The organism is Ancylomarina euxina (assembly GCF_003863355.1).
In the GTDB taxonomy this organism is placed as follows: domain Bacteria; phylum Bacteroidota; class Bacteroidia; order Bacteroidales; family Marinifilaceae; genus Ancylomarina; species Ancylomarina euxinus.
Window position 1 is genome coordinate 1 of sequence record NZ_QQWG01000003.1, and the last position, 57671, is coordinate 57671.

The following is a 57671-nucleotide window of genomic DNA, read 5'->3' on the forward strand; positions in this document are numbered from 1 at the left end:
AATGCTGATAACTGAAGATTTCAGGTATCTATAGCAATGGGGTTCCACCTCTTCCCATCCCGAACAGAGAAGTTAAGCCCATTAGCGCCGATGGTACTGCCGAAAGGTGGGAGAGTAGGTCGATGCCGACCTTTAAGCGTCTTGTTTCCAATGGAAGCAAGACGCTTTTTTTATGCCCTAATCTCTGAAAAACAAAGAGGCGTTATAAATTCCCAATTGCTTCTCTCGCAAATCGGGCTGATCATTGCAGATATTTTTTTCCAGACAATAATTTTGTAAGATTGAAAAGATGAAAGGATCTTATACTTTATCCAAGAGTAATCTCTCATCAAATGTTATCTTAATTACTAATCACTCATTGTTAATTGCTAATTATTAATAGGTTTTCCTGCTGGTGACGCTAATAATCGCGGATACGCTTGTCCACATAATCCTATTACTAAAGTGAAATTTCTTTGAAGACACTCTCGATCCTTGAAAAGCAAGTCGCGCGTATTACCAATTATAAAATTGACTCGTACTGATTGCCGCAGATATTTTCATTCATATTTAATATATTGGATTGTTTCTTTATAACTAAAGGCGTTTAATTTGAAATGGTTTTGATCAAGTATGATCATTTGTAGTTTGATTTCTATTTATTAGAAATTGAAATAAAAAAAGAGGCTTCCCAATTGGAAAGCCTCTCATGTATCATTGTAATGATCTTAGAACTGATCTTCGATTACTAAAGTTAAAATATCGCTTAGTTCACGTCCCATCGCCTTCACTTGTTTTGGAATAAAACTATTAGCTGTCATTCCTGGAATTGTGTTAGCTTCTAGCATATAAGGAATGTCGTTTTTGATAATATAGTCGATTCTAACGATTCCTTTACACTTCAAGGCATCATAGATACCTGAAGAAAGCGTTTGTATATTCTGAGTAAGTTCTGATGAGATTCTAGCAGGCGTTATTTCTTCGGCCATATTAGGGTCATATTTTGCCTCATAATCGAAGAATTCATTTTTGGGAACGACTTCAGTAATTGGAAATACAATCTCCTCCTTGCTTGTTTTTACAAGTCCACAGGTTACTTCTAATCCATCAATGAATTTCTCAATAATAACTTCTTTACCTTCGTTAAACGCTTTTAAAATGGCATCTTCTAATTCTTCAATCTTAGTAACCTTTGATATCCCAAAGCTTGAGCCATCAGCATTGGGTTTGACAAAGCATGGCAAACCAATAGTTTGTTCGATAGCTTTGTAATTATACTTTTCATCCTTCTTGAGAAGAACTGATTGAGCAAATTGATAGCCTAAAGCTTTAAGATAAGAATTACAGGCATGCTTATTAAAACTCAAGGCACTACTCAAAACATCGCAAGTAGAATGTGGTATATTAATAAGGCTTAAATAACCTTGTAGGATGCCATTTTCACCAGGGGTTCCGTGAATAGCAATATAAGCGAAGTCAAATTTAATTTTATACGAATCTACAGTAATACTAAAATCATTCTTGTCGATATCAAATTCTTTATCATCAAGACTGACTTTCCATTCTTGTCCTTTAAAAACAGCTAAGTAAACTTGGTATAAATCCTTATTAAGGGTATCGAAAATATGCTTCGAAGTTTGCATTGATATTCCAAACTCAGCAGAATCACCACCAGCAATAATTACAATATTTCTCTTCATAAATTTAGCTCAAAGTATTAATCTATTCTTCACGCATTGATGTGTACTCTCTCCATTTGGTGATTAGTGCTGACATATCATCTGGTATTTCAGAATCGAATGAAATGTACTCATTAGTCTCTGGATGTATGAAGCCTAAGGTCTTTGCATGAAGAGCTTGGCGTGGACATATTTTAAAACAATTCTGAACAAATTGTTTGTATTTTGTAAAAGTTGTTCCTTTCAATATGATGTCCCCACCATAATCAGCATCGTTGAAAAGTGGATGACCAATGTGTTTGAAGTGAGCACGTATTTGATGAGTACGACCAGTTTCAAGGACACATTCTACCAAGTTAACGTAACCTAAACGTTCTAATACACGATAATGCGTTACAGCATGTTTGCCATATTCCCCATCAGGGAATACATCCATTACCTTACGGTTTTTTAAGTTTCTGCCTACATGTCCAGTAATTGTTCCTTCATCTTCCTCTAAGTTTCCCCAAACCAAAGCGCGGTATTTTCTGTCACTGGTTTTGTTGAAAAACTGAAGGGCAAGTTTTGTTTTGGCTATCTCGGTTTTGGCTATAACCAGAATGCCTGATGTATCTTTATCGATACGATGAACCAAGCCTGGACGTGGATCCTTAGAATTAAACAGAGGTAAATTCTTAAGGTGAAAGGCTAATGCATTTACAAGTGTTCCAGAATAATGACCGTAGGATGGATGAACAACCATACCTGGGTTTTTGTTTACAATAATAAATGAATCGTCCTCATAAACAACCGTTAAGGGAATATCTTCAGCAATAATCTCAATTTCTCGAGGTGGATAGCTAAGCACTATGGTTACAATATCGCCTGGCTTAACCTTGTAGTTTCTTTTGACAACCACATCGTTGACACGAATATTTCCATTGTCAGCAGAGTCCTGAATTTTATTTCGGGATGAGTTTAGCATACGATCGACCAAATATTTGTCAATCCTTAGTGGTGTTTGACCAGGGTCAACCTCATATCTGAAGTGTTCGTATGATTCTTGATTAGCATTGCTATCATCGAAATTTTCGAATTCTAAATTTTCTTCTTCTTCTAGCATTATATATGATTCTGTATTATCCTGTTTATTTTAATTGACTCTTAAGGTATGCTTGTGAATCTTTAATTTTTAGGCTATCAGTTGTGAGCCATAGATTTATTTTGCTGCCTGGAGCAATTTTTGAATTTTCCTTATAAGCATGAGATTGCTGATAAACTTGAGCATTAAGCGAATCCGAAAGATTCATCACATTGCTATCGAAACTCACACGTCCTATATTTAAACTTGAAAGAAGAATGCGTTCTTTGGCATCATCATAATATTTACCAATTAATTCAGGTGTTTGTATTCTGATGTTCTTTCCTTTTCCTAATACAAGATCAATTTGTGAACCTTTGTCAATTAAATCACCTTGCTTTATTGAGTCGCCCTTGAATTCAGGATATAAAACCAGATTATAGTAATCGTAATCAACATAGTTGAGCTTACCAATTTTAAAACCATTAGTAATGAGTATTTCGTAGGCTTGTCTAAACGAATTATCAATCAAATTTGGGAACCGAATTTGTTCTGGTTTCAGAGAATTTATAGTTAGGAATAAATTGCGATTTCGTTTTACTAAAGAATTAGCTTTAGGGCTTTGGTCGAGGATACAACCAGCTGGTAAACTAGAATTGTAAACAGAATCGTATATCGTGTATCGTAAATTAGTTTGATCTATCAAATTAGTACCGTCTTCTAAACTTAGACTATATAAGTTAGGAACCTTAATTTCTTCGCCATGATTGGTGTAAAAACTTAAACTCTGAAGAGTTATCCAAACCAAGGCTACTGAAATAATAATTGAAAGACCTAAGTGTTTATAGAAAGCTCCACTTTTAAAAAATTGTCTTAGTCGCATATGTTTTATTATTTACTTTTTGATCTCAATATCATTGTTCAAATCGGTAAATTCCAAATGTAATAAGTTGCATTATATTATCGTTTAGAATTTGCTAAGTATATATATAATTTTATCCTCTGATAATCTCTATTTTATATCCATCTGGATCTGTAATGAAATAGTATTTCGGTTTTTCTCCAGGTAATCCCTTAAGCTCTGTAGTTTCTAATCCCATGTTTTTATGGAACTCATGAGATCCTTCCAGGTCTTTTACAGTTAAGGCAAAATGACTAAATCCATTGCCTATTTCATAAGGCTTTTCCGTACTATAATTCCAAGTTAATTCTATTTCAAATTTATTGTTTTCATCAGAGAGATATACGAGTGTAAACTTATAATCAGGGTAGTCAAGTCGACTTACTTCATGCAAGGATAAAGCTTTATTGTAAAATTCTAAGGACTTTTCTAAATCCATTACTCTGATACAAGCATGTGCTAAATTGTATTCCATTTTTATACCTCTTAAGATTATTTAGTCTCTATTCAATAATTTTGTTTTAACCCTATTCATCTAATACGAAATGAGATCCTAATCCCTGAATCATATTATGAAGTGAATAGTACAAAAATAAGAGAGATTTTCTGATAAATGATGAATATCATGGTAAATTATGCAGAATCTAAATTTGTGTAGTTTGTATAAAATGGATCGTATTTAATTCTTTGAGATAAAGGATTTTGTACATAGAATCCTACAGGTGCTGAGACTAAGTGGAAAGCAAAAAAAAAGAGCTCCTAGGGAACTCTTAAATTTTTTAATAGAAAGCTATAAACACAAAAAAGTAAAGAATATATCATTCTTTACTTCTTGTATTTTAGAAAGCTTAATTAAAAATTAAGCTTTGTGTCTGCGCTCGCTTGAAACAGATAATTTTTTTCTGCCTTTTGCTCTTCTACGAGATAATACTGCTCTTCCGTTAGCTGAAGCCATTTTGTCTCTGAAACCGTGCTTGTTTCTTCTCTTTCTATTTGATGGTTGAAATGTTCTTTTCATCGCGAAAAATTTTTATCTAAAAAGTGATTATATGCGTTGATTTTGGACTGCAAAAATAAGTATTTTTTTTGTCTGGCAAAAGATTAAGCCAAATTAATTTGGTTTAAAGTGTCATGTGGACAACTTTTTTTGTCTCAAAGAAGTCCTCAGCAAAGAACTCAGTGCAATTGAAGAGGCTAATCTTTTTTCCATATGGCTTGATTTCTTCTTCAAAATCGCCTCCTTTTATATAAATAATTCCATTTGGGAGGGCATTCTTGTTCTCGATCTTGCAGTTTTTCCTAACCATATTGACAAAAGCAGGAAAAGCAGTAACAGCACGACTGACAATAAAGTCATATTTTGTTTTGACTTCTTGGACACGAGTATGTTCCGCTTTTACATTCTTTAAACCTAATGCGTTAGCAACTTCTGTTACTACTTTAATTTTTTTGCCAATAGAATCAACCAAGTGAAAATTAGTTTCTGGATAAAGAATTGCAAGAGGAATACCTGGGAAACCCCCACCAGTTCCAACATCCAGTACATTGGATCCAGGTTGAAATTGGATAACTTTGGCTATTGCTAAGGAGTGCAGAACATGATGCAAATATAAAGAATCGATATCTTTTCGTGAGATGACATTGATTTTATCATTCCACTCGGTGTATAAGTCTTTAAGTTGAGCAAGCTGATTTTTCTGTTCCTCAGATAAATCTTTAAAGTATTTTAAAATTAATTCCATGCTGTAATTTATAATGCGTGGCAAAGATATAATTATAATCTTAGAGCAGAAAGAAACTTAATTGCTGGAGCTTAAGTTTTGTCTGGATATTTATTTAGATATCATTTTTATAGTTCATCATTCTTAATATTCATGAATAGTAGTTTCCTGGCTCTAAAAAGTTGTGCCTTTATAGTGCCTATGGGCAAGTTCATCTCTTGTGCTATTTCTTCGTAGGAATATTCTTTAAAATAACGTAATTCAATTAAAATGCGATAGCGATCCTTTAGTTGGCTAACTTTTAGTCGCATATACCTGGCATTTTGTTCGTTGATAATTTGTTGTTCAGGCGAAGGGATTTTGCTCTCAATTGAAGTTGAACCCATATTACTCTCATCTGTTGTATCTAGTTTGATAATACTTTTATTTTTTTTTCGAATAAAATCAATACTTGTATTAGAAGCTATCCGGAAAAGCCAGGTACTAAAAGCATATTTTGTAGAGTATTGATCAATATTCCTAAAGGCTTTTCCAAAGCATTCAAGCGTTAAATCCTCAGCATCGGTTCTGTTGTTAACAATTCTTAGTAAAAAATAGAAAATAGCATCCTTATACCTCAAGAAAAGTTTCTCGAAAGCTTTCTGATTGCCTTTCATTGCTGCTTGTACATTTAGCAAGTCAATCTTGGCATTATTCGATAAGTTTGAATTATGATTCATACCAGTTGTATATGTGGATGATTATAGCATACTAATGATGAATTTTAATTAAAGTACATTAAAATATGAATGATGTAAGTAGATAATATTAAGTTTGGTTTAGCCAGACGTATAGATTTAATATACCTTAATAAGTTGAGTGTTTTATATTCTATTTGACAAATAGAAATACATCATAGGTAGATGTTTAGCAAAAGCTGTTCTAAGGTTTTCTCATAGGGGCTTACTTCCACAATTATAAATAAGTTTCATTGCAAATATTATTATCTATATTTGCAGACTATTTTTAATGGGAATGACTCAAAGGATGAGTTTTATTTTTCCACTTTAAGTGAAGTTGATATGGATTTTAAATTACACAATACTGATGATAGATCAGGCGCCAGAACTGGCGAGATTACTACTGATCACGGGAAGATTAAAACACCTATATTCATGCCTGTTGGAACACTTGGCTCTGTAAAGGGCATTCACCAACATGAACTGAAAGAGGATATTAATGCTGAGATTATTTTAGGGAATACCTATCATTTATATTTACGTCCGGGTTTGGACGTTTTAGAACAAGCAGGAGGCTTACACAAGTTTAACGGTTGGGATAGACCAATTTTGACGGATAGTGGAGGATTCCAGGTTTTTTCGCTTGCCGAAAACCGTAAATTGACCGAAGAAGGGGCTATGTTTAGATCGCATATTGATGGATCGAAACATATGTTTACACCTGAAAATGTGATGGATACTCAGCGTACTATTGGGGCTGATATAATTATGGCATTTGATGAGTGCCCTCCTGGAACTTCAAGTTATGAATATGCTAAAAATTCGTTAGGATTAACTCAGCGTTGGTTAGAACGATGTGTTGATCGTTTCGATAGTACAAAAGGGAAGTATGGCTATTCACAAGCTTTATTCCCAATAGTTCAGGGCTGTGTTTATAAAGATTTGAGGATTAAGGCCGCTGAGCATGCTGCATCTTTAAACCGAGAAGGATATGCTATTGGAGGATTGGCTGTAGGTGAACCAACCCAAGATATGTATGAAATGATTGAGGTGGTTAATCAGGTTTTACCTGAAAATAAACCTCGCTATTTAATGGGGGTTGGTACCCCAATCAATATTTTGGAAGCAATCTCTCGTGGTGTTGATATGTTCGACTGTGTGATGCCAACCCGTAATGGACGAAATGGAATGATTTTTACCAGTGAAGGAACTCTGAATATGAGAAACCAGAAGTGGGCTAACGATTTCACTCCACTTGATCCTAATGGAACGTCGTATGTAGATAGTTTTTATTCAAAAGCCTATGTGAGACATTTGATTCGTTCAAATGAGTTGCTAGGTGGTCAGATATGTAGTATTCATAACCTTGCTTTTTATTTGTGGTTAGTTCGTGAAGCTAGAGAAAAGATCGACGAGGGCACCTTTTATGAATGGAAGAATGTTATGGTTGAAAAACTAGGTAGACGTTTATAAAATAATGTTAAAAAAGCTTGATTGTGAAATTTTGAGCTTGACAAACGGTTAAGAAGGCCTAAATTTAGATTTAATAAGTGGCTTTTTTTTAATGATAAAATTTAATCAGATAAAAAGCTTTAAATAAAAACTGAGATAAAGAATGTTTGGGAAATTAGATTTATATATCATTCGAAAGTTTTTAGGAACCTTCTTCTTTGCAATAGTCTTGATAATCAGCATTACAATTGTTTTTGATTTCTCTGAGAAGATTGACAATTTTATTGATAAAGAGGCACCTTTTAAGAGTGTTATATTAGATTATTACGTCAATTTTATTCCCTATTTCGCTAACTTGTTTAGTGCCTTATTCACTTTTATCTCAGTTATCTATTTTACCTCTAAAATGGCTTATGATACCGAGATTATCGCCATTTTGAGTTCTGGTGTGAGTTTTAGAAGGTTGATGTTTCCTTATTTTATCTCAGCCTTTATTATTGGGATTTTTTCTTTCTTTCTGAGTAATTTTGTTATTCCTCCAGCTAATGCTAAGCGGCTCGAATTTACCGATACCTATCTTAAAAAGCGATTCGAAAATAAAGAGCGGAATATTCATCGTCAGATTGAGCCAGGTCTGTTTATTTATATGACTAATTTTGAAACCTCGAGTAACACGGGATATAAGTTTTCTCTTGAGAAATTTGAAGGAAAACAATTGGTGTCAAAGCTAACATCACGTTCAATTAAGTGGAACGAGGATAAAGAAAAGTGGACTATTAAGGATTATTTTATCCGTAGTTCCGATGGCGATAAAGAGAGTTTTGAAAAAGGAAAAACAATAGACACACTCTTAAATTTTGGTCCGGATGAATTTAGCCGCAGAACGGATGTTGTTGAGGCAATGGATATGTTTGAGCTGGATGATTTTATCGAAGAACAAATTATGAGGGGGGATAGTAATATTAGTGCATACAAAATTGAGAAATATCGCCGTATTGCCAATCCATTTTCTGCATTTATTCTGACGCTCATTGGAGTTTCCCTTGCATGTAGAAAAGTACGAGGAGGAATGGGGCTGCACCTTGGAATAGGATTAGCACTAAGTTTTTCATTCATTCTGTTTATGCAAATCTCTACGGTTTTTGCTACGAATGGAAGTATGAGTCCATTATTGGCCGTGTGGTTGCCTAATATGGTCTTTTCTCTAATTGCCATCTATCTTTATCGGGTCGCTCCTAAATAAAAGGAATCTAAATAATGTCTACTCAAGATCTTGCTTTGCTACCGTAAAATCACTAATTTAGCAAGTTGGTAGCTTGTAATTGGGATTGCTGATTTTTTTGTGGAACAAAAAATGAGTATCCTTGCACACTATGAAATAAGTTATTCGACTTTTAATTTATTTAACTGTTCGAAAAGATTTATATACGATCGCCAAAACTTGGCGCATCTTTACCTTTATTGAATAATCAGTCTGTGTTTATTTTCTTTCAAAAGTTTAGGAAATGAATAGGGGGTTTTTGTGCTTTATTGGTAAAAAAGTAAAGTTTGGACAAACTTGAAATACAACTAAATGTATACTTTAAGGTATACGGTTTTTAACTAAATGTACGTAATATGTCATTGAAACGAAACATTCTTGATCTTAGAAAGAGAAAAGAAAAAGTGCTTCAAGGTGGTGGCGAAAAAGCTATTCAGAAGCAAGTTGCAATGGGTAAACTAACTGCGCGTGAAAGAATCACATCAATTGTTGATGAAGATTCGTTTCATGAGTATGATATGTTTGTTGAGCACGAAGCCCGCGACTTTGGCATGGAGAAGAAAGAACTTCATGGTGATGGAGTTATCATTGGAACTGGAACTATTTATGGTCAACCTGTATGTCTTTTTGCACAGGATTTCACCGTAGCTGGTGGTTCTCTTGGTCTGATGCATGCACGTAAAATTACAAAAATCATGGACCACGCTTTAAAGATGCGTGTGCCTTTGATCGGTATTAATGATTCGGGTGGAGCTCGTATTCAGGAAGGTGTTAATTCTCTTGCTGGTTATGGTGAAATCTTTTTCCGCAATACCTTGGCATCTGGAGTTATTCCTCAATTGTCAGTTATTCTTGGTCCTTGTGCTGGTGGAGCCGTTTATTCTCCTGCCCTTACCGACTTTGTGTTTGTAGTAGAAAACATTTCCAAAATGTTTATTACCGGTCCTGAGGTAATAAAAACAGTTTTAGGTGAAGAAATAAGTATGGAAGAACTTGGTGGTGCGAAAGTACACAGCGAGATCACCGGTAATGCTCATTTCTACGCACTAAACGAACTTGAGTGCTTTGAGCAGATCAAGAAACTACTTACATTCATCCCTTGGCACAATGAGAGAAAAGCACGTTCTTTCCCTCCTAAGCCTCCTAAGGCAGAATACAAGATTGAAGAAATTGTACCTCTTGATCCAACTCAACCTTACGATATTCGTAACGTAATCAAATCGATCAGTGATGATTCAGACTTCTTTGAAGTAATGGAAGGTTTTGCTCGTAATATCGTTATTGGTTTTGGACGATTGAATGGTGAAACGATTGGTTTTGTAGCTAATCAGCCATTGGTATTAGCTGGGGTGTTGGATTGTGACTCTTCTGATAAAGCAGCTCGTTTTATTCGTTACTGCGACGCCTTTAATATTCCTATTGTAACGCTTGAAGATATGCCTGGCTATTTACCTGGTGTTGATCAGGAGCATGCTGGTGTAATTCGTCACGGTGCGAAAATCCTTTATGCTTATAGTGAAGCTACGGTACCTAAAATTACTGTAATTGTTCGTAAGGCTTATGGTGGAGGTTATATCGCTATGAACTCACGTCATATGAAAGCTGACTTTATGTTTGCTTGGCCTAATGCTGAAATTGCCGTAATGGGACCAGAAGGAGCTGCTAACATTATCTTTAGAAAAGAGATTATGTCTGCTGAAGATCCTGAAGCTATGCGTAAGGAAAAAGTTGCTGAATACAAGAAAAAGTTTGCGAATCCATATGTTGCGGCTGCTAAAGGTTATATCGATACAGTTATCGAACCTGAAGAGACTCGTAAGATGTTATTGCATTCTCTTGAAGTTTCTACGAACAAGGTTGATAGAAGACCAAGTAAGAAACACGGTATTCCTCCATTTTAAATCGAACTGACTATGAGCAATTTTAAAGAGTTCAACATTGATGGAACCATCTACACAACTGAGGTTCCAGAGAGAGTGGCGAATAGAAAGAAGTGGGAAAGACCAAATCCGAACCACATCAAATCTTTTATTCCAGGAACAATCGTTGAAATTTTCGTTAAAGAAGGTCAGGAAGTTAAAGAAGGTGAATGCCTGATGATTCTTCAAGCTATGAAGATGAAAAATAAAATTCTGATGCCTTTTGACGGGATAATTGAAAAGATTCATGTAACCGAAGAAGAAAAAGTACCTAACCGTATGGTTATGGTTGAATTGAAAGCTTAAAACCTTTCTTCGCTTAATGATTAATATAAAGGCTGTTCTCATTGTGAGAACAGCCTTTCTTGATATTAATAGTTTTGATTATAATCTATTTTTCCAGCAAAAATGTTTTTCCCACTCAGGTAATATGCTGGGTTCGTTTTTAAAAATCCCAAACATAGTCGATCCACTGCCAGACATAGAAGCATAAACCGCACCTTGTTCATAAAGCTCGTCTTTAATTTTAGCTAATAGAGGATGTTTAGGGAAAATACTGTTCTCAAAATCATTTATGATTGTTGATTTCCAAGTTTCTATGGGTTGCTTGATGAGTTCCTTTAATGAGGTTTTGGGTTTATTAGGCTTGATGTTGGCATATGCCTCAGGTGTGCTAATATGAATATCTGGCTTTATAAGAAGAATGTGATAGTCGCAAAGATCTAAATCAATAGGATTCAATCGATCACCCTTCTCATTTGCAAATGCGGGTTTGTTTTTAATAAAAAATGCACAGTCGCTACCTAGTATTCTAACTTCATCTTCCATCTCTTCATCGCTCATCTCAAGCTTGAATTTTTGATTCAGAAGTTTGATCATGTATGCCGCATTTGCTGAACCTCCACCAAGTCCGGCACCAAAAGGGATATTTTTATGGAGATGAATATTCTGAGCAGGAAAATTATATTTTGCTTTGATTAATTCGTACGCTTTTACAACGATATTATCTTTTGCCTCTATATTTATTGGAATTCCAGATGTTGATAACGTGTAAGGAGAATCATCTTTGGAATCTACAATTTCAATTGCATCTTGCATGCTAATTGGGAAAAAGATGGTTTCTATATTATGAAAGCCATCTCTTCTTTTTTCAACAATGTTTAAACCGATATTAATTTTTGCATTTGAGTAAGTAAGCACAATCTAGTGTATTTTGTTAATAAATAGGAATAACAAAAATACAGCTTTTAATAAAATGATATTTCAAAGACTAGATTTTTATTTTCTATCGAGTATCTTTGTTCTCTGTAAAATAAATTAGCTTTAATGATTCAAAATCAAAATTGAAGTCTTGCTTAATTTAATCAGTTTATATAGGTAAGTCATTAATCTAGATTCGTTTAATCTTCAGTTAGAAATAAGTATGGCAGAATTTAAAAAATACACCCCAAAAGCAAAAAATAATCAGTTGTCAGAACATGGACAAGTGCCACCTCAAGCTGTTGAGCTCGAAGAGGCAGTTTTGGGTGCTATCATGTTGGAAAAAGATGCCATCATTTCAGTTGGGGATTTATTGAAGACTGATAGCTTTTACAAGCCAGCTCATCAGAAGATATACAAGGCTATCATGAGTCTTTCTTCAAAAGAAGAACCCATTGATATTTTGACCGTAACGGAAGAATTAAAACGTCAAGATGATTTAGAGAGTTGTGGTGGACCATTTTACGTTTCTCAGCTAACATCAAAAGTTGCTAATGCCGCTCATATCGAGCATCATGCTCGTATTATTGCTCAGAAATTTATTCAACGCGAATTAATTCGGGTTTCGTCTGAAATTCAGAGTTCTGCTTTTGATGAAAGTATAGACGTTGCAGATTTGTTAGATAAAGCTCAGCAAGATGTATTTGATATTGCTGAAGGAAATATTAAAAAGGAATCAGCTCATATTCGTCCTTTGGCTGATGAAGTAATCGATCAGATTATTGCAGCCAGCAAGCGTGAAGATGGATTGAGTGGTGTTCCATCTGGTTTTACTGCTTTGGATCGTATCACATCAGGATGGCAGAAATCCGATCTTGTGATTATTGCAGCACGACCTTCAATGGGTAAAACGGCTTTTGTTTTATCCATGACCCGAAATATGGCTATAGATCATAAAGCGCCTATTGCTATTTTCTCTCTCGAGATGGGGGCCGACCAGTTGGTAAAACGTATGATCTCTTCTGAAACCGAATTGGGTTCAGAGAAACTAAGAAATGGAAGATTGGCTAAACATGAATGGGAGCAACTTCACACAAAGATTAAGGATCTTATTGATGCTCCAATTTATGTAGATGATACGCCTGGTTTATCTATATATGAATTACGTTCTAAATGTAGAAGACTGAAAGCAAAGCACGATATTGGATGTGTTATTATTGACTACCTTCAGTTGATGACAGCTGGTTCTGATATGCGAGGTAATCGTGAACAGGAAGTCTCATTGATTTCTCGACAACTTAAGATTATTGCTAAGGAGTTGAACATTCCTGTTATTGCACTTTCGCAGTTGAATCGTGGTGTTGAACAGCGTACGGGTGATGCTAAAAAACCAATGCTATCGGACCTTCGTGAATCTGGAGCGATTGAGCAGGATGCCGATATGGTATTGTTTATTCACCGTCCGGAGCGTTACGGGATTACAGAAGATGCTGAAGGAAATTCCTTGATAGGTATTGCTGATATTATCATTGCTAAGCATCGTAATGGTGCAGTTGGGGAGATTCAATTAAGGTTCCGCAATCAGTTAGCTCGATTTATGGATTTAGAAGGAGAGAGTCCTGATTCCTTTGGATCAGAGAATATCGCAGCTCAAACTTTTGGTTCAAGTATGAACGAAGAGCCTGTGGGGTATGACGATCCTAATGCAGGCTTGCATGGAGGAATTGACTTTGACGATGCACCACCTTTTTAGATTCGAATTGATAGAAGAGATATGGACTGTAAATAATCAACAATCTTAATATTCTGCCTTTATGAGTTTTGCCAAGAGAGTTATTTGTTTCTTTTTATTTCTTTACACACTACCCGTTTTTTCTGCCAACATTCTTATTCCTATGGATGAAGTTCAGAAGAATCATCTCAAATCATATGGGATTGCGTTTTGGGTTTTACAAGAGAATCAAGATATTCATTGGTTATTGAATTATCGTGGCGGTAGTTTTCTATTGCCTTTCAGCCAGGATATAAAATCTGAGTGCCAAATTAGAGGGGTAAGCTTTGAAGTGCTAAGCGATGCACAAACCACCCATGTTTTTGATGAGATAGCGAGTCCTGAAGTGAATATGGATGCAGTTAAGCTTCAGAAACCACCTAAAATGGCGGTTTATTCTCCCCAAGGGAAGAAGCCTTGGGATGATGCCGTGACTTTAGCTTTGACTTATGCGGAAATACCTTACGATCTTGTTTATGATGATGAAATCATGAAGGGTGACTTATCGAAATATGATTGGTTGCATTTACATCATGAAGATTTCACAGGTCAGCATGGTAAATTTTATGCGGGATACCGAAATGTAAAATGGTATCAGGATGAAGTTCGTGAGAATCTTGAGAGAGCAAATCAATATGGCTTCTCTAAGGTTTCGGAATTGAAATTGGCCGTAGATTTAAAAATTAAAGCCTTTGTTGAAGCTGGTGGCTTCTTATTTGCCATGTGTTCAGCAACTGATACGTTTGATATTGCTTTGTCAGCCGAGCATACTGATATTTGTTCTCATGAGTTTGATGGCGATTCTATGGATGAATATGCTCAGGAAAAACTTGATTTTAACAAGACTTTTGCCTTTCATAATTATGTTTTAGAGACCAGTCCATCGGTTTACGAATTTTCGAGTATAGATGTCACCCACACACGTAAAGTAAGACAAGACGAAGATTATTTTACCCTTTTTGACTTTTCAGCTAAATGGGATCCTGTTCCCAGTATGTTATGTCAGAATCACAATAATCTTATTAAAGGTTTTATGGGACAAACCACTGCTTTTAATATCGATTGTATCAAGCCCAATGTGTTGATAATGGGAGAGAATAAAACGGCTGGTGAAGCTCGATATATTCATGGAACCTTCGGAAAGGGGACATGGACTTTTTTTGGTGGACACGATCCTGAAGATTATCAGCATTTGGTTGGAGACCCTCCAACCGATTTAAACCTCAAGAAGAATTCTTCGGGCTATCGTTTGATCTTGAATAATGTGCTGTTTCCTGCAGCCAAAAAGAAAAAGAGAAAGACTTGATCATCTGTAGATGTGATGATTGGATAGACAATGAGAAGGGCTAAAATTACTGACTTTCTACTCCTTACTTTTAAGGAGTACCCGAATATGTGAGGGGGAGGTGGTTTAAGTTCATTTTAAATTGTTTATTTAGATGTAACAGCCTGATCCTTGTTTTCTCTTTGTGGATAGATTAGGAGCATGCCAAAGGGCAGACTGACTGCTCTCACTCACTTCTAAATATAAAGCATTTGAAAATAAAAATTTCAGCTCTGCGTATCTTTGCGTGGAATTTTGTTCGTGTCTTGTCAGTTGAAGTACACTAGCGGAGCGTTGTATTGAGCTTGTCGAAATATCGAAATGTGATTCGATTAAAAAAAACAAAAGGCTGAGCCCCTAAGCACAGCCTTTTTACACCAAATTGTGATTCCCAAATAACTCAATATATTATTAACCATTTGCAAATTTATCGACCTTAGTAACTTCACTATCCTTTAGAATTGTTCATGAAACTTTTGGTATCACATGGTGTTTTGAATTTGGTTTGCGACCAAATTCGATTCTTTACCGTCACAAATCTAAGCTTTGTTTGTAAAATGGCAGTATTTAGTATGTTAATAAATATTAATAGAATTGCAATCGTTGTAAATTCATGTTTAACGTATTTTTTTTGGAGGTTAACTTCCTTTTTCTATCCATATGTAAAATATGACTTAAATATTTTCCAATTAATTCTGAATATACAATTCAAAGGAATATCCTCTCATTTTTACTATCCTTAACGCTTAGGTAGATGATGTGTTTAACTGATAATAAACTTATTGTAATACGAGTGAATATAAGGTGTGTAAATATGTTTTCACATTAAAATCTTTGTGGACATTTTTATTATTTTAGGGCTCTTTGTTCTATTAAAAACTGTTTGAAAATTGCGTATTTCATGAATAATCTCTTTATAAAATTTCTGTTACTTACTATCTTCTTTTATTGTCTCCAAACTTCTCTCTCAGCTCAGAATGCAGTACTCACTCAGCCAACTTGCTCGACTTGTAATGATGGGAGTATTACAGTTAATTGGTCAGGATCTGGAGTTAAAAGGGTTGTTTTAAATGGAGTTATTCAGCCTGATAATCAATTAGTGTTCACTGGTTTAGGTGTTGGGCTGTATTCGCTTTTATATCAGACGCCAAAGGGGAATTCGGGTAATTGGAAAGATGAAGGGAGCGAATCCATTACTCTTAGTGCTTCTGGAATAATTAGTTATTGTACTTCTAATGGCGATACAAACTATAACACAAGTATCACTTTGGTTAATCTAAATACACTTAACAACGATACTTCAGGTGATATTCCAAAATCGGCTGGGTATAATGATTTTACTTCACAGTCCACAGATATGATGTTGGGAGCTGTTTATGATCTAACTGTAAATTTAAATACTGATGGTAATTATGAGGTCTTTGCTATTGTATGGATAGATTGGAATCAGGATGGAGATTTTGATGATACAGGAGAATCTATTTCATTAGGATCTGTTCAGAATGTTGCTAATGGACCAACTATCGGCTCGCCTTTTAATATAGCGGTACCTACTGGGGCAATATTGGGGAATACTCGAATGAGAGTTTCTGCAAAATGGAATTCCTATCCAACCTCTTGTGAGACGGATTTTGATGGGGAAGTAGAAGATTATACAATTAATGTTGTTGCTAATTCTTTGCCAACAATAATTTCATTTACTCCAGACAATGCCTGCTCAAATTCAAATCAGGTTGTGACGATTACAGGAACTAATTTTTTAGGAACTACATCTGTTCAATTTAATGGTGTTGCGGCTGCAAGCTATACGATAAATAGCGCTACACAGATAAATGCAACTTTACCAACTTCAACAACCTCAGGCACCATAACTGTTACGGCTCCTGATGGTACAGCTACAAGTACACAACCTTTTACTGTAAATTCACTGCCTGAAGCAGCAGGTAATATAACAGGTACGAGTATTGTTTTACCAGGAGACACGAAGTCTTATGTTTGCGCTTCAATAGGGGATGCTACAAGCTATGAGTGGGAAATTACCGGAGGAGGTGCGAGCATTACCAATAATGGCACTCAGGCTGATATTGCATTTGCATCGAATGCAAGTCCTGGAGATAGAACCTTAACTGTAAAAGGCGTGAATGCTTGTGGTGAAGGTTCCGTTTCGGCTACATTTACGATATATGTCAGACCTAGCTATGCTTGCCAAACGACCATTATTAACTGGGATTTTGATAGCCCAGACCTAGCAGGTGCAGACTGGAGAGGATACTCAACAGTAAATGGATGGCAATCAAGTCGCAATAATATTGAGATCTGGAGGAATGGATTTTTGGGATTTACCACAGTTGATGGGGGACAGTTTTGTGAATTAAACTCTACCGGGGTAAATGAAATGTGGCAAAATATGAATACGGTACCAGGTTCAAAAATGCGATGGGAAATAACTTACAGATATAGAAGCAATAGTTCTGAATCAATTCGTATAAAGATTGGAGCTGTTGGCTCATTATCAAGCATTGCTGATATTTCAAACAATAATGGTGATGGCTGGGTAACCCACTCTGGTTTTTATACGGTGCCTGCTGGACAAACGACTACCCAATTTAGAATAGCAACTTTAGCACCATCTAGTTCTTCAGGTAACTTAATAGATAATATTCAGTTTTATTCTATAGAGCCTGATATTGAAGACCCTACTTTTGATTGTCCTCCTGATTTAGATGGAGATGGTTTTGTTGTATCAGAATGTGTAGATGCTACAAGCTTAATCGTTAATAATATTGGTGTAACAAATGTTGCGGATAATTGTACACCTGTGGCAGATTTGCTTGTTGAGTATAAAATTACGAATAAGCCTACTCCTACTTCGGCCGAAACCTTATTGGTAAATTATGGTGATGATCCTGCTGGAGCTGCCACATCTAGTGATGCTAGTGCTTATGCTTTCCCTCTGGGGGAGTCCACTGTGACTTATAAGATAACGGATGCAAGTGGACACGAGACTACCTGTAGTTTTAAAATTCAAATAAGTGCAAAGCCAAAGCCAGTAGGAATATTTTATGAATAATTAGAAGTCAATTGTAACTTAAAATCTTTATCTACTATGGTTTCCCTTTTTATTAGAGCTCATAACTAATGAGCTGCATATTAGAGTTTTGTATAACGTTTTACAAATTACCACTTTTATGTTAGCTAATTGCCTTCATAATTGTTATTTTTGAAGCCCTTTTGTCGATCTTAATAATCTCTATTCGAAAATAATGAGCTTCATGAATAATTTCTATATAAAACCGTTCTTACTTACTTTATTATTCGTTTTGATTAATTCTGTTGTGTTTGCACAAAAGACTTATAGGATGGGTGATCCTTCCCCAATTGTATATGTTCAAACAGGCGAAGTTTTTTATGATAGCGGATTGAGTCGTGATTATAGTGGTGGTGAGTCATCTATCATAGTTTTTGAGTCTTCTCCAGGTACTAAGATAAAGGTGATATTTGAAGAGTTTGAAGTGGAAGATCTTGAATGGATAAACCCCCAAAGAGGAAAGGGATACTGGGCGGATACCGATTACTTAATTGCTTACGATGGTGGAGAAATAAGCTCGCGACAGATTGGCAAATATTATGGAACTACAGGTAAAGGTAGGGTTAACAGACCTAACGTGATAACCTCTTCAGGTAGCTCAATTACATTTAGTTTTTCATCTGATTCATATTCCGTTGAGTCAGGTTGGAAAGCTAGGTTTGAAATCGTGTCAGATTCAGACCCTTGTATTACTTCTGTTGGAGGATTAACTATCTGGGCTGAAAATTTTGAAGGTGTAAATCAAGGATGGTCAGCTGATTCTCCAATTAGTATTATAACTCGTTCACTGAATAAGATATTAGCAGGAACGAATGTTAGCGGTTCAAGAAAATGGGTTACGGATAAAATTGATATTTCAAACTATCATGATTTAAAATGTTCAATTGATATTGGTTCATGGGGTAATAAATTAGATAATACCGATTATTTAGCAATATATTATTCTGTTGATGGAAGGGGCGATGTCGAGTTTTCAGTGAATGGTAATCAAAATAACGACATCTCTGCTCAAACGGCTTGTTCGAATATTCCGGAAGGTGATGAACTTACCATTAAGGTGGTAATGAGTAATGATCAAACTACTGAGCATTATTATGTTGATAATATTGTTGTAAGTGGAGAGTCTAATATTATTGGGAACTCTCCAAATGCTACTTGTAGAGATATAACAGTTAAATTGGATAATTCAGGAAATGCAAACATCACTACAGCGGATCTTAATAATGGGAGTAATGATATTGAAACTGCAGAAGCTGATTTGATTCTAAGCTTAGATAAATCAATTTTTACATGTGACGATATCGGTTTTCAAATGGTAACCTTTACGGTTGAAGATAAGGATGGGAATGTTTCCACCTGTAAGTCAACTGTTACAATTGAGGATAAATGTTCTCCATCCTTATTTAATTTAACGGCAGAATATTATCAGGGAATGGACTTTCAGAATTTGATTTACTCAGAATCGGTGACAAAGATTAATTCTTCATGGGGAACTGGATCTCCAAATACAGCTCTTCTAGGTAATGATTATTTTTCTATTCGTTATAGTGGTGATTTTGTAGTTCCTAAAACCGGGGATTATACTTTTTATACAACATCCGATGATGGAGTGCGTTTAATTATTGATGGTTCTAATGTTATTAACAATTGGACTAATCATGCGCCAACATCTAATAGTGGTACTGTAAATTTAAATAAAGGGCTGCACACAATTACATTAGAGTATTATGAAAATACCGGTGGAGCAGTTGTTGAGTTGGAATGGGCAACATCAGAAATAGCACGTCAAGTGTTTTCGGAATCTTCCATTATAAATAATACGATTGTTGAAGTTGCCGTGGAACTTAATGCATCAGGTGAAGCAATTCTTGATGCAACGACCCTGGATCCGGGTTATATCGATGCTTGTGGTATAAACACAAGAATGCTTAATAAGGCTAATTTTTCATATGATGACTTGGGTGATAATACTGTTGTTTTAACCATTGAGGATAATAATGGTAATACTGCGACACATGAAGTTAAAGTTACAGTGAAAGAAATGCCGAAGCTGACTTTCAGTCCTGTACCTAGTACAATAGAAGAAGGAGTTGGGACAGCTGTTATAAAGGCTAGTTTAAATAAAATCAGTTCTAAAGAGATTAGTTTTGAGTGGTGTACCGAAGATTTAACAGCTATAAAAGGTTCAGATTATAATGGCGTTGGTTGGACTAAAGTAACGATTCCAGCTGGAGAGTTATCAGTTGATCTTCAGGTAACTATTATTGATGATGATATTCATGAAGCAGATGAAGAATTTACTGTTTTTAATACTAAAGTAGTAAATGCAATTTCAGGTGTTGATCGTATTAATTGTATCATCATTGATAATGATAAACCTCTTCCTATTTTGTCTATTTCAGATATAAGTGTTGAAGAAGGAGTAGGCTCTGCAATTTTTGAAGCAAGATTAAATAAGATTAGTTCCAACAGTGTTAGTTTTAGGTGGAGTACTTCAGATTGGACTGCCAGACAACCTAGAGATTATTCAAGAAAGCCATGGACAAATGTAACGATACCTGCTGGTCAATTATCCGTTGATCTACCAGTGACGATTAATGATGATGATGAGCACGAATCAGATGAGAAATTCACTTGTTATTTAAGCAATGTAAATAATGCTGTACTGCCTAAAGACAATGCGGTTTGTACAATTGTAGATAATGAGAATAGTGCTTCAATTGAAGTTGATTTAAAAAGTCCACAGAATGTTTTTACAGCCAATCAATTGGTACAAGATGTCCTTGTTACTGGTTGTCTGACTGCTAGTAATGTGAATTATTCGGGGGATGAAGAATTTGGAATTGGATATTTCGAAGCTGGTAATTCAGATTTTCCTTTAAAATCTGGAATAATTCTATCTACAGGTGAGGTTTTACAAGCTATTGGGCCAAATAAAGGAGGAAATGCGAGTAATACAATTGATGGCTCAAGTTGGGATTCTGATGTTTTTAGATTGGCAGGGAATACTGCTAAGGATGCTCAGATTTTAGAGTTCGATTTTGTTCCGGCAGGAGATAAATTGGAATTCAGATATATTTTTGCTTCTGAGGAATATCCTGAGTTTGTTGGGCAGGGATATAATGATGTCTTTGGTTTTATTCTAAGTGGACCTGATATTAAAGATGTCTTTCAGAATGATGGAATGAATATAGCCTTAATACCTGGAACAAATATGATTGTTTCTATTGATAATGTGAATGTTTCTAAAAACTCTCAGTTCTATGTGAATGGAGAAGACGGATTTGCAACACGTTTTGATGGATTTACTACCGTATTGACAGCTTCCGCAAAAGTAACTCCTTGTCAAACTTATCATATTCGATTAATTATCTCTGATGTATTTGATTCTCGAATTAATTCGGCTGTATTTCTTGAAGCGAATAGTTTTAAATCTAATGAGGTACGGGTCGATAATATGATTGGTGAGATTGTTGGAGATCTTGATGTGATGTATGAGGGGTGCGATGGTAGTTTTATGCGATTCACAAGAAATGAAGATTATGATATTGATGAGGAAATTAGTTTTGATATAGATGTGTCAGGAACTGCATCCAATCAAGTTGATGCGTCTCCTGATTATATTTATACCGACGGAAGTGGGAAGATGATTGGTGATGGTTCTTTCCCTTCGTCTATCTTAATTCCAGCTGGAGAAGCTTATGTAGATTACCATTATAAGGCTTTAGATGATAGTGAAATTGAGGGGGATGAAACGATTATATTTAGGATTGATAAATGTCCTTGTGATGGAAGTGAGTATTACGAGAAAACTGTGAAAATTATTAATTCTCCTAAAGTTGATGGAGTAGCCTCAGCTGCTATTCAATGTGTGGGTGGGGGAAATCCAATAGCAACTTTAACAGTGCAATTAGCAAATGGTATGGATTCAAAAAACTATCTGTATAGCTTTGATGGAGGACTAACTTTTGATGCTAATAATGTGAAATCCATTGTGGGTACATCACCTGATGGGAGCGACTTGGTAGGGAAATCTTTTTCTATTGTGGTTAAAGACTTATTTTCATGTGGTGATAATACCTTAAATATGTTGACTACAATTCCTAATATATCGCCAGTTACATCAGACGCAGGAGGAGACAGGAAGATGTGTAAGGGTGTAGGTATTCAATTAATGGGAAAACCAGGCCCTTTTTGTGAATGGTCTTGCAGTTCCCCTGAGATCATGAAGCATTTAAGTAATAAGAATATTTCTAACCCTTGGGTAGCAGATGATATTCCTGGGGGATCATACGAATTTACATTAAGGGTGCAGGATAAACCGGGAGATAATCCAATTTGTTTTGAGGATAGTAAAATGATCTTGACCGTTTTAGAAAGTCCTATCATTGAGTCTGTTACTGCAGGTTCATATTCTCTTTGTTCTGAGGTGAGTACGGTGCTTGATGCAATAGTAACGAATATGGCAGTCACATATTCTTGGAATCCATCAGTAGGATTAAATGATGCAAATATCTCCAATCCTGTTTTCTCAGCGGATGTGTTAAACCACGAGTCACGCAGTTATACCCTGACAGTTAAGTCAAAGAGTCCTGGAAATGAATGTATATCTGTTGCAAATTTAGAACAACCCATTAATATTTATCCCAATCCAACAGTGTCTTTAAATTCAACTGAATCCCACCTTTGTTCAAATGGATTAAATGGAGAGATAAAAGTAAGTGCTAGTGGGGGGACCCCCAAATTAACTAATCCCTTATATGACTTTTCTTGGAATCCTGCAGCAGTTAATAGTGATCATGTGACTGGTTTGGCTCCAAATTTATATACTGTAACAGTTATTGATGATAAAGGATGTAGAGTGAGTTTAGAAACACAAGTAAATCCAAAGCCAAAACCAATAGGAATCTTCTTCGAATAATCTTCAATTTTATTTTTCATAATAGATATCTGATAAGGTCTGTGTAGTTATTGAATAGATTAATTTATTATTTTTAGGTACCTACTTAAAGATTTAATGCTTGATCTATGAACTTACGACGCCTCTTACTTATTGTTTTATTGATATTTCAGACTATACTATTGTATGGTCAAACATTAACGGTACCCACTCCTGAGCAAGTTTGTTTTGGCGAGCAAGGAAGTATTCAAGCGACTATGAGTAGTGGTCCTGGAAATAATAGAAGATATCGGTTTGATTTGTATTTGAATTCAAGTCGAGTCGATCGTATAACAACAGGGAGTAGAACGGTTACTTTTTCAAATTTGCAGGTTGGAACATATTCAATCAGTGTATATAGAGTGAATAATGGAGGTAATAATCCATCTTTTGTTGATTCAGAAAATAATATCGTTTTAAATAATGAAACAGAAAGTCCAATTTTTCAGAATCCACAATCCGATATTAGCGTCAATGCATCTGATAATATTTGTGGTGCTATTGTTTCGTATGTATATCCAGTAGCTAGTGATAATTGTTCAGCACGTACTGGAGCGATCACGGGTTATACATCTTTGGGAACTCTAAATGGGCATACTTACTATTACTCTAACAGTGCTGTGAATGTTACGACTGCATCCAATAATTCGACAAATTTGGGTGGGCATTTGGTTACGATTAATACTCAAGCTGAGAATGATTGGATCAACAGTAAGGTTGGTGAGGTTTGGATTGGCTATAATGATGCTGTCAGTGAAGGTAATTTTGTTTGGGTGACGGGAGAGAATAGTAGTTATGAGAATTGGAATGGGGGGGAACCGAATAATTCTGGAGGAGAAGATTACACGGTGATGTATGCAAATGGGAGTTGGAATGATCTGAGAGGGACGAATAATAGAAGGTATGTTGTCGAATTTCAGACTGCGACATTAAGTCAGACAGCCGGTTTGCCGTCTGGATCTTTATTTCCTATAGGGACAACGACCAATACATTTTTAGCGACAGATAATTCAGGAAATACGTCAACACATAGTTTCGATGTGATCGTTACGGATAATACAGCACCTGCAATTGCTAGTCTTAAGGCAGAGTATTATAATGGAAGAAGTTTTAATACATTGATGGAAACATTAAATGTTAGTGAGTTAAATTACAACTGGGGATCAGGAGCTCCAGAATCTAATTTGGTGGGAACTGATGATTTCTCAATTCGTTTCCAAGGAAATGTAAAAGCTCCCCAAACAGGAACCTATACCTTTTATACGACCTCTGATGATGGCGTTCGTTTGTGGGTTGACAATAATTTAATTATAAATAATTGGACTGATCATGGCCCTACCGTAAATACGGGAACATTTAATTTATTAGCAGGTGAGGCAACTCCAATTCAACTTGAATATTACGAACGTGGTGGTGGTGCTGTTATCAAATTGGAATGGTCTGGTCCTGGACTTACTAGAGAATTTTTAACAGATTCAGGGGGCGGTTCCTGTAATGATATAACTCTGGATTTGAGTGCAACAGGATCGGCCATTATTTCGGCAGACGACATAGATCCTGGTTATACAGATGCTTGTGGGATAGCTTCAAGAGTACTTAGTAAAACTAATTTTACATGTAGTGATTTTGGAGATAATGCTGTCACTTTAACTGTTACTGATGTGAATAGCAATGTTTCGTCTTGTGATGTTAATGTGAAGGTTATCGGTGCACCTGATAATAGTTTATCTGTTGTTGGGGACACGAAATGTGATAATGAAGATGCAATTGTCATAATTCGAGATAGTGAACTTGGCGTCTCTTATGCTTTATATTTAGGTGTAACACAAATTGGATCTTCAGTTAATGGGACAGGTTCTGATTTGAATATTGCGGTTTTAGCTGCAGATTTACCTGTGGGAAACAATTCTATTACAGTAAAAGCATCAAAAGGAGCTTGTGAGCTTGATTTATTGAATCATGCAATGATTGTTATTAATCCCAAACCAAGTCCTGTGGGAATTTTCCATGAATAAATCTAATATCTAGTGAGAGTTGTCCTTTGATAAAAAGCACTTGCTCAAATGATTTTTATTTGGATTTTATTTTTCAAATCTTTTTTCTTGTGTTTAATAAGTGTTTGTCTTTGTTAAACTGATATTTAAAAGTGTAAATATTTACATCTGTCATTTAATTTAATTATATTTAGTAGGTAATTGATTAAAATTCAGATGATATGAGACAAATTTATGTTGGATCATTTTCCATTTTTTTGATATTTCTTTTCTCTTCCCCATCATCAATATGGGCGCAAGCTTATCTTTCCAATGATGATTATACGGGTAATTGGGAGGATGGTATTTCTTGGACTGGAGGAAGTTCTCCTGGTCTTAATTACAATCAAACTTCAACTGTTGCTGTAGAAGGAGAGATAACAGCTTCCAATAATTTATTTTTTAATAAAGGCTTGTTAAATATTAGAGACACGCTGGTGATTAATGGTGATTTGGGATTTGGATCTAATGGAGACTTGAGTGTTGATGCTGGTGGGGTTCTTATTGTCCTAGGGTCTTTGATTGTTGGAAATAAAGTCGATATTGCTGCAGGAGGAACGATCATTATAACAGGAAATGTAAATTTCTCCGGTTCTTCAGGGCAAGGAAGCTTTACGAGTGATCAATTCCCTGCTCAAGTTTATATAGGTGGTGATATTACTGGATCTCCTCCAACATCTTCTTCAGGTGATGCAATTCCAGTATTTGATTGTGATGTAGCTACAGAACATGAGAATTCAACCTGTAATTATGGATTTATTGAAGATATAGAAGGGGAAGAGATTGAAGAGTATTTTCAAGAGGTCATTTGTGGAGGTGGAGTCGATCCTGGCGCTATCGTAAGTGATCAGACAGTTTGTGATGGGAATAGTGTTTTGACAATTACAGAATCTCTGCCAAGTTCAGAAAGTACCTATCAATGGTTTTCTTCTGTTAATAGCATTGATCCTAATACGGGAACCTGGACACTAATCTCAGGAGCAACACAGCAAACTTACGATCCTGGTTTAATTACAGCAACAATTTCTTTTTTTAGGCAAGTACAAAAAGGGAATGGTTGTACAGCCAATTCTAATGCTGTCGTTATTACATTTTCATCTAATCCTAATCCAGTTGGAATCTTTCACGAATAGTTGAGGAAAGGCACTTCCTCGTAATTAAAATATTTCGATCAATTCTTTTAAGCACTTAATTTCATAGGTTGTGCTTGCTTTGTGACTTACTTTTTTAGGGTTGAAATAGATTTGATCCTATCTCATGAGAGAAGTGAATATTTGGTTGGTGGCTTTATTTCGAATGATCGGGGCTGATGTTTTCATATGTTTTAACCACCGTCAGGTTTTCCAACCACTGACGGGGTTTTCCTTTTACCCCATCGTTTTTTTTTTGTCCCTGATGGCGGTTAGGAAGGGAGGTTTTTATTCAAGCATTAACTTTTCTATAGCCATATAATCGCGTTTTTCTTGGTGGTATCTCACAAAGTTTTCGGTCGATCCGAACCATTCCAGTAGTTCGGTACGTTTCAATTTTGTTGATTTTAATGATATTGCCGATTGGTAGGACGACCAAGGATAATCTATGGCATTGCTAGTAAACCCATGATGAACCGGATTGTTATGAATGTAGGAAATCAATTCCCGGAAATACTGTTCTGAATCGATGCATTTACGTTTAAATGGGCTTTCGAACAAACTGCCATGGCGTTTGTGTTGTTTGTTGAAGGCTTGTGCATATGAATTAAATAGATGGGAAAATTGACTGGACGGCCTATATCTTCTTCGATTGTTGGTTTTCCCCATCGGTGGGTTTTTTATCCCCGATGGAGGTTTAAAACTTACGGGCGATTCATTTTTTGAAGGGATAAATCCGATTTCGTCTTCTTCCTTGATCCGTATCAGTAGATGAAAATGATTTCCCAGGAGGCACCATGCATAGGTATCGACGACCACTTCCATGTATTTTTCATACAAGCGCAGGAAATATTCATAGTTTTCATTGCTGCGAAATAAAGCTTCTCCATTAATTCCCCGATTGTAAATGTGATAGTATTTTCCGTATTCCAAGGGTGTGATTATTCGCATTTTATTGAAGTATAGGTTTCAATAAATTTAAATAATAAAATCTGTGGTGTCAAATTATTCTCCTTAAACCACCGTCATGGTTTGTAACCGCTGACGGGGTTTAGAATATATCAATCAGTTCCTTCAAATTTGCAATCTCAAAAGTTACTTTTTCATCATGTTTCCCTTTCCTGGGATTGAAAAAGATCTGATCCATTCCCATATCACGCGCTCCCTTGATATCGGTGTTTAAATCATCGCCAATCATGATGCTATTATTTGTATGTGCACCAGTTGCATTAAATGCGTATTCGAATATTTGTGGATGAGGCTTGTTGGCACCCGCATTTTCAGAAGTTATAAGCTCTGTGAAATAGCTGTCGAGTTTTGAGTTTTGTAGTTTTCGCCCTTGCACCTCATTAAAACCATTGGTGATAATATGTAGGTGATAGTCTTTTCTTTTAAGATATTCAAGACAGGCGTGTGTGTGCGGAAATGTTTCGGTTTGTAATGGGCTGAGTTCAATGAAATCGTGAGCTATTTCTTTAGAAAGTTCGATGTCATCCAAACCAGCTTCTTTAAGTGTAAGATAGAATCTTTTGTAGCTTAATTCTTCTTTCTCAATACGGTTTTGGTAATAAGCGACCCAGAGTTTTTTATTGTGGTATTCATAACGGTTCTTAAAAAATAAGAAATTCCCAAATGTATTTTGAAGACCAAAATCTCTAAAGAGTTGTATTAGTGTTTTTTCTGAGTTTTTGTCAAAGTCCCAAAGTGTTCGATCAAGGTCGAAAAAAATATGCTGATATTTCATACTGAAGTCAAGTTTGTTTCAAAGGTATTTTAAAAATGAAAAGAACCTAGTTTTGATATTTATTTTATCAAAATTTCAAAGATCTAATGGATTGTTAGCTTTTATCTTTCATTGACTTTATGGGTTGATGTTTCGTGACGAACGTTTAATTAACATTGATAAGAGGTTTTTTTTTAAAGATTAACCCGTTTTTTTGGATTAGTGTTAAAAAAGTTTAAATTTGAAGCCTAGATCCTTTTCAATTAAGTGGTAATGACTTATTATTGAGATCTGGTTTTAAGTTTTGATAATGAGTGTTTTCGTTGTCGCTTGATGAGATTTATATTTTCGGGAAATAAAAAATACGATTGTATAGTAATTAGTGTTGGGTCTTTATAAAGAACTAGAGAGATTTTTGTTGTATTCTTATGAATAATTTATTTCACATTAGAATGTGCCTGTTTTATTTCTGGAAGGAAGAGTGAAGATGGAGTTGGTAAGGCTTATTTTTATTGGGGTCTGGGATTATTGATGGCTTAAATGATGTTTGGGTTAACGACTTGAAATAAAGATCCTGCTGTTCCTGTTTTTTGATTAATGGAATTGTCTATAAGTAATGCAATGTTTATATTTGTCGGCTTTTTAGATTTGAGCTTTTGAGAGAATATAAGATCTTTTAATCTAATAAGGATTGAGTATTATGCCTTTTTAGTTTGTTATTTATGTTATTTTCATTATATTAAACGTGCCTACTGAGTGGAGATTGAGAGATTTCTAGCTGATTTTGATAATAAAATATTAGTACTTGATTAAAACTATACACATTAAACTTCTACTACTATTTAGCCTGAGCATTCTGTTCGGGCATTCTGCGTTTGCCCAATCTGCACCTACTCCTCCTGTAGAACAACATGTTTGTGTTGGAGTGAGTGTTGATTATTATTTTTATGGCTTCCCTGGTTCTACTGTTCATTGGGATTTTAATGAACCTGTTACCTATACTCCGTCAGGTGATGTCATTTTAAATAATGCAAGTAACAATATTACTTTTGATGGCGTTCTATATCAAAAGGGAATTTTTCCTCATGTTTATGCAACGCAAGGGGATTATTTATTGTCTATTGTTGAGCAGACATTAAGTTGTTCGTCAAATGAAATTACACTTCCTGTCCATGTTCATGCTAAGCCTGTAATAAGTGACGTTGTTCCTACTGATATTGTGTGTTCTGGAGATATAGGAAGTATTGCAGTGAATGTTACTGCGGTAGTTCCTGGTCCTTTGCAATTACAGTATCGTTTAGTTACTTCCCTTGATGTAGAAGTCGTGGCTTGGGTAAATGATAATAATCTATCGCATTATTTTAATAATTTACTAGCAGGCTCTTACAAGGCGCAAATAAGATATGTTTTAGATTCTGATAATTCTAAAGTTGTAAAGGGGAGTTTTAGTGAGTCATCTGTAGTTGTAATTAATTCCGGTGATACTATTGATCCAACCGTTTCAGCATCAACAGATGTTATTACAACCACCTCTGCAGATGGATTGGGCGATTGTGATGTTGATATAGCTATAGTTGATGCAATTTATGACGATAACTGTTCAAGCACCCTGACATGGGCAATGACTGGCGCAGTAACCGCAAGTGGATCGGGTCAGGTAGGAACTTATACCTTCTCAATTGGCATCACAACGATTACTTATGCCAATACTGATGGAACGAATTCAGTTACTGATGTTATGACGGTAACGGTGACCGATACAGAATTGCCAACGATCACATGTTTATCAGATATTGCACAAGCCGCTGATGCGAGCAGTTGTGATGCTGTCGTAACTTATGTGGCACCGGTTGGCGTGGATAATTGTTCAGGAGCAACAACTGCTCAAATTGCAGGTTTAGCCTCTGGATCAACATTCCCAATAGGCGTAACAACAAATACATTTGAGGTAACCGATGCAGCAGGTAATAAGGCCAGTTGTAGTTTTGATGTGACCATTACCGATACAGAATTGCCAACGATCACATGTTTATCAGATATTGCACAAGCCGCTGATGCGAGCAGTTGTGATGCTGTCGTAACTTATGTGGCACCGGTTGGCGTGGATAATTGTTCAGGAGCAACAACTGCTCAAATTGCAGGTTTAGCCTCTGGATCAACATTCCCAATAGGCGTAACAACAAATACATTTGAGGTAACCGATGCAGCAGGTAATAAGGCCAGTTGTAGTTTTGATGTGACAGTAACAAAAGATAACAATATTGCTGTAGTTGACGTAACAGGAACTACAACACCTGAAACAGATCCAGGAATTGTAAATGGAATTCACTGTCCTGATTTAAATGGAATACAAGCAGTGGTTGCTCCATCTGGGAATACTTATTCTGCTGGAACATCGCAAGTGCAGTTTAGAGTAGATCGTTTATGTAATACAGGAGATTGGTCTTTTGCTTATTCAATAGAAGGAGAAGATGTTAATGTTAGCAATGTTTTAATCTCTAATGTAGGCACTTCAACCAACTCTTCAGGTGTGGTTAATGTATCTGCTGGGACGAATTATGTACTTTTTACGATTGATGTGGACAATGTGGTAAACACAGCATTATCTATTGATTTTAAAATTTCAGATGGTGGAACGGAAAGTGCAATCAAAGATCATATAACAATACAACACAACTTGAAAATAATCCCACTAATTGGTGGCTTTGAATAATAAATAAAAATTAACTTACAATATCTAAATTAACTGCTATGAAAAAGCTTTTACTCTCTCTCTTAATTTGTATGGGAATCACAATGGTTTCTAATCAATCTTATGCACAAGAAGCACTTGGTGAAAAACTACAACCCTATGTAGGTAATACCTATACTTATACATTTAAAAATATTCCTGAAAATCTAAAGTATGAGTTTTATTTTAGTACAGATAAAATAGGTAAAGGCGATAAAACGACAGGAACGGCCTATAATCTATATTTTAATGCAACGACTCCTGCGACAGGCACAATTCCAACCGGTGGAGGAGATGCAGTTGTGAAAGTTGATTGGCCAACTGGCGCTGTTCCTGCCATAATAGATATTCCTGTGTATTTATTTATACGTGTTTATCAGGATCCGCATACAAACATATGTGAAAATTTTAATGCTGTGGAAATTATACCAAGAGCAAATGCATTTGTTGTTAATTTTGCAGACATAACTGCTGGAGGTACTATTGAGTCTTGTCCTGATTTTAAGGATTTGGAAGCTGTAGTTGAACCGTCAGCTACTTATACTTATAATGCAGGAACAACTGAATTGACATTTACAGCAACAAGAGATGGCGGAGCTTCAGCAAATGAATGGAGCACACAGTTTGATATAAATCAGGTTGGTGGTACAGTTGATTATACCTATAGTATTAGTGGTGGAGCAACTGTTACTCCCCAAACTGGCTCAGCAAATGAAACTGTAACTATTCCGACTATCACATCTGAAACAATTACTATTACTCTTGAGGTGCAAAACTTCCAAGGACAAGTTCCAGTATTTACAATAAATAATATAACTGCTCAAGATAAGGTTAATCTTGCTTCACCGGCAAGCATCACAGGATTAACTCATACAATAAAAGAAATTCCAGTTATTGGTGATTTTGAATAATGCTATAAAATTTAAACGATAAACGAAAAAAATAATATAGATATGAAAAAGATATTAATATTAACAATGCTCTGCCTAGGGTTTGTAGGATTCTCCGCAAAGTCTTTTGCACAGAGTAGCACAGCCTTGGCACCATTTAATGATGCAACTCATACTTATCAATTTAAAGGAATTACTGAAGGTAGAGAATTTCAATTTTATTTGAGTCCTACAATTAATGAATTGGATCCAACTAATGAGGTCTCAGATTTTGGAACATTTGTAACTTCTGCTACAGGATCGGTCGATAATACTGGAATTGCATCTGTTAAGATTAAATGGGCACCAGGAGCTTCTACAATTTATGGTGCTAGTGGTACAAATGGGGTTTATCTTTATGTTAAGATATATGAGACAGGTACGGATCCAGCAGAGTTAGCTATTTGTGAAAACTATAAGGCCGTAAAGGTTATACCTGTTGCAAATGCCTTTAATGTTACCCTTGCTGATTTGAATGATCCTTCATGTCCTGAATTAGATCCTACTAAAGATTTTCAACCTATAGTTACTGTTGCATCTGATCCAGCTCAGACGAATAGTGGTTATAATGCGGGTAAATCTACTATTCAATTTGAAGTGGGGCGTGTTAACACTTCAAATGACTGGAATTTTACATTTGATCTAACCACAACTAATGCAGGTAACTTTACGTATTCAGTCAATGGCGTTAATGGTACTCAAGCTAGTACCTTAACTGGTATTGATGCAGGAACAATCAATACTGATAAAGTGACAATTGAGATTGTACTTGAAAATCAACAAGGACAAACTCCAGAATTTGGTATAACAATTAAAAGTGCTAAGGATTTAGTCACTTTAGCTGAGGCTATAGCGGCAAATTTACCAGGTTTGGACAAGCATACTGTGAAGGAAATGCCTGCAATTGGTGATTTCTTTGGGATTTAATTCGAAATAAATAAAATATGAAAAATATCTATAAATTATTAATAGCATTAGTTGTTTTAGTGAGCTCGGCAGAGCTCGCTAAAGCGCAAAGTTCAACTTTTGAAAAACCATGGCCAGGATCAACTCATACGTATGGTTTTGATAATATTGCTGGAGGAAGTACAACGACTTGGTATATCTCCAGAGCTGCAACATTAGGTGCTGCCCCAATTACTTTTGCTGATCCTGCAGATTCGGAGTTTACTCTATCTACAGTGGATGGAACTATTGTAGCAGATGCGTCAGGTAATTTATCAGGAACAGCAATTTCTGATGTTAAGATCTTTTGGACAGGAAAAGCAACAGGAACTTATTATTTATTTGTAAATGTTGAAAAAGATGGTTGTTCGAATGTGAAAGGTATCAAAATTGATGTTCAAACTGGTCTGTTTAATGCAATACTTGCTGATGTCACAGGTTCTGATAACCCTGGAACAGTAGATCCGTTAGATGCAGGAAATGATATTATTACAGAAACTTGTCCTGATCAATCTACTATTAGTCCAATTGTTAATTTAACTCCGGATTCATATAGTTTAGGTACATCGAAGATTGTGTATCGTGTGAATCGTGAGTATACAAATACAACTAATGGATGGCAAGTTGCATTTACAAACTTAAGAGCAGATGCAACAATCTTAAGCGTTATTGAAGCTGGTGGTAAAGATATAACAGCTTCTTTTCCATATGTAGTTGCAGGTGATCAAGATTACGTATTGGTAACAGTTACGGTTAAAAATGAATTGTCAACTCTTGATGTGGTATTAACTTTGGACAAAGTACTTACTAAAGATTTGGTGACTATGGCTGAAGATAGTGGTGCTGGAGATTCAGCAACGCACACATTTAAAGCAATGCCAACCATTGGTGCTATGAATGGAAACTAATATAAATGAAAATAAACACAGTATATAAAACATTAATGACATTTGTCATTATCATCCTCTCACTTGCTTCGGCAAGTGGGCAGGGTGCATATACTGTTGTGCTTAATTCTAAGATCAAATATCAAGTAGCAGCCAATGCCGATGTTCAAACTTACGAATGGAAAGTTTATACCAATAATTTATTAACAACTGAAGCGACTGCTTTAGAATGTTTATTAATGCCAGTATCTGGTGAAAGTAATGCCATTTCGGTGGAATGGTTACAAGATGGTGAGTATTATCTGACCTTGTATGCAAGCGGATATAATGGTTGTGTAAATAAAAAGGCATGGAAATATACGGTGGGATCAACACCTACTATTGCCTTTGAACAATTAGCATCAGAAGATTGTTCTGATGATGATACTAGTTTTGCTACACTTTTAGTAGCTAAATTCGATACCGATACTGATTTATCGGAAGATCAATACCCTCTTACTGTAACCTATCGAATTACAGGTGAAACAGAGGATAGAACTGCAACGGTTAACTTTGCAGATAAATTATTTCCAATTGAAGGAATAATTGAAGATATTAACAATGAAACAATAAACCAGATAAGGATCATTAGTGCCTCGAATAAATTTGGAGGAAATATTAATGTCCTTACTGGACAAGATATACATACTAGAACTATATTTAAGAAGCCCGTTATTAGTGGAACTATAATAGTAAATTAGAAATATATTTAAAATATTAAAAGAAATAGATGTTAAGAACCTTACTACATAAAACACTGCTTACTGCAATAGCTATCCTTCTAGGAGGATTAGCTGTTGTGGCGCAGACTAATGTAGTTAAGGGAACAGCTCTAAGCTTTAAGGCTGAAGAAAATACAGCTGTTGACTACCGTTGGGAAATTTACAGTGTGGATGCAGGTACAACGGTTAATTTGACCTCAAATACGCATATTTCAGAGGAGTATACTTTTAATGTCTCTGGTAATTATCAGGTGAAGGTGTATCCTGTTGATAAGCTAAGTCGTTGTTTAGGTGAACCTTTGGTTCTAGCCGTTACTGTTGCAGGTGATGCACCAACACTTATTTTCGATGACTTATCTACCCCCTATGTGTGTTCTGCAAATAATGGGGTAAACCCGAGAGCGGAGATTGCTTGTACGGTGAATTACACAGGACCACTGCCTTGGACATTTAAATACTCGGTAGATAGAGAACCTGCTTTATTGCCTCCAGGAGCTGATGAAATTTGGACGTCTACTTTTGATTTCGTTGTGACGATTCGAAACACATCCGGAAGAAAATCGCGTTCAGAAATCATGATTGTTGAAGCAAAGAGTATTTCAGGTCTTGAAATTGTTGAGAATATCGATGATCATAGAGTTGAGATTGATGTACTGGGTTTACCAGATACAAAATTCTTAGATTTTGAGCCTACTGTTATGGCTGGAACATTACAATCCTATAAGGCAAATATTTTAAGACACGATCCAAATATCACACCAACATCTCCTGCTAGTAGTAAGCGTTATGAAATATTTATTCCAGACGGAGCGACGGTATTGAATGAAAACACCATACTATTGGCTGATGAACTTCATTCTGAATTGACTTTTGATATTCAGTGGGGTGATGAACTGGGTGCTAAGGAAGTTAAGTTGATTGAGAAGAATGGATTCAATTGTTATGGGGATACCATTTCTGCAGATATCAATGTGATTGAAACCTTCCTGGTTGATTTAGGAGGTGATAAAGATGTTTGTAAGGGTGATGAAATTACTCTTACGCCTAGTATTAATATGGATGGAACTTTCACTTATGCCTGGTCTACAGGTGAAACAAGCGAATCTATTCAAGTTAGTCAGGCGGGTAATTATAGGTTAACCGTTACAGAGACTAATCTGAATAAAACGTCATCCGTAAGTGTTCAGGTTAATCTTCTTGATTTACCTCTTGTTGATTTAGGTGAAGATTACGAACTTGCTGATGGTGAAATTAAAACACTTGATGCAGGGTTGAATGATGCTTACCTGTGGTCTAATGGTGAAACCACAAGAACAATAAATGTTGATAAGAGTGGTTTGTATTTCGTTACGGTAAGTGGAGCAAATGGCTGTCAGGCAAGTGATGAAATTAACATTACAAGTGTGAATGATGTTTTTGCTATAGAATTGGGCGGTGACATACAGGCTTGTATTAATGATGAAGTCATTCTTAATCCTAATCCAAGTATCACTCAGAATTATAAATTCAAATGGAGTACAGGAGAAGAAACTCAAACCATCAGTGTTAGTGAATCAAAAACATATTCAGTTGTTGTAACCGATGATGTAGGTAATGTGAAGCGAGATGAGATAGCTGTTTTATTCAATGCTTTACCCATTGTGGATTTGGGAGCTGATCGTTATATCTATGAAGATGAAACGGTAACTCTTGATGCAGGTAATGCTGAAGCAGGACTAACTTATTTGTGGAATACGGGTGCAACGACTCAAACTATTGATGTTACTGTAGGAGGCGAATATAGTGTAATCATAACCAATGCAAATGGTTGTTCTAATACGGGTAAAATGACGTTAACGAGTAATGGTGGAAAGAAATTCACCGTTGACTTAGGTGATGATATTGAAATTTGTGAAGGTGATAGAGCTTACCTTGAACCAATTATAGATAGAGAAATTGATGCAACTTATAAGTGGATTCCTGTCGGATCAACAGATAAAGGTATTTATGTCGATAAGAAAGGTAAATATTGTGTTGAAGTTTCTGATGCCTTTGGTAATAAAGAAACAGCTTGTGTTGATCTGCTGATCAATGCTTCACCCATCGTTGATTTAGGAGATGATATTAACCTGGATGCTGGTGAAACGGCCCTATTAGATGCAGGTAATGAAGACAGTTTCTACCAATGGTCAACTGGTGCTATATCACAAGTCATAGAAGTTGGCTCTGCAGGTACTTATTCAGTTGCAGTCACAAATCCTAAGAATTGTATCGGCCGAGATGAAGTGAAAGTATCCTTTCCTCAGGGAGAAGAATTTGTTGGATTCCCTTCAGGATTTACGCCTAATGGTGATGGAAACAACGATGTTCTTTATGTACGCGGAAATAATATTAAGACGGTTGCCTTTATTATTTACAATAGAGGTGGGCAGCAAATATTCCAGTCGAATCGACTTGAAATTGGTTGGGATGGTACATACAAGGGTCAGTTACAACGAATGGATGCTTATATCTATTACCTTAATGTTACCTTTGATAATGGAACCTCTGTACAAAAACGAGGAGAGGTGACTTTAGTTAACTAAACTGTGACGAATGGTTCAGTTATGATGTCGATTGAATTTAGTTTTTGATAGAACATAAATTTCGTTTAATGAATAATTAAATAAAGGTTAAGCTTCGGTGAAAAAATATTTGTAATTTAACGCACTATGTTTTGATGGGTAATAAACTTTATTACCCATTTTTTTTGATAAATTTGTTACAGTCAGCTTTCGTTGTTATATTCATTTGAATTTAACATTAGGGAGTAATTCTATTGTTCGAGTATGAATAAATATAAGATACTATTTATTGTATTTATTGCCTTCTTAGGATTGAAGAATGTTTCTGCACAGCAGGTCTACTCTTCTCAATTCTACTCGATGCCTGTATTCCTAAATCCCGCATTAACAGGGAACTCTGATTATAATATAAGAAGTGGAGTGAACTATAGGAACCAATGGAACTCTGTGACAACACCTTTTGTTTCTCAAGCTGCCTATATCGATGGAAAATTGTCATTCCCATACCTGGGTGCTTCATGGTTAGGTATTGGTGGGGTTATTTTTAATGATAAGGCTGGTGAAGGTGGTTTGAAAACGAACCAACTGATGTTGACAACCTCGTTAAATAAAAGTTTGAATAAGGGAAATACCCTATTTTTCCATGGGGGATTAGGTATCGAATTGGTGAATAAATCAGTCGATTATAATAAGCTGGTTTTCGATGAACAATGGGATGGAACAATTTTTAATAAAGATTGGAAAAAAGGGGAACCATTGGGAAGACAAACCTTATTTTATATAGATTTCTCATTAGGGGGATCTTTTACTTATTTTAGAGGGAAAACAAAATATTTCTTCGGAATGGCTGTTTCTCATTTGAACCAGCCTAATGAGTCTTTCTATGAAATTACAAATAACTTAAAAAGAAGTTATAATTATCATGGAGGTGTTGAAACAAAGTTAAATTCGAGACTATATATCAAGCCTGAGTTTATGTATAAAAGTGAGTATTTAAGTACTGAATTAGTATTAGGTGCTAACTTTACAATGGCTACGGGTGATAAAGGCATTGTTTTGCACTATGGTGTTTGGTATCGTAATAAGGAAGATATTATTCCTACCGTAGGTTTTCAGAAGAACAGGTTTAAATTTCTTCTATCATACGATATAGATGTATCTGCTTTACAACTAACTTCTGCCAGTAAGGGTGGTTTAGAGATATCTCTAACCTATAACTACAATTACTCAAGTCCACGAAATGTGAAGCGATTAGAACGTAAAAGAAAGGCTAAAAAGATAGGCGATAAAGCTATTTCTTGCCCTAAGTTTACAAATGAAGACTAATACTACATTAACATCAAAACCAATCTTATAAAATGTTGATTCGCAGGTTCAAGAGGGCTAAAGCCGTACTTTTTAGCTATATCTTCGTTAAAAATGATGCAAGGTAACTCGGCTATCTTTTACTTTTTTGCTGCTATATTGTTTTGGGTGGGTGAATTATTTTAAAAACATTTTTTTACTTGTTCTTTTGTCTTGAAACAAAAGAACCAAAAATTCAAGAGCCGCGATTTTATCAATCTTAAAACTGCCTGTATGATAAGTGCAGCCGGGTGATTTCCTCGGCAAGCTCGGAACTTCCGGGTTTTACTAATCATCCATTGGGTTTATAAGATCTCTTATATCAATGCTCAATAATTACAGCTATAAAAAATAGTACTATTTAATTGTTTAAACTTCACCCACTATATTCAACATAGAACCAATTTTTTGCCTTGATCTAGCTAAAAACTATTCCATTTTAATTAAAGCTTATTTTGAAATTAAATTGGTATAATTCCGATTCATAAAAAATCCCCTTAACCGTTGGGAAAGGGGATTTGTATATGACCTTAAATTCGGTCTTTCTTAATATATTCTTTTTTCTTCTTTTTTTCTATTTCTTTACCTCCAACAACAATTACGATTTCACCCTTTACAGTTTTTGCAGTAAAGTGTGCTATGAGTTCTGATAGTGTACCTCGAGCATTTTCTTCATGCAGTTTTGTGATTTCACGAGAAACCGAAGCTTTACGATCTTCCCCCATGACCTCAGCAAATTGTGTTAAGGTTTTCACCAATCGGTGGGGCGATTCGTAAAATATCATTGTTCTTTGTTCTTCAGCTAATTCGTTTAGTTTGTTCTGACGACCTTTCTTTTGAGGTAAAAAACCCTCGAAACAGAAACGTTCGTTTGGTAGTCCAGAATTAACAAGTGCTGGTACAAAGGCCGTAGCACCAGGAAGACATTCAACTTCAATATCATTCTCTAGACAATGTTTTACAAGAAAGAAACCAGGATCTGAAATTGCTGGTGTTCCTGCGTCGGAAATTAAAGCAATGGTTTGGCCTGCTTTTATTCGATCTACAATTTGTTGAGAAGCTTTATGCTCGTTGAACTTATGATGTGAGATTAATGGCTTACTTATTTCATATCGCTTCAGTAAAAATCCAGAAGTACGAGTGTCTTCAGCAAGAATAACATCAACTGATTTTAAAATATTAATGGCTCGAATGGTGATGTCTTCGAGGTTTCCAATTGGAGTTGGGACTAAAAAAAGTTTCGACATGAAAAATGTATTGCAATTACTAATGAGTGCTCAAAGATAAGGAGATTGTGATGATTACTTGTGAAAAATTAAATTTTCCAGTTCGTAATTTACGAATTAGCCTATTCGAACTTTCTTTTAATCAAATCGAAGAATTGAATAACGGTATCTTTTTGATTATCCCACTGCTTCGTTTTATTGAAATGTGAAATGATTTTATTGCAATCACTTTGATTATTGATATAATTTATTGCTGCCTTATAGTCTTCAGTATTGTTATCAAAAAGTTCACGAATAAATAAGAACTGGTCATTTATTCCAATGGCGGATTGAATATCTAGGAGCTTGGATTTTTGGATTTTCTCTTGTAGATTATTTTTTCTAGAAGCTTGTAGTTTATCATTAAGTGTTGAAACAGCTGTATCAAGATTATTTTTAATAGGCTCTATGAGTTGAATCCCCAATTCAATATGATTTGTTTCACTAAGAGATTTATTTTTTTCTGTTGCAGATGCTTTTTTAGGTGTAGAATGAACTTCAGATTCTTCTAAAGGTGATTTCGATTGTTTGTCAGAATTAATTTCTGTGTCAATAAGATTAGAGGTAAAATCAATGTTTTGATTGTCTAGGTTTAACTTTAGAATTTCAATATCCTTATTCAAACTAGCTAATCGAGATTCTAACAAGGGAAAGCCACTTTTTAAGTCAGCCTGTTCATTCTGAAAATGATTAATCAGTTTCTTAATTTCCTCAATATTATTGTTAATGAGTTGAATGATTATTTTATTGTTCATTGTTCTTGTCATTATTTCGAGATGAAATTTTAGCCTAAGAATGGCACTCATCTTGAAAGGTTAGAAATGAAAATTAACCTATTGTTTGATTTATCTGATTAATACGGATTCTTTCAAAATAAGATATCCAAGTTTGTTTTTTTTGTGTAAAAGGTTCTGTAAAAGCTTGTAAATAGGTGAATTTTATTCATATAACCATGGGTTGTCTTAAATATTTAATTTTGTAAATTCACCTGATTTATAGGCTGGTACAACTTGGTGATAATATCCCGCAAATTACTAAATAAATTTAGAGCTTTTCTTATTTTTGTGTGACGAAGTAAAATGACTAAAGAAAATAAATATGTTTCTTGAAAACGATATTAATAGTGCAGGAAGTAGAGGATGGATTGAAGTTGTAGCAGGCTCAATGTTTTCTGGAAAAACGGAAGAGTTAATCAGACGTTTGAATCGGGCAAAAATTGCCAAGCAGAAGGTGGAAATCTTTAAGCCGAAAGTTGATACACGATATTCTGATGATGAAGTTGTCTCGCACAACGCTAATGCTATTCGCTCAACACCTGTTGAAACCGCTGCAAATATTTTACTATTGTCAAGCGATGTAGATGTAGTTGGTATTGACGAGGCTCAGTTTTTTGACGATGGTCTTGCTGAAGTTTGTAATATATTGGCTAATCAAGGTATTCGTGTCATTGTAGCAGGTTTGGATATGGATTTCCAGGGAAAACCTTTTGGTCCTATTCCTGGGCTGATGGCTACTGCTGAATATGTAACTAAAGTACATGCAGTTTGTATGCAGTGTGGTAATTTGGCTCAATATTCACACCGTTTTTCCGATACCGATAAATTGGTTCTATTAGGAGAAAAAGATGCCTACGAACCCTTATGTCGAGTTTGTTATCGCAAGGTTAAGAGCAACTAATTACTTATCTTACCATTATTCTTTTACCTAAGAGCTAATTTTGAATTCATCTAAAACATATCAATTAAATCATATTGCTCAAATTGTTGGCGGAACCTTAATTGGGGATGATGATTTTCAGATTGATAGGTTATCTATCGATAGTCGGACCTTGGTTTTGGCATCTAAAACTTTGTTTTTTGCTTTAGTTGGAGAAAGACATAATGGTCATGATTACATCCAAGACCTATATGATAAAGGCATTCGGGCTTTTGTCGTAAGTGAGAACATTAATCAGGGTCTTTTTGGTGACTGTAATTTTATTGTAGTAACCGATACACTTAATGCTTTACAGAAGCTTTGTGCACATCATCGTAAAAACTTTACTTATCCAGTTATTGCCATAACTGGTAGTAATGGGAAAACAATAGTAAAAGAGTGGTTATACCAAGTTTTAAATCCGCACTATCGAATTGTTAGAAGTCCCAAGTCATACAATTCTCAAGTTGGTGTACCTATTTCGGTATGGCAAATGAATCTTGAGGATGAATTTGCGATTTTTGAAGCGGGTATTTCCAAGCCCTGTGAGATGGATAAACTTGAAACAATTATCCAGGCTACGGGAGGAATCTTCACACATTTAGGATCGGCACATTTAGAGAATTTCGATGACACAAAGTCTTTATTAGATGAAAAACTAAAGCTATTTGCTTCTTGCGAGTGGATTGTATACTGTAGTGATGATATTAGGGTAAGTGATGCAATAAAAGAACGATATGCACATCAGAAGGTGTTATTGAATTGGTCTCGAAATACAGATTCCAAATTGCAGATTATTTCTGAAAAGCTTGATAAGGGAAAGATAGAATTGAAAGCAGTCTATAATGGAGAAGAGAAAACGATTCTTCTGCCATTTATTGATAAAGCTTCAATTGAAAATGCAATCAACTGTTGGTTGACTTTCCTTCACTTAGGTTTGTCTGATGAACACATTTATAAGGGATTTTGTGACTTAGAGGCAGTCGCTATGCGTCTTGAAATAAAAGAAGGGCAAAACAACTGTCTTTTGATTAATGATTATTATAATTCTGATCTAGGATCTCTTTCTATAGCTCTTGATTTGATGAATCAGCAAGGTAAGGAGAGAAAGAAAACGGTCATATTATCCGATATTTTTCAATCAGGTTTTGAACCCAGAGATTTATATGAGCAAGTCTCTGAACTTCTGACTTTAAATGAGATTGATAAAATTGTAGGTATTGGTGATAATATCGCTTCTCAGGCCAAAAACTTTCAATGCGAATCGGTTTTTTATTCAACAACAGAAATATTCTTAAACACTTTAGATCCAAACGGTTTTAAAAACGAAATTATTTTGATTCGAGGTGCTCGTGATTTCCGATTTGAACGGATTTCCAGTGCCTTGCAATATAAAGCTCACCGAACTATACTAGAGGTTAACTTGACCGCTATGGTGCATAATTTGAACTATTTCAGATCACTTCTGCAGCCTAATACCAAATTGATGGTTATGGTAAAAGCTTTTTCATATGGAAGTGGTTCTACCGAGATAGCAAATCTACTTCAATATCATCATGTAGATTATTTAGCCGTTGCAATCGCTGACGAAGGTGTCGATTTGCGTACGAATGGCATAAGTACTCCCATAGTTGTTATGAACCCAGAGTTGCATAGTTTCGAAACCATGATTGATTACAACTTGGAACCCGAGATTTATTGTTTAAGCGTATTGAAGAGTTTTGAATCGATTCTTAAAAGATCAGGTCTGAAGAATTATCCTATCCATTTAAAATTGGATACAGGTATGTTTCGTATGGGTTTTGTTGATCATGAATTAGATGAATTAATCAACTATCTGAAAGTTAATCCTTATTTCCATATTCGATCGGTTTTTTCACATTTAGCTGGTTCTGATGAAGAAATTCATGATGATTATACAGAAAGTCAAATTGCTAAGTTTGAAGATTGGAGCAAGCAAATTCGTACTGCTTTTGCATATGAAATTGATAGACATATCCTTAATACATCGGGAATAGAGCGATTCCCTAATGCTCAGTTTGAAATGGTTCGTCTGGGAATAGGGCTATATGGAGTAAGTGCTACAAAGCAGAATATGTTGATGAATGTTAGTAGTCTGAAAACGACTATATCTCAGATAAAATGGGTTGAGAAAGATCAAACAGTTGGTTATAGCCGTAAGGGCAAACTTAATAAGAAAAGTCGTATAGGTATTATCCCCATTGGTTATGCCGATGGCTTCAATCGAAAGTTAAGCAATGGGGTAGGTCAGGTTTTGGTTAATGGAAATTTGGTATCCGTCGTTGGGAATGTTTGTATGGATATGTGTATGATTGATTTAACAGATATTGAAGCAGAGGAGGGGGATTCTGTTATCATCTTTGGAGATGACTACTCTTTAAGTAGAATCGCTGAGAAGCTTGACACAATTCCATATGAAATATTAACGACCGTTTCACGTCGTGTGAAACGCATTTATTTTCAAGAATAAAATGGGGATTATAAAGAGGCTAAAAACAGAAGTACTTAGATTCAAGTAACCAATGCAACTTAGGTGATTATATGTGAGTTTAGTTTATGATAATTTTTACAGAACAAAGGAGAGAGTATGATCTCCCCTTGTTCTGAAGGAATAAAAGTTCTTATTTTACCACCTAAATCACCACAAAATAAGTTGTAAAATGGAACGATTAACCGAGAATCAAAGGTATACAATTTCAGTTATGCTCAAAAGAGGGCATTCTAAAATAGAAATAGCTTCTTATCTAGGCAGAGATAAGTCTGTGATCTATAGAGAGCTTAAACGTAATTGTGATAAGCGAAGTGGGGAGTACAGAGCTGATCTGGCACAACGTAAGTATGAAAAACGCCTGAAGGATAAGGTAAAGAGAGTGAAATTTACCGAAGAGCTAAAGTCTAAGGTAGATGAGCTTTTGAAAGAAGATTACAGTCCAGAGCAGGTTCATGGACGTCTCAAAGCAGAAGGTAAATTTTGTGTTTCTCATGAAACGATATATCAATATGTTTGGATAGACAAGAAACAAGGCGGGACTTTATATCTGCACTTAAGATGCGGCAATAAACGATATCGTAAACGTTCTGGTAGTAAGGATAAAAGAGGCATTCTTAGGAATCGTATAGGTATAGAAGAACGTCCCAAAATAGTTGATCAGAAAAGTAGATTTGGCGATTTAGAAATTGACACTGTGATCGGGAAGAATCACAAGAAAGCTTTACTGACAATTAATGATAGAGTTACTGGTTTGGTATGGATTAGACTATTGGAAGGAAAACATGCAAAGCCATTAACAGCAGAAGCAATTCAAGCACTATGGGACAATAGGGGCAAGATACATACAATCACGGCTGATAATGGGAAAGAGTTTGCTGATCATCAGACTATCGCAGAGCAGCTAGATGTGGATGTGTATTTCGCCAGACCCTATCATTCCTGGGAAAGAGGGGCAAATGAAAATACGAACGGATTAATTAGACAATATTTCCCCAAAGGCTCTTCTTTTGAGGAGATAACACCTGAAAAAGTCAAATGGGTGCAAGATAAATTAAACAACAGACCTAGAAAGCGTCTAAATTATCTTACCCCAAATGAAATGTATAATATTATTGTTAATAATGAAGCAGTTGCATTAGCGGCTTGAATTCAGCGTATAAAAAAAACCGATGATCTAATCATCGGTTTTTTTATGATATCTGTAGAGATACGGTTATTCAGGATGAATAGCTTCTACAGGACAAGCATCAACGCAAGTACCACAGTCAGTACATAGATCTGCATCGATAACATAACGCTCATCTCCCATAGAGATCGCTTCAACTGGACATTCCCCTTCGCATGAACCGCAAGAAATACAATCGTCGTTTATTACGTAAGCCATTGTGTTTTATTTTTTAGTGTTAATATTAATGCAAATGTAATATCATATTTTAAACTCAAAAAGAAAATCGAATAGAATTCTTCTATTTTAAAAGAGATTAAATAGTGACTAAAGTCTTGTCTTTGTCGGCATTGCCTTAGTAGTCAGCAAATAAAGACTTTTGTGTCTTGTAAAGAACAGCCTTTTACTATAATAAAAATCTTATTTATTTAAGAAATCTATCGCTAAATAGGCCATTGTTCCCATCGATGTTTCTAAACTCAGATCTTCAGCCTCAAAACTAGATGTGTGTAAACCACCTGATTTATCTTTTTTTACGCCAAAACGATAAAAGCAAGATGGGTATTTTTGTGAATAAAAACCAAAGTCCTCTGTAGTCATTCTAATATCCATATCTTCCACTTTATCATTATCTAAATAGGCAATCGCCGCATTTTTAGATGAACGGGTATAATTGATATCATTAACTAAGAATGGATAGCCATCTTTGATGTCTACTTCACATTCGGCTCCCATTCCTTTTGCCGTATTTTGTGCAATATCAGTTATGAGTTGTTTTGCTTTTGCACGCCACTCTTCATCCATTGTTCTAAAAGTCCCCGCAAGGTTTACCTCCGAAGGAATAATATTGGTCGCACCATCTGCACTCATTTTTCCAAATGTGAGAACTGTAGGGATTCGAATATCGGCATGTCTGCTAACAATTTGTTGTAAAGCCACAATAATATAAGATGCTATTAAAACCGTGTCATCGCACTTGTGAGGCATAGCTCCATGTCCACCTTTCCCCTTAATCTTCAGATAGATCTCATCACCAGAGGCCATGTACATGCCCTCACGAAAACCGACATGTCCTGATTCCATATCAGGTAAGACATGTTGTGCCATAATCAAATCTGGTTCTGGGCTAAGAGCACCTTCTGCCATCATCATTCGAGCACCACCAGGAAGTAATTCTTCACCAGGCTGAAAAATAAGTAAAACTGTACCTTCCCATTCACTTTTTAGTTCATTCAGAATTTTTGCAGTTCCTAGTAAACTTGCCATGTGCATATCGTGACCACAGGCATGCATGATGCCCTCGTTTTTTGAGCAAATAGAATGGGATTCATTTTCATGAACAGGTAAGGCATCCATGTCGGCACGAAGAGCAAGCACTTTCTTATTAGGGTTTTTACCTTCAATTTTTCCAACAATACCTGTTTTTACAAAACCACTTTTGTAAGATATTCCATAAGTTTCGAGCTGTTTTTGAATGAACTTTGATGTTTCAAATTCTTCGAAGGATAGTTCAGGGAACTCATGCAAATGGGTTCTGATTGCCTTAATTTCTTTAAGGTAATTATGGCTTAGTTCTTTAATTTTATCGATGATATGATTCATGAATATATGTTCTGATCATTTTTTTATAAGTCTTCAACTGCTTGCCAGAAAAGCTTTTGGAAGCTACGAATAGCATGTGTTTTGCTTTTAGGTATTCAAAGTAAAATTAGGCATTTCAATTTAAGAACCAATATTTAAATATATTGAGGATGAATTGATTTTTTTTTGGAAGAATATGATAAGCTAAATGTTTTAGATCTCCTATGTCTATTGATACGTCTAGTTTGTATTTAATAATCATTTACAAGTATTTAACGATATAATATAGTGTTTTTATCTGATTTTAATTATTTTTGTGTGAATGATTTCTAACAGGAAATCTGAACCAATTCTTTTTTACAACTTTATTTTTGACTGTAACGATATGACAGTTGAAATGTTTTAATACAATAATTATGAGATTTTTTTATTTCCTATTGATTGGATTAGTATTATCAAGCTTTGGGCTTAGTGCTCAAGAGACCAAACCAGTTATGGAGTTTGGCTCTACAATTCACGACTTTGGAGCAATTAAAGAAGAAACGGGGAAACAAGTTTATTCTTTTGAATTTGTAAATAAGGGAACTTCTCCTATTGTTATACAGAATGTGCGTTCTTCATGTGGATGTACGTCTCCTGATTGGAGTAAAGCTCCGGTTGCACCTGGTCAAAAGGGATTTATTAAGGCAACTTTCGATCCTAAAAATCGTCCAGGACCTTTTAATAAATCAATTACTATAACTGCGAATACAAATCCTTCTATTTCAATTCTTCGTATTAAAGGAGCTGTAACAGCTCGTGTTAAAACAGTTCAAGATTCTTTTCCAAGATTGATGTCTGGTCTTAGAATGACAAGTAATCATTTGCCTTTTACTAAGGTGAAAAATAATGAGGTTAAAGAAGCTATACTTGAGGTTTATAATGATACGGATAGTGCGATGACGGTTTCTTTTAGAAGAATTCCAGCTCACTTAAATATCAAGCTTGTTCCAGAAAAAATTGCTCCAAAAACAAGAGGTAAGATTATAGCGGTATACGATGCTACTAAGAAAAATGATTGGGGTTTTGTTACGGATTATTTGGATTTATTAATAAATGGAACTTTTGAGCCAAGAAATCGACTAACGATTAGCGCTGATATTACTGAGAATTTTGATATGTGGTCTAAGGATGAGTTGTCTAAAGCTCCTAAATTAGAATTTGAGGAAAAAGTTTTCAATTTTGGAGAATTGGCTCAAGGTGAAAAAGCAGAGCATATTTTTCTAATGAAAAATACCGGAAAATCTGATCTTCTGATTCGTAAAACTAAAGCTTCTTGCGGTTGTACGGCTATTTCTCCTCAATCTAAAATTATTAAAGCTGGTGAATCTACAGAGTTGAAAGTTGTTTTTAATTCGAGAGGTAAACGAGGTCGCCAGAATAAAAGAATTACAGTTATAACCAATGCACCTACAACTTCAACAGTTGATCTACGTGTAATGGGAAATGTGATTATGCCTAAAGTAAACTAGAGCCAGAAACTTATTTTGATAGTGATATTTTAATATTGCTAATTGAAAATATTGAAAGGGTTGTTCGAATTTAATTTCGACAACCTTTTTTTATAGAATAGAAAAAGATTGTTTAGGTGTATTTGTTTATTCCTAAGCATGAATTTTTTAATTTCGCAATAGTATCGCGATAATGATTTGAATATCTTAATCATTAAATTAAGGACTTAAATAACTCAATTCAATAATTTTACTTTGAGTTATTAGTAAAATAAATACAATCATGGTAGATAAAAAAAATAAAGATCATATAGAAAATGATTCCTCGTATAAGGCACTAAAGGTTAACGCAGGTATTAGCCAACCACCATCGATTAATCCTAATATTGCTGAGCGTCTAAAAAACAGAAAACGTAAGATGTATTCGGTTGAAGATTACATCAAAGGTATTTTGGATGGAAATATGAGCATCTTAAGTCAGGCTATCACATTGGTTGAAAGCTCAAAGTTTGAGCATCAGAAAATTGCTCAAGAGATTATAGAACGTTGTTTACCTTATTCAGGGAAATCAACTCGAATTGGTATTACAGGTGTGCCAGGAGCAGGTAAAAGTACCTTTATCGAGGCTTTTGGAAAACATGTAACGAGCATGGGACATAAGTTGGCTGTTTTAGCGATTGATCCAAGTAGTGAGCGAACAAAAGGAAGTATTCTAGGTGATAAAACGCGTATGGAGGAATTAGCAGTTGATCCTCTGGCATATATTCGACCTTCACCTTCTGCGGGTTCTTTAGGTGGAGTTGCTCGTAAAACTCGTGAAAGCTTAATTCTATGTGAAGCGGCAGGTTTCGATACGATTTTAATTGAGACAGTTGGAGTTGGTCAGTCTGAAACTGCTGTGCATTCAATGGTTGATTTCTTCTTGTTGATACAAATTGCGGGTGCCGGTGATGAACTTCAGGGGATTAAGCGTGGGATTATGGAAATGGCTGATGCAATTGCAATCAATAAATGCGATGGAAGTAATATAACTAAAGCTCAATTGGCTAGAGTTCAGTTTGAAAATGCCTTACATTTATTTCCTTTGTCACCATCGCAATGGTCGCCTAAAGTTCTTAGCTGCTCATCAATTGAGAGTACAGGTATCGATGTGATTTGGGATACGATTATGGATTATTGCAAGCATACACATGAAAACAATTATTTCGAAACTCGTAGAAGTGAGCAAGCAAAATATTGGATGTATGAGACAATTCATGAACAATTACGAGATAATTTTTACCACAATAATGAAATCAAGAGCATGATTCCTGATTTTGAGAATAAGGTTTTAAATGATGAGATGAGTTCATTTATTGCGGCTTACAAGTTGTTGAATACCTATTATGATGAAGTTAAAAAAGGAGATGATTAGTTGAGTCATTGATGTAAATCTTATTAAATCCAACTTTGATAGCCAATATGAGGCTCTTATCGAAATAACTTCGTCTAGTCAAATTAAATAATTAGATTTAGCAGAATATTAACTAAAAAACAAAATACGTTTATTATGAAAAAATTACTATTTGCAGCAGTTGCAATTTCAGTTCTTTTTGCAGCCTGTGATACTCAAAAAAAATATGAGCTTTCTGGCAAGATTGAAGGACAATCAGAAGGGAAGATCTATTTGAATATTGAAAAGAATAGAGAACTTGTGAAAATTGATTCTGCTGATATCGTTGATGGAGCATTTAAGATTGAAGGTCATGTCGCTGTTGCTGATATGTATTATTTACAAATTGATGATAAAAGAGGTGCAATTCCTGTTTTTCTTGAAAATGCGCCTATTTCTGTAGAAGCAAATATAGAATCTTTACGTGATGCTAAAATTACAGGTTCTGTTTCTCAGGATCTTTATAATAGTTTTGTAACTAGCATGATGGCGTTCAAGTCTAAGCAAGAACCTATTATTGCTGCTTATAAAAAAGCGATGTCTGAAAAAAATGAAGCTGAAGCTGAAGCAGCAGTTAAAGAATACGAAACCGTGGATGCTGAAAAAATGGAAACTGTGAAGACTTTCGTAAAAGCAAATGGGAATTCAGTTGTAGCAGCAGTTATTTCTTATAGAAATTTATTGAGTCAACTTGACGTTAATGAAATGGAGGAATTGTTCAATACTTTTGGAGAGGATGTAAAAGCTTCAAGTAGCGCGCTATTGATCAAATCTAAGATTGATATTTTGAAAAAAGTTGCCGTTGGTCAACCAGCTCCTGACTTTACTTTAGATACGCCAGAAGGAACTCCTATGAGTCTGTCAAGTCTTAAGGGTAAAATTGTGGTCATCGATTTCTGGGCATCATGGTGTGGACCTTGTCGTAGAGAGAATCCTCATATGGTTGAGATTTATAATGAGCTAAGCCCTAAAGGTGTTGAGTTCTTGGGTGTTTCTTTAGATAAAGATAAAGACAAGTGGTTGAAAGCAATTGAAGATGATGGATTAATCTGGAAGCATGTTTCTGATCTTAAATATTGGGATTCAGCAGCTGCAAAACTTTATGGTGTAAATGGTATTCCTGCTACTGTTCTTATCGATCAGAATGGAACTATTGTAGCTCATAAAGTATTTGGTGATGAGCTAAAAGCTGAGATTGAGAAATTAATTCAGTAATTGAAAATATATGGAGGGAAACCTCTCTAGTAAAACCTGATTGGTAGAAATACCTCTCAGGTTTTTTTTTATTAACTAAAGGGGCGTTATTGAATAATTAGAGACGAGTTATGAGTATGAAAAAAGGGAATCCAAATAATGAATTCCCTCGTAAATATTTTGTGTTAGGATTAACCTAGCTTGCTAATTCTATCTAATTTAACCTTATCTAAAATCTTAATTTTTCTACCGTCAATTGCAATTACACCTTCGCTTGCAAAAGTAGAAAGCGTTCTAATGGCGTTAGATGTTGTCATGTTTGATAAGTTGGCAATATCTTCTCTTGAAAGATAAACCTTGATTGTCATCCCATCATCTTCGAAACCATAAGTATCGCGAAGGAATAATAAAGATTCTGCCAGACGTCCTCGAATATGCTTCTGAGTTAAAGTTACAGTTCTATTGTTTGAGAAACCTAATTCGGTAGCAAAAGAACGTATGATGCTTAAAGAAAGCTCAGGATTGGTCTTGATGAGTTTTAGAATCATATCATAAGTCACAGTACAGGTTACCGAGTCTTCAATGGCAACAGCTGATGCAATATTGTTTTCTTCTGCAAATAGAGCTCTGTAGCCTATAAAGCCTACAGGTTTTGCCATACGTACAATTTGTTCACGTCCACCCACACCTTCTTTGAATATTTTCACTTTCCCCTCTTTTAAAGAGATCAGTCCAAGTGGTTTTTCGCCTTCTTTATAAATGTATTCACCCTTCTTAAAAAAGCTACAACTCATGTTGTTTTGAATGTTTTCTTTTTCTTCTGGAGTAAGAACATTAAATACTGAATTCGGATGGTTAATTACCTCTAAACAGATTTGTTCTCTAATTTTTTTATCACTCTCAATCATGATCGGATCTGGTGTATGAATTTAGAAATCGGATATGTTATAAAACATTTCAAATGTATGAAAATCAAATTAAATGGCAAAAGGAATAAAGAAATATATCTGCAATTGTTATTGCCTTGTAATGGTCACATATTCATGTAGATATCCTTATTTTTAATGTTTTGCAACTAAAGGAATCTTTCTGCCATAACCAAATGCCTTAGATGAAACGCGTAAAACGGGTGCAGTTTGGAACCTTTTATACTCATTCATGTTAACTAATCTAATGATTTTATCAACGACCTCTTTAGCAAATCCTTGCTCAATAATTTCACTAACAGGCATATTCTTTTCAATATACATGAATAAGATTTCATCAAGAATGTCATAATCAGGAAGAGAATCAGAATCTTTTTGATCAGGTCGTAATTCTGCTGATGGTGGTTTGATAATACTATTTAACGGAATCACTTCTTCATCCTTATTCATGAAGTAAGCTAGCTTGAAAACGTCAGTTTTGTATACATCACCAAGCACTGCAATACCACCATTCATATCCCCATATAAAGTCCCATATCCAACAGCCGATTCACTCTTGTTTGAGGTGTTCAATACAATATGTCCGAATTTATTTGATAAGCCCATGATCAGTGTTCCTCTTACACGAGCTTGTATATTTTCTTCTGCAATATTAAAAGGTAAATCGCCGAAGATAGGAGCCAGGTTGCTTTCAAATGATTTAAAAATATCTTGAATAGGCACAATTTCGTATTGAATACCTAGGTTATTCGCTAAGTCTATTGCATCTTTTACCGAATGATCAGAAGAAAATTCTGAAGGCATAAGTAAGACACGAACGTTTTCTTTTCCAAGAGCTCTTTCTGCTAATACAACCGTTACAGCAGAATCGATACCACCTGAAAGACCTAATGTTGCTTGCTTGAAGCCCATTTTACCGAAATAATCCTTAAGCCCCAGAACAAGCGCATCATGGATTTTTTCGATATAATCAACTTCTTTTTCTTCAGCTTTTTGCTCTTCAATTTCATTTAAATCGATGAGACTAAAATCTTCTTCAAAATAGTTGAGACGGCAAGCCACATCACCTTTTGAGTTAATGGCCATAGAATCGCCATCGAAAATTAATTCGGTATTAGCACCAATCTGATTCACGTAGATAAGTGGCAATTGATATTTTTTTGAAACTGATTGTAGAATTTCAGTTCTAATGTTTTTCTGATTGTGAGAAAAAGGAGATGCCGCAATATTCACAACAAAGTCAGGTTTTAGCTGACTTAATTTTTCCATTGGAGAAACGGTGTACAATTCTTCTTTGGCAAAGTTGTTGTCAACAGGCTGCTTTTCCCATAAGTCTTCACAAATGGTAAGGGCTATTTTCTTGCCTTTATACTCGACTAGATTGAACTCAGTGTTGGGTTCGAAATAGCGGTATTCATCGAAAATGTCGTATGTAGGTAGAAGAGTCTTGTTGTGAATGCTCTGAACTTTCCCATCGCACATGAAAAAGGCAGAGTTGTATAAGTTTTTGCCTTTGGAATGAGGGTTGATAGATGGACCTCCAAGTACAGCAGCAATATCAACACAATGTAAAGCAACCAGATCGATAGCTTTTAGTGTTTTCTCAATAAAATTTTTTCTCTCCAATAAATCTTTGGGAGGATAGCCGCAAATTGCTAATTCTGAAAAAACAATCAAATCAGCTTGTTTGCTTTTTGCTTTATGAATGGCATCGATAATTTTATCTGAATTGGCCTCGAAGTTTCCTATATGATAGTTAAGTTGTGCTAAAACAATCTTCATTTCTGTATGATTTACGACAAATTAGGTTTTCTCTCCTAGATAAAGGAGATTCGCAAAGTTAATGATAAATCATTAATCTTTTAAGGCCCAAAGAGCTAATGAATAAACAAAATAAGCCATATAAATATGATTTTTTAACTTTGATGCCTGCTGTATTTTGGTAATTTTGATAATGCTTGATAAAGATGTGTTCTTTTCTGGATTTTCTTATTCAAGACGATGTACATTGAAAAAGAGATGGGTTTTACTTTAAATCTTATAGATAATAATGAGAAAATTAGCATTTGGTTTGCTTTTAGGAATGACTTGTGTTTTTGTAGCCTGTCAATCGAATAAACTTAAGGTTGATGTGTCAGATATCAAACTGGAAATAAAAATAGAACGCTTTGAACAAAAGCTTTTCGATCTTAAAAATGGGAGTTCTTTAGAGGACTTGAAAAGTGAATATCCACGAATCTTAAGATTATATTCTGAAAAGGTGATTGGTTTAGGCCATGTTGATGATTTGAATTATCTCCAATATTTGAATAAGTTTCTCAATGATTCAACGATGAATCTTGTGGCGAATCGGATTGATTCAATTTTCCCGGATCTGGATCAACAAGAGTCTGAATTAACAGGTGGCTTTAAACATTTGAAATATTACTATCCGAAAGCTGAAATTCCAAAGATTTTTTCTCAGATATCAGGTTTTAATCAATCCGTAGTTGTTGATGAGGGTTTAATAGGTGTTAGTCTGGATAAGTATTTGGGGGTGGATTGTGATTTCTATGCCTTACTTAGGCGTCCTGTTTATTTGCGAGAGAACATGGTACCCATTAGAATTGCCCAGGATATTCTTTTAGCCTATGGATTAACCGAGTTTCCTTTTAGGCCCAAAGCACACAATTTAATGGAGCAAATGATTTATCAAGGAAAGATTCTCTATTTCCTTCAGGCCCTTCTACCAGAAAAATCAGAGTCTGATATCGTGAAATACAGCTCTGAGGATTATAAGTGGTGCGTTGATAATGAAACTCAGGTTTGGGCCTATTTGATTGAACAAAAACATTTGTTTAGTACTCAGACTAGCATGACTCGTAATTATATTAACGACGCGCCTTTTACCACAGGTATGCCTCAGGAGTCACCAGGGCGAATAGGTACTTGGGTTGGTTTACAAATTGTAAAATCCTATATGGCTAAGCATTCAGAGTTAAGTATTCCCCAATTGATGGCTGAGGATGATTATGCTGCCATCTTGAGAGAATCGGCTTACCAGCCTTGATTAAAAGATCAATTTATATAGAGGTCGATAATGCAAGGTCGTAAAGCTTAAATTTAGTCTCTCCTTCCTGGGGAATCCGATGGATCACAAACTCTTAAATTTGAAATGATATCGAGAGTAAATGTCCGAAGGACAGAGGGGTGTTTATAATTAATAATAGAAAATTATTTATTATTCTGTAATGATAGATGAAGAAAAGAAGCGGATCCGTAAAGAGATTCGTACTTTGAAGAATGCTATTTCTCTCGAAGAGAAAACGAGCCGCTCAATTGTAATTTTGGAGAATGTAGAACAACTACCAGAGTTTATCGAAGCAAAAACGGTGATGCTTTATTGGGCCATGGCTGATGAGGTGCAAACATCCGATTTTGTTATAAAATGGGCAGCCAGCAAACGTGTGATTCTGCCCTGTGTCAATGGGAATACTCTCGATTTAAGAGTATTTAGAGGTGTAGAAGATTTAGTTGCGGGTGAGAATTTTGGTATTCCCGAACCATCAGGTGAATTGTTTACAGCTTATGATGAGATCGATTTGATTCTCGTCCCTGGTGTCGCTTTTGATGTGGATAATAATCGAATGGGTAGAGGTAAGGCTTATTACGACAAGCTTCTTTCAAGCCTTAAAGCTTTTAAATTGGGTGTTTGTTTTTATTTCCAGCTTTTAGAATCTGTACCTACCGACGAACACGATATTAAGATGGATCAGATTGTTTCGGAATAAATCTACAAGCTTTTTAAACTGCCCTTTCAGGGCGTAAATTGTATTCTGTGCTTTTATTACCCAAGGCGTTGCCATTGGGCTTAAGTAAGTTGCCACTCTGTGGCGAATTTATCTCTTTTGCGGGCTGAAAGCCCATATTAATTCAGCCCGAAGGCAAAGCCTCGGGAGATGTTGTAGATTATGACATACGCCCTGAAAGGGCAGCTTCATATTAATCATGCCATAAATATTTCTCATTATAGTCAATACCATATTCTTTTAGAAATATTAGATATTCCTCCTCGAAGCTCATCTTTTTATGATGTTTTTCCTGATTTGCAATATAGCGTTTTGTTATATCGTGTAATGAAGAACTTACAGAAAAACCGCCATAACCAGCTTGCCAAGCAAAGCTGCTATAATGAGAGCCTTTTGTTTTTATCCATCGGCTGCTGTGGCGTTTTATTTCTTCAACTAATTTAGATAAGGCTATATTTTTTGACATCACGCATAAAATATGGATATGGTCTTCTACTCCGTTTATTAAAATTGGAATTGAATCCTTATCTCGAATAATTGCACCCATGTAGGCATACAATTCCTGTTGGTCCTCCTTGCGAATTTTTATTCGTGATTTTTTTATGTGGAAGATTATATGAACAAAAAGCTTTGACAGTGATTGTGACATCATTAAGGTTTTTAAGCTGCCCTTTCAGGGCGCAAATTGTATTCTATATTTTATCCCAAGGCCTTGCCATTGGGCTTAAGTAAGTTGCCACTTCGTGGCGAAATATTCTCCGCTAGGCTAATGGCCTAGCGGCAGCCTACTCGATTGTGTAGTGTTATTGATTTACATTAAGTATTTCTATAAATCTATTTGCTTTCAATTTAATTTCTTTAATTCTATTTGGATTCTTCTCACTTTCTTTCATCATCCAATATTTGTTTTCATTCCATTCAAATACTCTGTTTTCTCCACTTCCTTTTTGAGTAATAAATCCCCAAAACCATAAGTCATCCCAGACTTCAATCTCCTCGTGTTTGTAAAATTCCTTAATCTTTTTGGTAATATTGTCAAAATTCCAACTTCTATTAGGTTCAATTCCTTTAAATATTGCAATTATTACAGCATCAACTGGTAAATAAAAATCATCGGATTCTTCAATATTCTTGGGAGTATCAGTCCAAATTTTGAGGTCATTTCTATAGTTTCCATTGTGCAAGTGGAATATGGTTTTTGTAAATAGTGCTGCTGTTTTATTACCCCAACCACTTTGAATTCTTAAGCTTTCAAAAAGGTTTCTATAAGTCAATTCTTTGTTTTCAGAAATTCGATTTAAGAATCCTTTAAACGTCAGTAATTCATCAGGTTTCTTATGAATTTGTTTAAAGAAGCTTGATAGTTTATCAATTTTCGGTTGACTTTGAGTATTGGCTATGTCATAAAGAAGGTTGACAACCTTATCTTCGGTCTTTTCATATGGAGTGATTGCGGCATCATAGAAATTTTCTTGAACGATCTTATTATAACTTCTATTTCCCTTGAGAAAGCTGAAAATTTCGTTTAGTTTTTCTTCCATAATATTCATTTTGCACTGTGAACTCTAATGCTACAAAACAAGTGAATATTTTATCTCACTTATCTGTTTGTTTTATTCTCTAGCCTTGTATTTGTAGGTCTTTAAATTTTTGCAAGAGATTCTCATTTCCGTGAGTATCAATCTCCCTTGTTTTACTTAGATCATGTTCTAAGCTAGTATTTTTATCCAAAACAAAGGGCTTCACTTATTGTGAAACCCTTGGTCAATTGTTTTAAGCCAATTCGTTGGAATTTACTTTTTGCTTCGTTTTGGTGGCTTTAAGGACGGTGTGTTTCCAGGTGTATCTTTGTTGTCGCGTGCGCGTTTATCTGGCTCTCCTGTTGATTTAGCAATCCTTTTTGGTCCTGGTTTAAGTGGCATAATTTTCGTTTTTTAAGTTAATACTATAATTGTATGTACTCTAAACTAATTCGCTGTCTGGCTCGGTTGTTTTACTGCGGCGTTTAACCAATTCGTTATTTTTATCAATTAACTCGGCAATGGTTTTGGCAGTAGCCTCATAAACGGCAGGGTTTACCTTAGCCATGGTATTCATATAGCCCACCAGGTTGTCGTTAATTTCAGTGATGCTTGCCTTTTTTAACTGACTTGCCGAAGCCAAATATTTCTTCACACTCTCACCCTCGGCCTGTTGCAATGCCAAATTATCAAAATCTTTTTGAGCCATATCAGCAGTTGTAATTGTTTGGGTTACGCCCTGCAATTTGGCTATGGCTAGCAGAATATCAGGCTTGCTTAAATCGTTTAGTAAGGACTTAATATCTGCCGATTCTTCTGCATAATCTTCGTTCAGTATACTCAAGCTATAGTGCTCTAGTATGTTGTTTACCTGCAAGGCAGCTTCTTTTATCTCAGCAATAGGAATATACATATAACCCCCTACCAATTTAAACAAGGATCTAATTGCCATATCGCGCACATCGTCTTTCTCTGCCATCTGAGAATAAGCATTCAAGCGTTTCAATGCCTCAGTCATTGCGGTACTATTAGCACGTGTCTTTGCAATTATTGGCGTAACGTAA

At 35.4% G+C, this 57671-nt stretch carries 44 protein-coding genes and 1 rRNA gene (1 of these 45 running past the window's edge); 26 read left to right on the forward strand and 19 right to left on the reverse strand.

Annotated features, from left to right (window positions below; all coding sequences use genetic code 11):
* The first annotated feature begins 20 nt into the window (after positions 1-20).
* Positions 21-131 (forward strand): 5S ribosomal RNA (gene rrf, locus DWB61_RS03830).
* A gap of 576 nt (positions 132-707) precedes the next feature.
* Here the strand turns inward: rrf and DWB61_RS03835 are convergent.
* From DWB61_RS03835 to DWB61_RS03865, 7 genes are all read right to left on the reverse strand, one after another.
* The gene (locus DWB61_RS03835) at positions 708-1679 is read right to left on the reverse strand and encodes a D-alanine--D-alanine ligase (RefSeq protein ID WP_125029572.1); all 972 of its coding nucleotides are present in this window, start codon (positions 1677-1679) and stop codon (positions 708-710) included.
* Positions 1680-1701: 22 nt separating this feature from the next.
* Entirely contained in the window at positions 1702-2760 is a 1059-nt protein-coding gene (locus DWB61_RS03840; protein ID WP_125029573.1) for an RluA family pseudouridine synthase, read from the reverse strand.
* A 25-nt stretch (positions 2761-2785) separates the two neighbouring features.
* Positions 2786-3601 (reverse strand): PASTA domain-containing protein, encoded by an 816-nt coding sequence (locus tag DWB61_RS03845; protein WP_125029574.1) that lies wholly within the window; start codon positions 3599-3601, stop codon positions 2786-2788.
* 112 nt (positions 3602-3713) lie between these two features.
* Positions 3714-4094 (reverse strand): lactoylglutathione lyase, encoded by a 381-nt coding sequence (gene gloA, locus DWB61_RS03850; RefSeq protein ID WP_125029575.1) that lies wholly within the window; start codon positions 4092-4094, stop codon positions 3714-3716.
* Between the two features lie 384 nt (positions 4095-4478).
* Entirely contained in the window at positions 4479-4637 is a 159-nt protein-coding gene (gene rpmH / locus DWB61_RS03855) for a 50S ribosomal protein L34 (RefSeq protein WP_125029576.1), read from the reverse strand.
* 103 nt (positions 4638-4740) lie between these two features.
* On the reverse strand, positions 4741-5361 hold the full coding sequence (rsmG, locus tag DWB61_RS03860; RefSeq protein ID WP_125029577.1) for a 16S rRNA (guanine(527)-N(7))-methyltransferase RsmG: 621 nt from the start codon (positions 5359-5361) through the stop codon (positions 4741-4743).
* A gap of 107 nt (positions 5362-5468) precedes the next feature.
* A complete protein-coding gene (locus DWB61_RS03865; RefSeq protein ID WP_125029578.1) occupies positions 5469-6059 on the reverse strand; it encodes an RNA polymerase sigma factor in 591 nt (196 codons plus the stop codon).
* A 342-nt stretch (positions 6060-6401) separates the two neighbouring features.
* Between DWB61_RS03865 and tgt the strand changes: the two genes are divergently transcribed.
* The 4 genes from tgt (at position 6402) to DWB61_RS03885 (ending at position 10997) form a co-directional block, all read left to right on the forward strand.
* Positions 6402-7532, forward strand: a complete 1131-nt coding sequence (gene tgt, locus DWB61_RS03870; RefSeq protein ID WP_125029579.1) for a tRNA guanosine(34) transglycosylase Tgt — start codon at positions 6402-6404, stop codon at positions 7530-7532.
* A 142-nt stretch (positions 7533-7674) separates the two neighbouring features.
* Positions 7675-8754: an LptF/LptG family permease gene (locus DWB61_RS03875; RefSeq protein ID WP_125029580.1), complete on the forward strand. Its 1080-nt coding sequence runs from the start codon at positions 7675-7677 to the stop codon at positions 8752-8754.
* Positions 8755-9128: 374 nt separating this feature from the next.
* A complete protein-coding gene (locus DWB61_RS03880) occupies positions 9129-10673 on the forward strand; it encodes an acyl-CoA carboxylase subunit beta (RefSeq protein WP_125029581.1) in 1545 nt (514 codons plus the stop codon).
* A gap of 12 nt (positions 10674-10685) precedes the next feature.
* On the forward strand, positions 10686-10997 hold the full coding sequence (locus tag DWB61_RS03885) for a biotin/lipoyl-containing protein (RefSeq protein WP_125029582.1): 312 nt from the start codon (positions 10686-10688) through the stop codon (positions 10995-10997).
* A gap of 78 nt (positions 10998-11075) precedes the next feature.
* Here the strand turns inward: DWB61_RS03885 and ispE are convergent, their stop codons facing one another.
* Positions 11076-11891, reverse strand: coding sequence for a 4-(cytidine 5'-diphospho)-2-C-methyl-D-erythritol kinase (gene ispE / locus DWB61_RS03890; protein WP_125029583.1), 816 nt, complete (start codon positions 11889-11891; stop codon positions 11076-11078).
* Positions 11892-12114: 223 nt separating this feature from the next.
* Between ispE and dnaB the strand changes: the two genes are divergently transcribed.
* The 6 genes from dnaB to DWB61_RS03920 all read left to right on the forward strand — a co-directional run bounded on the left by dnaB (position 12115) and on the right by DWB61_RS03920 (position 26179).
* The gene (gene dnaB / locus DWB61_RS03895) at positions 12115-13644 is read left to right on the forward strand and encodes a replicative DNA helicase (RefSeq protein ID WP_125029584.1); all 1530 of its coding nucleotides are present in this window, start codon (positions 12115-12117) and stop codon (positions 13642-13644) included.
* 61 nt (positions 13645-13705) lie between these two features.
* Positions 13706-14968, forward strand: a complete 1263-nt coding sequence (locus DWB61_RS03900) for an asparagine synthetase B (protein ID WP_125029585.1) — start codon at positions 13706-13708, stop codon at positions 14966-14968.
* Positions 14969-15887: 919 nt separating this feature from the next.
* Complete coding sequence (locus tag DWB61_RS03905; RefSeq protein WP_125029586.1) at positions 15888-18056, forward strand: GEVED domain-containing protein; 2169 nt, start codon at positions 15888-15890, stop codon at positions 18054-18056.
* Between the two features lie 202 nt (positions 18057-18258).
* Positions 18259-22995, forward strand: a complete 4737-nt coding sequence (locus DWB61_RS03910) for a choice-of-anchor L domain-containing protein (protein WP_158614365.1) — start codon at positions 18259-18261, stop codon at positions 22993-22995.
* 107 nt (positions 22996-23102) lie between these two features.
* Positions 23103-25028: a PA14 domain-containing protein gene (locus tag DWB61_RS03915; protein WP_125029588.1), complete on the forward strand. Its 1926-nt coding sequence runs from the start codon at positions 23103-23105 to the stop codon at positions 25026-25028.
* Positions 25029-25228: 200 nt separating this feature from the next.
* Positions 25229-26179, forward strand: coding sequence for an Ig-like domain-containing protein (locus DWB61_RS03920; protein WP_125029589.1), 951 nt, complete (start codon positions 25229-25231; stop codon positions 26177-26179).
* 285 nt (positions 26180-26464) lie between these two features.
* Here DWB61_RS03920 and DWB61_RS03925 read toward each other — a convergent pair whose 3' ends face one another.
* Positions 26465-27127: a hypothetical protein gene (locus DWB61_RS03925; protein WP_125029590.1), complete on the reverse strand. Its 663-nt coding sequence runs from the start codon at positions 27125-27127 to the stop codon at positions 26465-26467.
* A 100-nt stretch (positions 27128-27227) separates the two neighbouring features.
* Positions 27228-27920, reverse strand: coding sequence for a YjjG family noncanonical pyrimidine nucleotidase (locus DWB61_RS03930; protein WP_125029591.1), 693 nt, complete (start codon positions 27918-27920; stop codon positions 27228-27230).
* Between the two features lie 1093 nt (positions 27921-29013).
* On the opposite strand from DWB61_RS03930, the gene DWB61_RS03935 reads away from it, so the two are divergent.
* The 7 genes from DWB61_RS03935 to DWB61_RS03965 all read left to right on the forward strand — a co-directional run bounded on the left by DWB61_RS03935 (position 29014) and on the right by DWB61_RS03965 (position 38021).
* Positions 29014-30612, forward strand: a complete 1599-nt coding sequence (locus DWB61_RS03935) for an HYR domain-containing protein (RefSeq protein ID WP_125029592.1) — start codon at positions 29014-29016, stop codon at positions 30610-30612.
* 71 nt (positions 30613-30683) lie between these two features.
* Positions 30684-31541: a hypothetical protein gene (locus DWB61_RS03940; protein ID WP_125029593.1), complete on the forward strand. Its 858-nt coding sequence runs from the start codon at positions 30684-30686 to the stop codon at positions 31539-31541.
* 42 nt (positions 31542-31583) lie between these two features.
* Entirely contained in the window at positions 31584-32486 is a 903-nt protein-coding gene (locus tag DWB61_RS03945; RefSeq protein ID WP_125029594.1) for a hypothetical protein, read from the forward strand.
* 17 nt (positions 32487-32503) lie between these two features.
* Positions 32504-33412, forward strand: a complete 909-nt coding sequence (locus DWB61_RS03950; protein ID WP_125029595.1) for a hypothetical protein — start codon at positions 32504-32506, stop codon at positions 33410-33412.
* A gap of 5 nt (positions 33413-33417) precedes the next feature.
* The gene (locus DWB61_RS03955; protein ID WP_125029596.1) at positions 33418-34131 is read left to right on the forward strand and encodes a hypothetical protein; all 714 of its coding nucleotides are present in this window, start codon (positions 33418-33420) and stop codon (positions 34129-34131) included.
* Positions 34132-34160: 29 nt separating this feature from the next.
* The gene (locus DWB61_RS03960; protein WP_125029597.1) at positions 34161-36716 is read left to right on the forward strand and encodes a T9SS type B sorting domain-containing protein; all 2556 of its coding nucleotides are present in this window, start codon (positions 34161-34163) and stop codon (positions 36714-36716) included.
* Between the two features lie 243 nt (positions 36717-36959).
* Positions 36960-38021 (forward strand): PorP/SprF family type IX secretion system membrane protein, encoded by a 1062-nt coding sequence (locus DWB61_RS03965; RefSeq protein WP_125029598.1) that lies wholly within the window; start codon positions 36960-36962, stop codon positions 38019-38021.
* Positions 38022-38569: 548 nt separating this feature from the next.
* On the opposite strand, the gene rsmI is transcribed toward DWB61_RS03965, so the two are convergent.
* Both rsmI and DWB61_RS03975 read right to left on the reverse strand, forming a co-directional pair.
* A complete protein-coding gene (rsmI, locus tag DWB61_RS03970; RefSeq protein WP_125029599.1) occupies positions 38570-39286 on the reverse strand; it encodes a 16S rRNA (cytidine(1402)-2'-O)-methyltransferase in 717 nt (238 codons plus the stop codon).
* A 101-nt stretch (positions 39287-39387) separates the two neighbouring features.
* Positions 39388-40059, reverse strand: a complete 672-nt coding sequence (locus tag DWB61_RS03975) for a hypothetical protein (protein WP_125029600.1) — start codon at positions 40057-40059, stop codon at positions 39388-39390.
* A gap of 343 nt (positions 40060-40402) precedes the next feature.
* On the opposite strand from DWB61_RS03975, the gene DWB61_RS03980 reads away from it, so the two are divergent.
* The 3 genes from DWB61_RS03980 to DWB61_RS03990 all read left to right on the forward strand — a co-directional run bounded on the left by DWB61_RS03980 (position 40403) and on the right by DWB61_RS03990 (position 44658).
* Positions 40403-40981: a thymidine kinase gene (locus tag DWB61_RS03980; protein ID WP_125029601.1), complete on the forward strand. Its 579-nt coding sequence runs from the start codon at positions 40403-40405 to the stop codon at positions 40979-40981.
* Between the two features lie 40 nt (positions 40982-41021).
* Positions 41022-43490, forward strand: a complete 2469-nt coding sequence (locus DWB61_RS03985) for a bifunctional UDP-N-acetylmuramoyl-tripeptide:D-alanyl-D-alanine ligase/alanine racemase (RefSeq protein ID WP_125029602.1) — start codon at positions 41022-41024, stop codon at positions 43488-43490.
* A gap of 190 nt (positions 43491-43680) precedes the next feature.
* Complete coding sequence (locus DWB61_RS03990) at positions 43681-44658, forward strand: IS30 family transposase (protein WP_125029603.1); 978 nt, start codon at positions 43681-43683, stop codon at positions 44656-44658.
* Positions 44659-44724: 66 nt separating this feature from the next.
* On the opposite strand, the gene DWB61_RS03995 is transcribed toward DWB61_RS03990, so the two are convergent.
* Together DWB61_RS03995 and DWB61_RS04000 are read right to left on the reverse strand one after the other, a co-directional pair.
* Positions 44725-44895: a DUF362 domain-containing protein gene (locus DWB61_RS03995; RefSeq protein WP_125029604.1), complete on the reverse strand. Its 171-nt coding sequence runs from the start codon at positions 44893-44895 to the stop codon at positions 44725-44727.
* Between the two features lie 201 nt (positions 44896-45096).
* Positions 45097-46278 (reverse strand): M20 metallopeptidase family protein, encoded by a 1182-nt coding sequence (locus DWB61_RS04000; protein WP_125029605.1) that lies wholly within the window; start codon positions 46276-46278, stop codon positions 45097-45099.
* Positions 46279-46673: 395 nt separating this feature from the next.
* Between DWB61_RS04000 and DWB61_RS04005 the strand changes: the two genes are divergently transcribed.
* The 3 genes from DWB61_RS04005 (at position 46674) to DWB61_RS04015 (ending at position 50394) form a co-directional block, all read left to right on the forward strand.
* Entirely contained in the window at positions 46674-47768 is a 1095-nt protein-coding gene (locus DWB61_RS04005; protein ID WP_125029606.1) for a DUF1573 domain-containing protein, read from the forward strand.
* Positions 47769-48030: 262 nt separating this feature from the next.
* A complete protein-coding gene (gene meaB / locus DWB61_RS04010; protein WP_125029607.1) occupies positions 48031-49161 on the forward strand; it encodes a methylmalonyl Co-A mutase-associated GTPase MeaB in 1131 nt (376 codons plus the stop codon).
* Positions 49162-49296: 135 nt separating this feature from the next.
* Entirely contained in the window at positions 49297-50394 is a 1098-nt protein-coding gene (locus DWB61_RS04015; RefSeq protein ID WP_125029608.1) for a TlpA disulfide reductase family protein, read from the forward strand.
* A gap of 170 nt (positions 50395-50564) precedes the next feature.
* On the opposite strand, the gene DWB61_RS04020 is transcribed toward DWB61_RS04015, so the two are convergent.
* Positions 50565-51281, reverse strand: a complete 717-nt coding sequence (locus DWB61_RS04020; RefSeq protein WP_125029609.1) for a Crp/Fnr family transcriptional regulator — start codon at positions 51279-51281, stop codon at positions 50565-50567.
* Positions 51282-51434: 153 nt separating this feature from the next.
* Entirely contained in the window at positions 51435-53081 is a 1647-nt protein-coding gene (locus tag DWB61_RS04025) for an NAD+ synthase (protein ID WP_125029610.1), read from the reverse strand.
* Positions 53082-53349: 268 nt separating this feature from the next.
* On the opposite strand from DWB61_RS04025, the gene gldB reads away from it, so the two are divergent.
* Together gldB and DWB61_RS04035 are read left to right on the forward strand one after the other, a co-directional pair.
* Complete coding sequence (gldB, locus tag DWB61_RS04030) at positions 53350-54348, forward strand: gliding motility lipoprotein GldB (protein ID WP_125029611.1); 999 nt, start codon at positions 53350-53352, stop codon at positions 54346-54348.
* A gap of 181 nt (positions 54349-54529) precedes the next feature.
* The gene (locus tag DWB61_RS04035; RefSeq protein WP_125029612.1) at positions 54530-55069 is read left to right on the forward strand and encodes a 5-formyltetrahydrofolate cyclo-ligase; all 540 of its coding nucleotides are present in this window, start codon (positions 54530-54532) and stop codon (positions 55067-55069) included.
* A gap of 211 nt (positions 55070-55280) precedes the next feature.
* Here DWB61_RS04035 and DWB61_RS04040 read toward each other — a convergent pair whose 3' ends face one another.
* The 3 genes from DWB61_RS04040 to DWB61_RS04050 form a co-directional block, all read right to left on the reverse strand.
* Positions 55281-55736, reverse strand: a complete 456-nt coding sequence (locus tag DWB61_RS04040; protein ID WP_125029613.1) for a transposase — start codon at positions 55734-55736, stop codon at positions 55281-55283.
* A 154-nt stretch (positions 55737-55890) separates the two neighbouring features.
* Positions 55891-56628 carry a hypothetical protein gene (locus tag DWB61_RS04045; RefSeq protein WP_125029614.1) on the reverse strand — a complete coding sequence of 246 codons (738 nt, stop codon included), beginning with the start codon at positions 56626-56628 and terminating at the stop codon, positions 55891-55893.
* Positions 56629-57049: 421 nt separating this feature from the next.
* On the reverse strand, positions 57050-57671 hold the 3' portion of the coding sequence (locus DWB61_RS04050; protein ID WP_125029615.1) for a DUF6261 family protein. 107 nt of this gene lie beyond the right edge of the window; the window shows 622 of its 729 coding nt (coding positions 108-729); its start codon lies beyond the right edge, outside the window; the stop codon is at positions 57050-57052.

Coding starts and splice junctions, on each gene's coding strand:
- DWB61_RS03835 (WP_125029572.1), bottom strand. CDS start 1,679: ATGAAGAGAAATATTGTAATTATTGCTGGTGGTGATTCTGCTGAGTTT.
- DWB61_RS03840 (WP_125029573.1), bottom strand. CDS start 2,760: ATGCTAGAAGAAGAAGAAAATTTAGAATTCGAAAATTTCGATGATAGC.
- DWB61_RS03845 (WP_125029574.1), bottom strand. CDS start 3,601: ATGCGACTAAGACAATTTTTTAAAAGTGGAGCTTTCTATAAACACTTA.
- gloA (WP_125029575.1), bottom strand. CDS start 4,094: ATGGAATACAATTTAGCACATGCTTGTATCAGAGTAATGGATTTAGAA.
- rpmH (WP_125029576.1), bottom strand. CDS start 4,637: ATGAAAAGAACATTTCAACCATCAAATAGAAAGAGAAGAAACAAGCAC.
- rsmG (WP_125029577.1), bottom strand. CDS start 5,361: ATGGAATTAATTTTAAAATACTTTAAAGATTTATCTGAGGAACAGAAA.
- DWB61_RS03865 (WP_125029578.1), bottom strand. CDS start 6,059: ATGAATCATAATTCAAACTTATCGAATAATGCCAAGATTGACTTGCTA.
- tgt (WP_125029579.1), top strand. CDS start 6,402: ATGGATTTTAAATTACACAATACTGATGATAGATCAGGCGCCAGAACT.
- DWB61_RS03875 (WP_125029580.1), top strand. CDS start 7,675: ATGTTTGGGAAATTAGATTTATATATCATTCGAAAGTTTTTAGGAACC.
- DWB61_RS03880 (WP_125029581.1), top strand. CDS start 9,129: ATGTCATTGAAACGAAACATTCTTGATCTTAGAAAGAGAAAAGAAAAA.
- DWB61_RS03885 (WP_125029582.1), top strand. CDS start 10,686: ATGAGCAATTTTAAAGAGTTCAACATTGATGGAACCATCTACACAACT.
- dnaB (WP_125029584.1), top strand. CDS start 12,115: ATGGCAGAATTTAAAAAATACACCCCAAAAGCAAAAAATAATCAGTTG.
- DWB61_RS03900 (WP_125029585.1), top strand. CDS start 13,706: ATGAGTTTTGCCAAGAGAGTTATTTGTTTCTTTTTATTTCTTTACACA.
- DWB61_RS03905 (WP_125029586.1), top strand. CDS start 15,888: ATGAATAATCTCTTTATAAAATTTCTGTTACTTACTATCTTCTTTTAT.
- DWB61_RS03910 (WP_158614365.1), top strand. CDS start 18,259: ATGAATAATTTCTATATAAAACCGTTCTTACTTACTTTATTATTCGTT.
- DWB61_RS03915 (WP_125029588.1), top strand. CDS start 23,103: ATGAACTTACGACGCCTCTTACTTATTGTTTTATTGATATTTCAGACT.
- DWB61_RS03920 (WP_125029589.1), top strand. CDS start 25,229: ATGAGACAAATTTATGTTGGATCATTTTCCATTTTTTTGATATTTCTT.
- DWB61_RS03925 (WP_125029590.1), bottom strand. CDS start 27,127: ATGCGAATAATCACACCCTTGGAATACGGAAAATACTATCACATTTAC.
- DWB61_RS03930 (WP_125029591.1), bottom strand. CDS start 27,920: ATGAAATATCAGCATATTTTTTTCGACCTTGATCGAACACTTTGGGAC.
- DWB61_RS03940 (WP_125029593.1), top strand. CDS start 30,684: ATGGGAATCACAATGGTTTCTAATCAATCTTATGCACAAGAAGCACTT.
- DWB61_RS03945 (WP_125029594.1), top strand. CDS start 31,584: ATGAAAAAGATATTAATATTAACAATGCTCTGCCTAGGGTTTGTAGGA.
- DWB61_RS03950 (WP_125029595.1), top strand. CDS start 32,504: ATGAAAAATATCTATAAATTATTAATAGCATTAGTTGTTTTAGTGAGC.
- DWB61_RS03955 (WP_125029596.1), top strand. CDS start 33,418: ATGAAAATAAACACAGTATATAAAACATTAATGACATTTGTCATTATC.
- DWB61_RS03960 (WP_125029597.1), top strand. CDS start 34,161: ATGTTAAGAACCTTACTACATAAAACACTGCTTACTGCAATAGCTATC.
- DWB61_RS03965 (WP_125029598.1), top strand. CDS start 36,960: ATGAATAAATATAAGATACTATTTATTGTATTTATTGCCTTCTTAGGA.
- rsmI (WP_125029599.1), bottom strand. CDS start 39,286: ATGTCGAAACTTTTTTTAGTCCCAACTCCAATTGGAAACCTCGAAGAC.
- DWB61_RS03975 (WP_125029600.1), bottom strand. CDS start 40,059: ATGAACAATAAAATAATCATTCAACTCATTAACAATAATATTGAGGAA.
- DWB61_RS03980 (WP_125029601.1), top strand. CDS start 40,403: ATGTTTCTTGAAAACGATATTAATAGTGCAGGAAGTAGAGGATGGATT.
- DWB61_RS03990 (WP_125029603.1), top strand. CDS start 43,681: ATGGAACGATTAACCGAGAATCAAAGGTATACAATTTCAGTTATGCTC.
- DWB61_RS03995 (WP_125029604.1), bottom strand. CDS start 44,895: ATGGCTTACGTAATAAACGACGATTGTATTTCTTGCGGTTCATGCGAA.
- DWB61_RS04000 (WP_125029605.1), bottom strand. CDS start 46,278: ATGAATCATATCATCGATAAAATTAAAGAACTAAGCCATAATTACCTT.
- DWB61_RS04005 (WP_125029606.1), top strand. CDS start 46,674: ATGAGATTTTTTTATTTCCTATTGATTGGATTAGTATTATCAAGCTTT.
- meaB (WP_125029607.1), top strand. CDS start 48,031: ATGGTAGATAAAAAAAATAAAGATCATATAGAAAATGATTCCTCGTAT.
- DWB61_RS04015 (WP_125029608.1), top strand. CDS start 49,297: ATGAAAAAATTACTATTTGCAGCAGTTGCAATTTCAGTTCTTTTTGCA.
- DWB61_RS04020 (WP_125029609.1), bottom strand. CDS start 51,281: ATGATTGAGAGTGATAAAAAAATTAGAGAACAAATCTGTTTAGAGGTA.
- DWB61_RS04025 (WP_125029610.1), bottom strand. CDS start 53,081: ATGAAGATTGTTTTAGCACAACTTAACTATCATATAGGAAACTTCGAG.
- gldB (WP_125029611.1), top strand. CDS start 53,350: ATGAGAAAATTAGCATTTGGTTTGCTTTTAGGAATGACTTGTGTTTTT.
- DWB61_RS04035 (WP_125029612.1), top strand. CDS start 54,530: ATGATAGATGAAGAAAAGAAGCGGATCCGTAAAGAGATTCGTACTTTG.
- DWB61_RS04040 (WP_125029613.1), bottom strand. CDS start 55,736: ATGTCACAATCACTGTCAAAGCTTTTTGTTCATATAATCTTCCACATA.
- DWB61_RS04045 (WP_125029614.1), bottom strand. CDS start 56,628: ATGGAAGAAAAACTAAACGAAATTTTCAGCTTTCTCAAGGGAAATAGA.